The following is a 55,247-nucleotide window of genomic DNA, read 5'->3' on the forward strand; positions in this document are numbered from 1 at the left end:
TCCTCGCCGCGCTCGTGCGCCCCCTGGTCTGGCTGCTGGTGTTCGCGGCGGGTTTCCGCGCCGCGCTCGGCCTGTCGATACAGCCGCCCTACCAGACCTATATCAGCTACGAGACCTACATCGTGCCGGGGCTCTGCGGCATGGTCCTGCTGTTCAACGCGATGCAATCCTCGCTCAGCCTCGTCTACGACCGCGAGACTGGCGCGATGCGGCTCCTGCTGACGGCGCCGCTGCCGCGGGCCTGGCTGCTCTTCTGCAAGCTGCTCGGCGCCACCGCGATCGGGATCCTGCAGGTCTACGCCTTCCTGGCGATCGCCGCGCTCTTCGGTGTCGACACGACCCCGTCAGGCTACGTGGCGGTCCTGCCGGCCCTCGCGCTGGCAGGACTCATGCTCGGCGCGCTGGGACTCGCGCTCTCTTCGCTCGTGCGCCAGCTGGAGAATTTCGCCGGCGTGATGAACTTCGTCATCTTTCCGATGTTCTTCTTGTCCTCCGCGCTCTATCCGCTGTGGAAGATGGCCGAAAGCTCGGCGCTCTTGCGCAACATCTGCGCGGCCAATCCCTTCACCCACGCCGTCGAGCTGATCCGCTTCGCGCTCTACGCGCAGTGGAACGGCATGGCGTTTCTGTGGGTGCTTCTCGCGCTCGGCGCCTTCATGGCGCTGGCGCTCTGGGGTTACGATCCGGCCCGCGGGCTCGTGCGCAGTAAGGGCTGACTCTCGAACGTCCGTGCGGGACGTCGGCGCCGGACGCCTCCGGCGGGAGTATTTTCGCCAAGAAGAAGGACTGCGCGCTCCGCCCTTCTTCTTGGATCAAATACTCAAGACACCATCGACGCGAGCCGGCAGTGGCGGCGCTCAGAGCGCCGCGTCCAGACCGCGTTCGAGACGTGCGACGGTCCCGGGCACGTCGCGAAGCTTGTCGAGACCGAAAAGGCCGATCCGGAAGGTCGAGAAGCCGTCGGGCTCGCCCACCTGGAGAGGAACACCGGCGGCGATCTGCGTGCCGGCCTGCGCGAAGGCGCGGCCCGACTTGATCTCGGGATCGCCGGTATAGCTGACGACGACGCCCGGGGCGCCGAAGCCGTCGGCGGCGACGGACGCCACGCCGCGATCGGCCAGCATCCCGCGCACCCGCGCGCCGAGATCGAACTGCGCGGCGCGCGCGGCCTCGAAGCCCATGTCGCGGGTCTCGATCATGGCGTCGCGGAAGGCGCGCAATCCGTCCGTCGGCATGGTCGCGTGGTAGGCGTGCCCGCCCTCCTCGTAGGCGGCCATGATCGCGCGCCATTTCCTGAGGTCCGCGGCGAAGGAATTCGACGTCGTCTCATCCATTCTCTGCGCCGCGCGCTCCGAGAGCATGACGAGCCCGGCGGAAGGCGTCGACGACCATCCCTTCTGCGGCGCCGAGATCAGAACGTCGACGCCGGTCGCCGCCATGTCGATCCAGGCGCAGCCCGAAGCGATGCAGTCGAGCACCATCAGTCCGCCGACGGCGTGTACCGCCGCGGCCATCCGGCGGATGTAGTCGTCGGGCAGGATGATCCCGGCCGAGGTTTCGACGTGCGGCGCGAAGACCACCTGCGGGCGGGTCTCGGCGATCCGGGCCTTGACCTCCTCGATCGGCGGCGGCGCGAAGGGCGCCTGGGCCGTGTTGCCGACCTGCCGGGCAGGCAGCACGGTGATCTCGCCGCCGAAGCCGCCGGCTTCGAAGATCTGGCTCCAGCGATACGAGAACCAGCCGTTGCGCACCACGAGCATGTCCGCGCCCTGGCCGAACTGGCGCGCGACGGCCTCCATCGCGAAGGTGCCGCCGCCCGGGACGACCGCGACCGCGTGCGCGGCGTAGACCTCGCGCAGGAGGCCCGAGATGTCGCGCATCACCTGCTGGAACGCAGCGGACATGTGGTTGAGAGAGCGGTCAGTGAAGACGACCGAGAATTCGTCCAGCCCGCCGGGGTCGATCGCGTCGTTGAGGGCCATGGCCGCCTCCGTCTGGTCGATGGGATACCGGCGCCACTGCTACCGTCTCCGGGCCCTGCCGCCAAGCCGTTTCGGTGTCGTCAGGATGTGGCGTCCTGCACTCGCGCGCCGCGTGCGCCGAGCGGGCCGGGGCGGCGTTCCTCGGACAGAAGCACGTTGGCATCGAGGCTGCCCACGCCGGGCAGCGTCATGATCCGGCGCCGCAGCACGCGTTCGAAATCGGCGATGTCGCGCGCGACCACGCGCAGGCGGTAGTCGTACATTCCGAGCACGTGCTCGACCGTCTGGACCTCCGGGATGGCCTGGACCGCGCGCTCGAAATCGCCGAGCCCGGTCCTCCCCCGGGTTGCAAGCTTCACCCCGAGGAATACGGTGACGCCGAAGCCGAGCGCTGCGTTGTCGCATTCCAGGCGATGCCCGCGAAAGACCCCGGCCTCCCTAAAGCGCCGGACGCGGCGCCACGCGGCGGGTTGCGACAGGCCGAAGCGGCGCCCGAGCGCACCTGCCGAGAGCGTCGCATCCTCGGCCAGCGCGCGGATCATCGCGCGGTCGGTGTCGTCGAGATCGATCACAGCGGCAGCGTCTCGTCGCTCTTGAGACGCGCGACATGCATCAGCGCCTCCACGTCGGTCATGTGCGGCAGCGCCAGCAGGCGATCGCGGTAGAGCGCCTGGTAGTGCGACAGATCGCGTGCGATGACCGACAGCCGCACGTCCACCTGGCCGAGAAACGTCTGGATCTCGAGCACCTCCGGAACCTCGCGCGCCGCGGCGAGGAATTCGTCGAAGGCCTGCGGCATGCTCTTGTCGAGCGTCACGCGCAGCGAGACCTCGACCGTGTAGCCGAGCACGGCCCAGTCGATGACGCCCCGGGTCGCCTTGAGGATCCCGGTCTCGCGCAGGCGGTCGAGACGACGCGCCAGCGTCGTCGCGGTGACCCCGCAGCGCGCGGCCAGCGCCGCGTGCCCTTCGTCGGGCGCGGCCTGGTACTGGCGCAGGATGCGGCGGTCGATGTCGTCAAGCATGAGAAATGCACTATACCGCAAATTGGCGAATGGAAATATCGTACAAACCGGGGCCGGCCCGGTCTTTGCACGAAAATTCGAGGCGTATTCCCTAGACTGCACCCTGACGAAACCAGACGGAGGGAGCGCCCCATGCGCGTTTACTACGACCGCGATTGCGACATTAACCTGATCAAGGACAAGAAGATCGCGATCCTCGGCTACGGCAGCCAGGGCCACGCCCACGCGCTGAACCTGCGCGATTCGGGCGCCAAGCACGTGGCCGTCGCCCTGCGCGAGGGCTCGCCCTCGGCGGCGAAGGCCGAGGCCGAGGGCCTGCAGGTCATGGGCATCGCCGAGGCCGCCGCGTGGTGCGACCTGATCATGTTCACCATGCCCGACGAGCTGCAGGCGGCGACCTACAAGGCCTACGTGCACGACAACCTAAAGGACGGCGCGGCGATCGCCTTCGCACACGGCCTCAACGTGCACTTCGGCCTGATCGAGCCCAAGCCCGGCGTCGATGTCATCATGATGGCGCCCAAGGGTCCCGGCCACACCGTGCGCGGCGAGTACACCAAAGGCGGCGGCGTGCCGTGCCTCGTTGCAGTCGAGCAGGACGCGACCGGCCGCGCGATGGAGCTTGGTCTGAGCTATTGCGCGGCCATCGGCGGCGGTCGCTCGGGCATCATCGAGACCAACTTCCGCCAGGAATGCGAAACCGACCTCTTCGGTGAACAGGCGGTGCTGTGCGGGGGGCTCGTCGAGCTCATCCGCATGGGCTTCGAGACGCTGGTCGAGGCCGGCTACGAGCCGGAGATGGCGTATTTCGAGTGCCTGCACGAGGTGAAGCTGATCGTGGACCTGATCTACGAGGGCGGCATCGCGAACATGAACTACTCGATCTCGAACACCGCCGAATACGGCGAATACGTCTCGGGTCCGCGCATCCTGCCCTACGACGAGACCAAGAAGCGCATGAAGGACGTTCTGACCGACATCCAGACCGGCAAGTTCGTGCGCGACTTCATGCAGGAAAACGCGGTCGGGCAGCCGATGTTCAAGGCGACGCGACGGCTCAACGACGAGCACCAGATCGAACAGGTCGGCGAGAAGCTTCGCGGCATGATGCCGTGGATTTCGGCCGGCAAGATGGTCGATCGCTCGCGCAACTGACCCGACGCGGCCCGGCAGGTTTTCGCCTGTCGGGCCGTTCGCCCCCAGCGCCGATCGGCCCGAATGCGCCAGGCCCGCGAAAAACGCGAGCTTCGCTGCATCTTTTCCGCCGCTCGCGCATTACCTCTCCGATCCGCGCGCCGGGCGCCGCCCCCGCGCGACCCACTGGAGAGCGACATGCGCCTGACACTCCTCGACGGCTTCCGGGGGTTCTTCCTCCTGTTCATGATGATCGCCCACACGACCGGGCAGTTCTGGTCGATCCCGGGCTTCTACAACCACCACGCGCTCGGCTTCGTCGAAGACGCGCAGGGCTTCGTGTTCATCTCGGGCTTCGTCGTCGGTCTGGTCTACACCAAGCTCATGGACAAGCGTGGCGCCGCCGGCATGCGCACCGGCGTGCTCAGACGCATCCGCACGATCTACACCTACCAGGCCGCGATGATTCTCGGCTTCGCCGGCGCCGCGGTCGGGCTGGCCGCCTGGGGCATGACGCCTGGCGTGCTCGGACAATACCTCGACGCGCCCTTCGCCTTCACGCTCGCCTCCCTCGGGCTCGTGACCGGCTCGATGCACCTCGGGATTCTCGCCCTCTACATCTGGATGATGCTGCTGACGCCGCTCGCGCTCGTGGCCTTCGCGCGCGGCCATGCGCGCTGGGTCTTCGGGCTGAGTGTCGCGGCGTGGCTGCTTGCCCAGACCGGCTGGCCCGATGCCGCCCAGCGCCCGATCGAGGCCGGGCTGGCCTCGGCCGGCGCGCCGATCAACATCGGTATCTACTTCAACGTCTTCGGGTGGCAGGCGATCTACTTCTTTGCGCTCTGGCTCGGTTTTCTCTTCGCCCGCGACCGGTTCGACCCCGCGTGGATGCGGACGCCGCGCGCGCGGCTCGCGTTCTGGGCGGCCCTGGGCGGGGTGGTGGCCTTCGCCCTCTTCGACCGCGCACTGAACCTCGGCTGGTTGCCCGACGACATGCGCCGGCTCGCCTACGACCGGCTCGACCGCGGCAACATGGACGCGATATACCTCGCGAACTTCGCGCTCGATCTCTACGTGGTCGGATGGCTGCTGAACGCGGCACCGCAAAGCGGCAACCGCGTGCTCGCCGCCGTCTCGCGCGGGATCGAGTGGATCTTCACGCGCCGGCCGCTGGTGTTCCTTGGCCAGCACTCGCTGCAGGTATTCACGGCGCACGTCGTGATGATCTACCTGATCATGTGGGGCATGCAGGACCGCAGCGCCGGGCCGGTGGTCGGCAACCTCGCCGTCCTCGCCTCGCTCATGCCGCTCTACGCGGTCGCCTGGATCCACGCGCGCTCGGTCGCCGCACGCAAGGCGCGGCACACGCCACAGCCGCAGCGCGACGGACCCGCCCTGCCGGTCGCGGGCGCGGCTACCGCCGGGCGCTGACGACAACGCCTCCTGACATCACGCAGACGCAAAAAGGCCCGGGCGGAACCGGGCCTTTTCACGTTCGGATCTGCATGTGGCCGGTCAGCGCGACGGGGTGTCCGCGGCCAGGCGGCTCTTGGGATGCGCCGGATCCGCCTTCGCCTGCTCGGTCACGTGTTTCGACCACAGGGCATAGACCGTTCCGGCCAGAAGCGTGATCAGGGCCAGAACCGGCACGATGAACGCTGCGTCCATGATGGACCTCCTTTGGTGAGTGACATCTGGAAACCCGCGCCGCAGGAGGCCTGTTCCGGACGCCGCGATCACATGTCGTTTTTCAGCTGGTAGACGCACCACGCCAGCAGCACGAGAAGAATGAAAACCGGCAGAATGAAGAAAGCGTCCATGATGTCCTCCTGTCACGATCCGCAGCGTCCAGACTAACCGACAGGACGTATCCCGCAAGCCTTGCGACCCGCCGCGACGGCCGATCGGCCCATCCGCGCGCCGCCGCGCCGCGAAACCGCGCAGGCCGGGCCCGTCCGGACGCGGTCCCTTGACGCCGGCGCGCCCGGGCCGATGATCACCGGGGCACGACCGACAGGAGGATACATGCCCCGCAAACTCGCCGCCGGGAACTGGAAGATGAACGGCCTCGCCGCCGCGCTCGCCGAACTCGACACCATCGCCGCCGGCTCCGGCGCCGAGGACGGGCCGGAGGTCGCGATCTGCCCGCCCTTCACCCTCGTCGCGGCCGCGGCCCAGCGCGCCAAGGGCGGGCTTCTGGTCGGCGGCCAGGACTGCCATGCCGAGCGCGCGGGCGCCCATACCGGCGACGTCTCGGCGGCGATGCTCGCCGATGCCGGCGCGCGCCTCGTCATTCTCGGGCACTCCGAACGCCGCCAGGACCACGGCGAGACCGACGCGGACGTCGCCGCAAAGACGCGCGCCGCCTGGGACGCGGGCCTGCGGGTGATCCTCTGCGTCGGCGAGACGCTCGCCGATCGCGAGGCCGGGCGCGCGCTCGAGGTCGTGCGCGCGCAGCTCGCCGGATCGGTCCTTGACGGCGCCTCGGACGAGACCCTCGTCGTCGCATACGAGCCGGTCTGGGCCATCGGCACCGGCCGTGTCGCCGAGCCGCCCCAGATCGCCGAGATGCACGACGCGCTCCGCGCCGCGCTGGTCGACCGGTTCGGCAAGGCCACCGCCGGTGCCATCCCGCTCCTGTACGGCGGCAGCGTGAAGGCCGCCAACGCCGCAGAGATCTTCGGCATCGAGAATGTCGATGGCGCCCTCGTCGGCGGCGCCAGCCTGAGCGCCGGAGACTTCCTGCCCATCGTCGAAGCGCTCGGCGCCGCGTGACGGGCGCCGGCGCGCGCCGCCCGATCCTTCATCTTGCCGGAAACCCCGGGGGTCCGGGGGCAGAGCCCCCGGCCTCTGCCGCCCGCGCACCCGTCAGAGCGGCAGCGCCGTGGTGGACTTGATCTCCTCCATAGACAGCAGCGCAGTGACGTTGTGCACGCGCACTTCCGAGATCAGCGCCTGGTAGAAGGCGTCGTAGGCGCGCGCGTTGCGCACCCGCACCTTCAGGATGTAGTCGATGTCTCCGGCCAGCCGGTGCGCCTCCTGCACCTCGGGGCGTTCGCGCAGCGCCTCGAGAAAGCGGCGCTGCCATGACGCCTCGTGCTCCGAGGTGCGGATCAGGACGAAGAAGCACGCCTCGAAGCCCAGCGCATCGGCATCGAGCCGCACGGTCTGCGCGCCGATCACCCCGGCCTCGCGCAGCTTGCGGATCCGGTTCCAGACCGGGGTCTTGGACGAGCCCACGGCCTTGGCGATCTCGTCCAGCGAGCGGCTCGCGTCGCGCTGAAGCTCGATGAGAATTTTCCGATCCGTCTCGTCGATCCGCATGATCGTTCGCCTTTGCCTCGGTTTGGGGGATGCACGTATCTGGATGACCCACCCATTAGAACGAATGTCCTTGTTTTGCCAGAACCCTAGCCCGAAACCGGGACAAAATTCTATATCTGTGACGAGACACCGAGACCGGCACCGGAGCGCATCTGATGCAGCACTTTCCGATCTTCGTGGCCCTGGCGGGCCGGCGCGTCGTCCTGTCGGGCGGCGGAGACGCCGCTCTGGCCAAGCTGCGCCTGCTGATGAAGACCGAGGCGCACCTGACCGTCTTCGCCGCCGAGCCCGCCCCCGAGATCGTCGACTGGGCGCAGGCCGGCCGGTTGCGCCTCGTGCGCCGCGCGATGGCGCCGGGTGACGCGCTCTGCGCCGCGCTGTTCTACGCCGCCGACGAAGATGAGGGCGAGGATGCGCGGACCAGCGCAATCGCGCGCGCCGACGGTGCGCTCGTCAACATCGTCGACAATCTCGGCGACAGCCAGTTCATCACCCCGGCCATCGTCGATCGCGACCCGGTAACCGTGGCCATCGGCACCGAGGGCGCTGCGCCCGTCCTCGCCCGCGCGATCAAGGCCGACCTCGAGGCGCGCCTGCCGCAGGCACTCGGACCGCTCGCGCGGATCGGCAAGGCCTTCCGCCGCATGGCCGAGGCGCTGCCGATGGGCCGCGCGCGCCGCGACTTCTGGGCCGACTACTATTTCGACGCCGGCCCCCGCGCCCATGCCGAGGACGGCGCCGAGGGCGCGCAGCGCGCGCTCGACGGGCTGCTGGAGCGGCATCTCGCCGCCGAGGCGCGCCCCGGCCATGTGGCGTTCGTGGGCAGCGGCCCGGGCGATCCGGAGCTTCTGACGCTGAAGGCCCGCCGCGCGCTCGACACCGCCGACGTGGTTATCCACGACCGGCTGGTGACGCCCGAGATCCTCGAGCTGGCCCGCCGCGAGGCACTGATCATCGACGCCGGCAAGGAAGGATTCGGAATGCACACGCCGCAGGGCGACATCAACGACACGATCGTCGAGCATGTCCGTGCCGGCGCGCAGGTCGTTCGGCTCAAGTCCGGCGACCCGACCGTTTTCGGCCGTCTCGACGAGGAAATCGAGACCGTTGCCGAAGCCGGGCTGTCCTGGTCCGTCGTGCCCGGGATCACCGCGGCCTCGGCCTCGGTCGCCGCGATCGGGCAGAGCCTCACCCGGCGCGGTCGCAACGCATCGGTGCGGTTCCTCACCGGTCACGACGTCGCGGGCTTCGCCGACCACGACTGGGCAGCGCTCGCGCGCCCGGGCGAAGTGGCGGCGATCTACATGGGCAAGCGGGCCGCGCGCTTCCTTCAGGGCCGACTGATGATGCATGGCGCCGCGCCCGCGACCGCCGTGACGGTGATCGAGAACGCCTCGCGCCCCGACCAGCGCATCGTCGCGACATCGCTCGCGGATCTCTCGGCCGACTTGTCCGACGCCGAGATGTCCGGCCCCGCCCTCATGCTTCTCGGTCTCGCGCCCCGCGCCGCGGAGGCGATCGTGCCCGACCTCGCCGACACCCTATCCCAGCAGGAGGCGCTCTGATGCCCCGCCAATTCACCCCCAAGGTCGTGACCGCCAATGCCCTGCTGGAGGGCGACGTGGTCTACCTCGCCGCAGACGGATCCTGGACGCGGGAGTTGTCGCGCGCGGAGCTCTTGACCGACGAGGCCGATGCACAGATCCGGCTGATCGACGCGCAGGCTCGCGTCGACGAGGTTGTCGGCGTCTACCTCGCCGACATGACCGAGGGTGAGAACGGGCCCGAGCCCACGCATTTCCGCGAGGATTTCCGCCGCACCGGCCCGTCCAACTACCGCCACGGAAAGCAGGTCACGGCCTGACCGGCCCGAGGAGAGTACCATGTATCGCTACGACGCGTTCGACGCGGCCTTCGTCGCCGAGAGAAACCGCCAATTCCGCGCCCAGGTGGAGCGCCGGATCGACGGCGCGCTGACCGAGGACGAGTTCAAGCCGCTGCGCTTGATGAACGGCCTCTACCTGCAGCTTCACGCCTACATGCTGCGCGTGGCGATCCCCTACGGCACGCTGCGCGGCAATCAGATGGACAAGCTCGCCGAGATCGCGGAGCGGTGGGACAAGGGATACGGCCACTTCACGACGCGGCAGAACATCCAGTTCAACTGGCCGCGCCTTCGCGATGTCCCGGACATCCTCGACGCACTGGCCGAGGTCGAGATGCATGCCCTGCAGACCTCGGGCAACACCATCCGCAACGTGACAGCGGACCACTTCGCCGGCGCCGCCGCCGATGAGGTCGCGGATCCGCGGCCGGTGGCCGAGTTGATCCGGCAGTGGTCGACCGACCATCCCGAGTTCCAGTTCCTGCCGCGCAAGTTCAAGATCGCCGTGACCGGCAGCCCGAACGACCGCGCCGTGACCGCGGCCCACGACATCGGCCTGCGGATCGTGGCGAACGAGGCGGGCGAGATCGGCTACCGCGTTCTCGTCGGCGGGGGCCTGGGCCGCACGCCGATGATCGGCAAGGTCATCGCCGATTTCGTCTCGGGCGACGACCTTCTGCCCTATCTCGAGGCGATCGTGTCGGTGTGGAACCTGCTCGGTCGGCGCGACAACAAGTACAAATCGCGGATCAAGATCACCGTGCACGAGCACGGGATCGACGCGATCCGCGATCTGGTCGAGGCGCGCTTCGCCGAGGTGAAGCCGGAGTTCTCGGGCGTCGATCAGGAGATGCTCGCGGCGATCACCGCGCAGTTCGCGCCGCCGGCCTTCGCCGAACGTTCGACCGAACTGTTCGACGCGGCTTACGAGACCGACCCGGGGTTCCGGGCTTGGGCCGATACCAATCTGACGGCGCACCGCGCGCCCGGCTACGCGATCGCGCAGATCAGCCTGAAGGCGCACGGCGCCACGCCCGGCGACGCGACCGCGGACCAGATGCGCGCGATGGCCGACATCGCCCGGCGCTTCGGCCATGACGAACTGCGCATCAGCCACGAACAGAACGTGGTGCTGCCGCACGTGCACAAGGCCGACCTGCCGGAGATCCACAAGATCCTGAAGGCGCAAGGCCTCGCGACCGCGAATATCGGGCTGGTCTCCGACATCATCGCGTGCCCCGGCATGGATTACTGCGCGCTCGCGACGGCGCGGTCGATCCCGATCGCGCAGTCGATCGCAACGCGCTTCGACGAGCTGAAGATCGAGCACGAGATCGGCGATCTGAAGATCAAGATCTCGGGCTGCATCAATGCCTGCGGCCATCACCACGTGGGCCACATCGGTATCCTTGGGCTCGACCGGGCCGGGGTCGAGAATTACCAGATCACGCTCGGCGGCGATCACACCGAGGATGCGAGCCTGGGCGAGCGCACCGGTCCGGGCTTCTCGGCCGACGAGGTCGTACCGGCGATCGAGACCGTGGTGCAGACCTACCTCGAAACGCGGCGGGACGCCGAAGAAACCTTCCTCGAGACCTATCGCAGGGTCGGCATGGCGCCCTTCAAGGCGGCGCTCTATCCGTCCAAGGACAAGGACACGTCGCGGAACGAGGCCCGGGCCAATGCGGCATGAACGGATAGACAGCGGCGAGGACGCCCGCGAGGGCGGATCGAGCGGCGGCGCCGATCTCGGCGCGTTGCGCGGGCGGGTGGCGCGGCTGAACGCGCGCTACCGCCACCACGGCGCCACCGACGTGCTGCGCGGCGCGCTCAAGGATCCCGATGCCGGGCGCATCGCGATGGTGTCGAGCTTCGGCGCGGAGTCCGTCGCGCTGCTGCACCTCGTGGCGATGGTCGACCGCACGACGCCGGTCCTGTTCATCGACACGCGGCTGCTCTTTCCCGAGACGCTTGTCTACCAGCAGGAGGTGGCCGAACGGCTGGGACTGCGCGACGTGCGGGTGCTGCGCACTGACGAGGCGATGATCGAAGCCCGCGATCCCTACGGCGCGCTGCGGTTCTCCGACACCGACGCGTGCTGCGCGCTGCGCAAGACCGTGCCGCTGGAGGCCGCACTCGAGGGGTTCGACGGCTGGATCACCGGGCGCAAGCGCTACCAGTCCGCCGGGCGGGCGACGCTCGACTTCTTCGAACTGGAGGAGGCGACGGGCCGGATCAAGGTCAACCCGCTCGCCCACTGGGCGCCCGAGGACGTGCGGGCCTACATGGACGAGAACCGGCTGCCGCGGCATCCGCTGGTGTCGCAGGGCTATCCCTCGATCGGCTGCTGGCCCTGCACCTCGAGGGTCGAGGCCGGGGAGGATCCGCGCGCCGGACGCTGGCGCGGCGAGGAGAAGGACGAATGCGGCATCCACTTCGTGAATGGCCGCGCGATCAAGCAGGAGACGGGCGCATGAGCGTCATCGTGACGGATGCGGGCTTCGGACCCGACGACTTCGACGGCCCCTGGGCCGCACTGGACGAGGGCGGGCGCGCGATCGATCTGCCGTCGGACACTGATCCCGCTGCGCTTGCCGCGCTTCCCGACGACGTGGAGGCGGTACGAATCGACTTTCCGTCGTTCTCGGACGGGCGCGGCTTCACGCTCGCGCGCCTTCTGCGGCTGCGCGGCTATCGCGGCCGTCTGCGCGCGAGGGGCCATGTCATTGCGGACCAGTTCGCCATGATCCGTCGCGCGGGGTTCGACGAGGTTGAGATCTCCGACGCGCTGGCCGCGCGCCAGCCCGAGGATCAGTGGCTGTTCCGGGCGAACTGGACCGCGCACGACTACCAGGCCCGGCTGCGCGGCTGAAACGCCGCGGCGCCGTCGCGCGCGCGACGCGGTGCCGCGCGAGAGCGCACAGCATTTGCAAACACGACCACTGGCGGCCTATAGGGCTGCAGGAAGGCATGGACATGACAGAGCATAGACCCGTGAGCGAAACTGCAGCCCGCCCGGTTAAGGCCCCGACGCTTCCCGACGCGCAGACCGTCACCTCGGTCCGGCACTGGACCGACCGGCTGTTCTCGTTCCGCGTGACGCGGCCGCAATCTCTGCGCTTTCGCTCGGGTGAATTCGTGATGATCGGTCTGATGGGCGAGCCCGATGAAAAGACCGGCAAGGCCAAGCCGTTGCTGCGCGCCTATTCCATCGCATCGCCCTCCTGGGACGAGGAGCTGGAGTTCTACTCGATCAAGGTGCAGGACGGTCCGCTGACCTCGCGGCTCCAGCACATCGAACCGGGCGACGAGATCATCCTGCGCCCGAAGCCGGTCGGCACGCTGGTCCACGATGCGCTTCTGCCGGGCAAGCGGCTGTGGCTCTTTGCCACCGGCACCGGCATCGCGCCCTTCGCGTCGCTCTTGCGCGACCCTCAGACCTTCGAGGATTACGACGAGATCATCCTGACCCACACCTGCCGGGAGGTGGGCGAACTCGCCTATGGCGCAGAGCTCATCAAGTCGATCCCCGAGGACGAGCTTCTGGTGGAGCTTCTGGGCTCCGATAACCTCAAGAAGCTGCGCTACTACCCGACCACGACCCGCGAGGAGAGCCCGAAGATGGGCCGCATCACGGACCTGATGCGCTCGGGCCAGGTGTTCGAGGATCTGGGCGTCGCGCCGCTCGCGCCCGATACGGACCGGGCCATGGTGTGCGGCAACCTGGCCTTCAATCTCGAGATCAAGGAGCTTCTCGAAGGCTACGGGCTCGAAGAAGGCGCGAACAGCGACCCCAAGCACTACGTCGTCGAGAAGGCGTTCCTCGACTGATCGTCACCCGATCCAGGGTGGATACGAGAAAGGGGCCGCGCGTGCGGCCCCTTTCTCTTGCCGGGCGATCCGGCAGCGCCTAGCGCGATGGCGCCGGGGCGAGGCCCAGTTGCTCGCGCAGGCGGTCGAGGACACCGGCCAACATGTCGGGCGCGTCCTCGGCCACGGACAGAGCCGCCTTGGCACCGGCCTTGGCCTCATCGGCGAGATCCGAGCCGTCGATGACATCGCGAACGCGGTCGGCGTCGAAGCCGTCGACGGTCAACAGTTCGGAAAGTTCCTCCTGGCTCGGCACGGCGTCGGCCGCGGCATCGGCGGCCGCGTCAGCCTCTTCGACGGTCTCGACCGCCGCCTCTCCGGCCACGGCGGCGGCATCGGCCGCGGTATCGGCCGCTGCGCCCGCGGCGTCGGCTGCGGCGTCTGCGGCTTCGGCGGCGGCGGCATCGGCCTCGTCCTGTGCCTCGGTCGCGGCGGCGCTCGCGGCGTCCTCGGCATCGGCGGCGGCGTCGGCAGCGGCCGCGGCCGCGTCTTCCGCAACCTGCGCCGCCTCCTCGACGACCTCGTCGGCCTGCTCGGCCGCGCCCTCGGTCGCCTCGCGCACCGCCTCCGCCGCGTCCTCTGCCGCATCCTCGGCGGCGCGCGCGGCCTCGCCGGCGCTCTCCGTGGCCTCGCGCACCGTGTCGGTCACGGCCGCATCCGCGGCCTCGCCGGCTTCCTCCGCGGCCTCCGATGCCGCGGCCGCCGTTTCCTCCGCGGTGCTCACAGCGGCCTCGACCGCGGCACGCAGGCTGTCGGCCGCACCGGTCGCCGCGTCCTGCGCCGTCTCGACCGCGTCATCGGCGGCAGCCTCGGCCTCCTCGGCGCTTTCTTCTACCGCCTCTTCGGTCGCGTCTGCGCCGTCCTCGGCGGCGTCCGCCAGATCCCCGGCGCCGGCTTCGACCGTGTCGGCAGCATCCTCGGTGCCCTCGGCCAGTTCGGCCGCACCCGTCTGGGCGGCGTCATCCAGATCTTCGGCGGCGTCAGCGGACGCCTCGACGCTCTCCTCGGCCGCCTGCTCCGCACTTGCGGCCGCGTCCGAAACCTCGGGCTGGGGCCCGCGCAACAGCAGCGCCCCGCCACCGAGCACCACCAGCCCGACGACGACGCTCAGGATACCTGTCAAAGCTTTCATAACGTTTCCCTTTCCGGCTGTTCGCCCCCGGTCGACGCACCCGTGCGACGGTGCATCGTCCCCGCCTGCTCCTGAAGTGGCAACTTGACCGTCCAAGAGCAAGCCGAAGCGCGCAGCGAACCACCGTTTGCGCCTTGAAAGGCCGCCGTCCCACGTCTATTTTGCGCGCCTATCCAGCAACCATCCATTGGAGTGACGTCATAGCCCGCAGACCACACAACGCGCCCCCCACGCGCGACACCGGCCCCCGCGTCAACGACCGCATTCGCGTGGCCGAGATCCGACTGATTGGCGCCGAAGGCGAGAATATCGGCGTCGTGCCGCCCTCGCGCGGCATCGAGCTGGCCGAGGCGGCCGGTCTCGACCTCGTCGAGATTTCGCCCAATGCTTCGCCGCCGGTCTGCAAGATCATGGATTTCGGCAAGTTCAAGTACGAACAGCAGAAGCGCGAGGCCGAGGCGCGCAAGAAGCAGAAGACGATCGACGTCAAGGAAGTGAAGTTCCGGCCCAACACGGACAGCCACGACTACGACGTGAAGATGAAGAACGTCGTGAAGTTCCTTGAAAAGGGCGACAAGGTGAAGGTCACGCTGCGCTTTCGCGGGCGCGAGATGGCGCACCAGAACCTCGGGCGAAACCTGCTCGAACGCGTCGCGGAAGACGTGAAGGAAATCGGCAAGGTCGAGAACATGCCGAAGATGGAAGGCCGCCAGATGGTCATGATGATCGGTCCGGCCAAGTAGGACCGGCGATCATCGTCGCGGAGATCGAAGGGGCGCCGCGGGCGCCCTTTTTTCTTGGGCGCCGGTATTGCCGCGACGGCGCGGGCTACAGGTCCGGTCCGCACGGGACCCGAGCCCTACCCCTCTCTGGGCCGTCCGCGCTGCGCGACTTCCTTCAGGAGCCCGCCGACCCCCATGCCGGCAATATCGCGCGGCGTGACCTCGACCCCGCAAAGAAGTCGCTCGAGGACCCAGTCGGCGCCGTTGAGCGCCGGCGAGCGCGCGCAGCCGGGAAGCCCGACCACCGGCCGCCCGCCCAGTTCGCCCAGGAACAGCAGATTGCCCGGGTCCACCGGCATGCCGTAGTGATGCACCTCGCCGCCGGCATGGCGCACCGCCTCGGGCGCAACATCGGCGATGTCCGATGTGGCCGATCCGGTCAGGATCAGCAGCGCTTCGGCCTCGGACGCCGCAAGCGCCTCTGCCAGCGGTGCGATCCGATGGTCGACAATATGTACCGGGGCCAGATCGACGCCCAGCCGGTCGAGACGTTCGCCGATCGCGCGCTGGCCTTTCTCGCCGCTTTCCTGCGTGCCCGGCACGGCAGTCTGGATGAGCTCCGCGCGGCGCAGCGCGACCGGCCGTGCGCGCATCGCGTCTCGGCCCATCGCGCAGGCGCGGTCGAGCGCGTCGCCCGGCACCGCGTAGGAGATGATCTTGACTGTGGCGACCATCGTGCGCGCCGCCACACGCTGCCACGGCCGGAGCGTTGCGACCGTGATCATCGGGTGGATCGCGTTCAGCGCGTCGATCTTCGCGGCGTCGATCTCGACCACGCCCGGCGCGGTCGCGAACAGGTTGACGCGACCAGTCGCCGCCGGCCCGATCCAGAGACCCGCGGCATCGGGGTCGGGCACCAGCGCGGCGGCAAGCCGTGCGGCAGCGCCATCCTCGTCCACGTCACCGGGCTCCAGCCGCGCCACGACGACGTCCGCGACGCCCGCGTCGCGCAGCCCGGCGATGTCGTCGGACGACAGCGCCCGGCCCTTCTTCAGACGCCCTTTGGACAGCGGCACGGAATGGGCGAGGATCGCCCCCTCTGCCGCGTCGAGCGGCACGGATCCGAATTTCATGCGGTGCCCTTGCGCAAGACCTGCGTCATTTCGGCGAGGATTGAAACTGCGATCTCCGCCGGTCCCGCCGCGCCGATATCGAGACCGATCGGGCCGTGGATCCGGGCGATCTCGTCGTCGGTGAAACCGTCCTCCTCGAGGCGCGACACCCGCTTGGCATGCGTGCGCGTCGATCCCAGCGCACCGATATAGAAGCAGCCCGAGCGCAACGCCTCGACCAGCGCCGGATCGTCGAGTTTCGGGTCGTGCGTCAGAAGCACGAGCGCCGTGCGCGTGTCGAGCCCGATCTGCGCCACCGCCTCGTCCGGCCAGTCCGGCAGGATCCGCTCACCCGGGAACCGCGCGTCGGACCCGAACGTCTCGCGCGGGTCGATCAGGACCGGGTCGTACCCCGCGATCCGCGCCATCGGCACGAGCGCCTGCGCGATGTGAACCGCGCCCACGACCACGAGCCTGAGCGGCGGGTTGTGAATTGCGACGAAGGTGCGGCTGTCGGGCTCAAACCCGGAGCGGTCCATACGGAACCTGTCGGCATGGCCGCTGTCGTCGAGCCGCCGTGAGCCCGTGTCGAGATCCACGACATAGGCCACGGGCCGCCGCTCGGCGCGCGCCGCGACCAGCGCAGACAGCATGTCGTCGGGCAGGACGTCGCCCACCGGCTCGACCAGGACGCGGATCGTGCCGCCGCAGGCAAGCCCGACGGCGAACGCATCGGCGTCGGAGACACCGAATTCCAACTCGCGCGCTGTCCCTTCCTCCATCGCCTCGAGCGCCTCGACGATGACCGCGCCTTCGACGCAGCCGCCCGAGACGGAGCCCTCGATTTCGGCGTCGCCCGAGATCGCCAGTTGCGACCCCACGCGGCGCGGGGCGGATCCCCAGGTCTCGATCACCGTGGCGAGCGCGGCGCCCTTGCCCGCGCGGTGCCAGTCGAGCGCCGTTTCGGGCGCACGGTCGAAGCGTTCAGTCCGGCTGTCGGTTCGCGTGTCCATCACGTCGTCCTCCTGACGGGGAACTTAAGATCCGCCGTCGCGATTGTCGCCCCCCGCCTTGGTGGTGGTCGCGCCGGTGACGTCGTGGCCGTAAAGCCAATCGAAGCCGCCGAGCATCCGGTCCGGTGCGACACGTCCGGCGAGCCGCAGCGCCGTGTGCGCCATGAAGCGGAGCGGCGGCGTGCGCAGGTGGTACTTCCATGCATTCCCGTCGGCGGTGGCGATCACGCGCGCCACGCGATCCCGCCGCCGCGTCTGGTAGGCATGGAGCCGCTCGGACAGCCCGCCGGGCAGATCCAGCGCCGTGGCGAGCACCCAGGCATCTTCCAGCGCCATGTTCGCCCCCTGCGCGAGAAAGGGCAGCGTCGGATGCGCCGCGTCACCCAGAAGCGCGGTGCCGGCGCCGTGCCAGCGCGCCGCGACCGGGTGGCGGAAGAGCCCCCAGAGCATCGGCGCCTCGACCGCTGCGAGGAGCCGTGCCGCCTCGCCGCCGTATCGGCCGAAGGCGGTGCGCAGGTTGGCCGGATCGTCGGCATGGGTCCAGCCTTCGGCGGTCCATTTGCGCCGCTCTTCCACTGCGACGAGGTTGACCGTGCGGCCATCGCGCAGGGGATAGCTGACGAGGTGACGCCCGGGCCCCATGTGCACGCGCGCCTCGGGCGGGTGATCGGTCACGTTCGGGACGACCGCGCGCCACGCCACCTGCCCGGTGAAGCGCGCAGCGCCCGCCCCGTTCAGCACCGCGCGAAGCCCGGAATGAAGGCCGTCGGCACCAATCACGAGGTCCGGGCCGTCCGTGGCCCCGTCCTCGAACACCACGCGCGGCGGCGTGCCGGGCGCAACCTCGCGCACCGGGCGCCCGAGGGTCAGCCGCGCGCCGGCGCGACGCGCGCCGTCGGCGAGCAGATCCACGAGGTCCGCGCGATGCACGAACCGATAGCCGTCCGAGAGGCCCCGCGCGGCCAGATCGAGCCGCAGCACCTCGCGGCCCCGCCGATGCTCGCGCATCGAAACGGCTTCGGCGCGCGGCGCCGGATCGAGGCCGGCCGCCAATCCAAGCGCGGTGAGAACCCGCAGGCCGTTCGGGCTGATCTGGAGGCCGGCGCCGACCTCGGTCAGTTCGGGCGCGCGTTCCACGATCTCGACATCCGCGCCACGCCCGGCCAGCGCCGCCGCGACGGCGAGGCCGCCGATCCCGGCTCCGATGACGACGATGCGCAAGTCGCGCGCTGGCATGACGCCTCCCTCAACGCGAAGCGCCGGAGCGGAGCCCCGGCGCCTCAGCCCTGTCCCGAAGGGCGGTGAACTCAGTCGTCGCGATGAACCTTTTCGCGGCGCTCGTGACGCTCCTGCGCCTCGAGGCTCATCGTCGCAATCGGACGCGCGTCGAGACGCTTGAGCGAGATCGGTTCCCCGGTGACCTCGCAGTAGCCGTACTCGCCCTCTTCGATCCGACGCAGAGCGCTGTCGATCTTGGCGACCAGCTTGCGCTGGCGGTCGCGGGTCCGCAGTTCGATCGCGCGATCGGTTTCCTCGCTGGCGCGGTCGGTCACGTCGGGAATGTTCCGCGTTCCGTCCTGAAGCCCCTCGATCGTGTCGCGCGTGTCGGCGAGCAGGTCGTTCTTCCACATGATGAGCTTTCGGCGGAAGTACTCCTGCTGACGCTCGTTCATGAACGGTTCATCGTCTGCCGGCCGATAGTCGTCGGGAAGAAACGATTCTGGTTTCATTGTGCATCCCTTCTCAACGCCGATATCTGCCATACTAAATTCCCCAGATATCAGGCACCCCTTGCGGGCTGCACTTAACCCAAGCCTGACGCGATGTCACTACTCATTCGCGTGTATTCCCGGGGAATCCGGACCCGCCGCCGGAGACGCCGCAAATGGCCCGATTGGGGCGCGCGCGGCGACGGCACGCGGGCGCGCGGCTTGCCATTCCGGGCGCTGCCCGGTAGCGCGGGGCGCAGGGTTCCGAAGGAGGCAGCGCGCATGCGTTTCGAAGGCACCGACGCCTACGTGGCGACCGACGATCTGACCATGGCGGTGAACGCCGCGGTCGCGCTCGAGCGGCCGCTTCTGGTCAAGGGCGAACCCGGCACAGGCAAGACGGAGCTCGCCCGGCAGGTGGCCGAGGCGCTCGGGCTGCCGATGATCGAATGGTCGATCAAGTCGACCACGAAGGCGCAGCAGGGTCTTTACGAATATGACGCCGTCAGCCGCCTGCGCGACAGCCAGCTCGGCGACGCGCGCGTGAACGATGTGCGCAACTACATCCGCAAGGGCAAGCTCTGGCAGGCCTTCGAGGCCGAAAGCAAGGTCGTGCTGCTGATCGACGAGGTCGACAAGGCGGATATCGAGTTTCCGAACGATCTCCTGCAGGAGCTCGACCGGATGGAATTCCACGTCTACGAGACCGGCGAGACGGTCGCGGCGCGGCATCGTCCCATCGTCATCATCACGTCGAACAACGAAAAGGAGTTGCCGGACGCGTTCCTGCGCCGCTGCTTCTTCCACTATATCCGGTTCCCCGAGCCCGACGTGCTCAAGCGCATCGTCGAGGTGCACCATCCCGGCATCAAGCCCGAGCTTCTGACCACCGCGCTCACCCAGTTCTACGAACTGCGCGAGACGCCGGGCCTCAAGAAGAAGCCCTCCACCTCCGAGGTGCTCGACTGGCTCAAGCTGCTTCTGGCCGAGGACATGGCCCCGGAGGACCTGCGCCGCGACGGTGCCTCGGCGCTGCCGAAACTGCACGGGGCGCTCCTCAAGAACGAGCAGGACGTGCACCTGTTCGAAAGGCTGGCCTTCATGGCGCGGCGGCAGGGTCGCTGAGCGCCGGCGTGTGTTGCCGAAACGCACAACGTAACCGGCTGATAAAGCGCCTCTTTCGCACGATGCGACCCGCGTGCGTGGAAATCGCGAGACGGCGCGCGCACGCGCCCGGAATTTGTCCTATACTGCTCCCACGAACGACAAGAACGCGCGCGATGCCTACGGGACATCGCGACACCAGCAGGCAAGACACTTTCATGGCGATACGCTTACGCAGGTCCGGATCCGCCGCCCGGACTCCTCTCGTGCCCCGCCTCGTGCTGGATGACCGGAGCGGCCGATGCGTCGCCTGATCCTGTGCGTCGCGATGGCGCTTACGGCCTGCACACCAACGGCGCCGGATCTCGTGCCCGAGATCGCCAGCCGCGCCGCGGTCGAGGACCTTCCGCCCCTGCCCCCGGTCCCCAGCTTCGCCGGACCGCGTGTCGGGGCACCGGACGTGTCCAACGCCGATCTGGCCCGCGACGTGCTCGACCTCACCTTCTCGCTCGAGTCCGGACGCCGGCTGGATGTCTTCACGCGGTTCGACACGCCGATCCGGGTACGCGCGGTGGGCCGCGCCGGGCCGACGTTCGCCAGAGATCTCGGACGGGTCGTCGACCGTCTTCGGCGCGAGGCCGGGCTCGACATCCGCATGAGCCGCGATGCCGGCGCCGAGATCACGGTGCAGGCGGTTCCGCGCGCCGAGATCCGCAGTCACCTGCCGCAGGCCGCCTGCTTCGTGGTGCCGAACGTGAGTTCGCTCGCCGAGTACGCGAACGCCCGGCGCACGTCGCAGGTATCCTGGTCGAAACTGACCGCGCGGCACCGCGCTGCGGTGTTCGTGCCCTCCGACACCAGCCCGCAGGAGGTTCGCGACTGTTTGCACGAGGAACTCGCGCAGGCGCTCGGACCGCTCAACGATCTCTACCGGCTGCCGGATTCGGTTTTCAACGACGACAACGTTCATACCGTGCTGACCGGCTACGACATGCTCGTGCTGCGGGTCCTCTACGATTCTGATTTGCGCTCGGGCATGACCCGCGCGCAGGTCGCCGAACGCCTCCCCGCGATCCTCGCCCGCGTGAACCCGGCCGGTGAGGGCCGCCCGGCGACGGCGCTCCGTCCAACCCCGCGATCCTGGGTCGAGGCGGTGCAGACAGCGCTCGGTCCCGGCGCGGGCAACGATGCGCGCCTTGCGGCAGCGCGCCGCGGCGTCCAGATCGCGGAGAGCCTCGACTGGCAGGATCACCGGCGCGGCTTTTCGCACTACGCGCTCGGGCGGATCCTTCAGGGCCGCGATCCAGACGCAGCCCAGGCGCAGTTCCTCGCGGCCGACCGCATCTTCGCCTCGAGCCCCCGCACGCGGCTGCATCGCGCATACGTCGCCGCGCAGATCGCCGCGCACGACATCGCGCGCGGCCGGCCCGAGGATGCGCTGGCCCGGATCGAGCCCAATCTCGACATCGCGGCACGTCACGAGAACGCGGCGCTTCTGTCGACGCTCATGCTGCTGCGCGCCGAAGCCCTCGACCTGACCGGTCGCACGGACGCAGGCCGGGCGGTCCGTCTGGACAGCCTCGGCTGGGCCAGATACGGGTTCGGCGCCGACTGGGCGGTCCGCGCAAAGCTGCGCGAGATCACCGCGCTCAACCCGCTCAAAGGAGGCCTCGGCCGGTCATGATCGTGTTCCTGAGCGCCGTCGCCGGTGCGCTGATCGGCGGCACCACCGCGCGCCGCCGCCGCGGCAACGCCGCAGACATCGCGCAGTACGCCGCGGGCTACGGCATCGCCTTCGCCCTCCTGGGTCTGATCGCGACCATCGTCCTGGAAAAATCGCTCGGCTGAGCGCGTTGCGCGTATCCGCCCGGCCGCGGCCCTCGTCAGCGTGCGCGCGATAGGCTAAACCCGCCGACATGTTCGTGCCCTTCTTCGACACGCTCCGTCGCGCCGGCGTTCCGGTCTCGCTTCGGGAATACCTGACCTTTCTGGAGGCGCTGCGCGCCGGCCTCGCGACCTACGACGTGGAGGCGTTCTACTACCTCGCGCGCAGCGCGATGGTGAAGGACGAGCGCCACGTCGACCTGTTCGACCGTGCCTTCGCGCACTGCTTCAAGGGTCTCGAGGACATCGCGCCCGAACAGGTGCTGGAGTCGATGGACCTGCCGGCCGACTGGCTGACGAAGATGGCCGAAAAGCACCTCAGCGCCGAGGAGAAGGCCGAGATCGAGGCGATGGGCGGCTTCGACAAGCTGATGGAAACGCTGCGCGAACGGCTCAAGGAACAGCAGGGCCGGCACCAGGGCGGCAACAAGTGGATCGGGACGGCGGGCGCCTCGCCCTTCGGCGCGTACGGCTACAACCCCGAAGGGGTGCGTATCGGGCAGGACAAGAGCCGCCACCAGCGCGCCGTCAAGGTGTGGGACAAGCGCGCGTTTCGTGACTTCGACGACAGCGTGGAAATCGGCACGCGCAACATCAAGGTCGCGCTGAAGCGCCTGCGGAAGTGGGCGCGCGACGGCGCGGCAGACGAGCTCGACCTGCCCGGGACGATCCGGGCGACCGCGGAGCACGGCTACCTCGACGTCAAGACCCGGCCCGAGCGGCGCAACGCGGTGAAGGTCCTGCTTTTTCTAGATGTCGGCGGGTCGATGGACGCGCACGTGAAGGTCGTCGAGGAGCTGTTCTCGGCGGCGCGCGCGGAGTTCAAGCACCTCGAACACTTCTACTTCCACAACTGCCTGTACGAGGGCGTGTGGCGCGACAATCGCCGTCGCTGGGACGCGCAGACCGGAACCGACGAGGTGCTGCGCACCTATGGCGGCGACTGGAAATGCATCTTCGTGGGCGACGCCTCGATGAGCCCCTACGAGATCGCGATGCCCGGTGGTGCAAACGAGCACTGGAACGCGGAATCCGGGCAGGTCTGGCTCGACCGCGCGCGAGCGCAATGGCCCGACCACCTCTGGATCAACCCGGTGCCGCGAAAGTACTGGGACTACACCCAGTCGATCGGCATGATCCGCGAGATCTTCGATGACCGCATGGTGCCGATGACGCTCGAAGGTATCGACGCAGGCATGCGCATGTTGACGCGCTGAGGCGAAGCCCGGGACCGGATCGCGCGACCCGGTCCCGCCGCCTCAGCACACGAGACTCACACCACGAAAAGCGACGCCTCGACTTCGGCCAAGTCCGCCTGCGTCACCCGGATCAGCGCATCGGCGCCGTCCTCCGGCAGGGCGAGCGCAATGATCACGTCCGCCCCGTCCACCGAGAGCGACACGGAATCCGGACTGATGTCGGACACGAAAATCTCTTCGCCGGTCTCCCATCCCGTGATGACGTCGGTCACGCCGGCGCCATAAAGTTCGAACACGAAGGTATCGACGCCGCGGCCGCCGTCGAGCGTGTCGGCGTCTTCGCCACCCAACAGCGTATCGTTGCCCGTGCCGCCGTTCAGAACGTTTTCGCCGGCGAAGCCGAAGATCAGGTCGTTGCCCGCCCCGCCATAGGCGGTGTCGTTGCCGTCCATGAGCCCGATCGTGTCGGCGCCGCCACCGCCGCCGATTTCGTCGTCGCCGGCCTCGCCGATCAGCACGTCGGGCTGGAAGCCGCCGCCCATCCGGTCGTCGCCGACGCCGCCGACGATCGTGTCGCGGCCCAGACCGCCCGACAGATCGTCGTCGTCGGCTCCGCCCATGACCTGGTCGTCGCCCTGCCCCGCGAAGATCCGGTCGCGGCCGGTTCCGCCCATGATCGCGTCGTCGCCGGTGCCGCCCCCGATCAGGTCGTCGCCGCCATTTCCGAGGATCCGGTCGGCGCCGCTGGCACCCGCCATGTCGTCGTCGCCCTCACCGCCGGAGAGAGTATCGTTGCCGGAGCCGCCATAGACGCCATCCGCACCGTCGCCACCTTCGATCCGGTCGTCGCCGGCGAGACCGATCAGGAGATCGTTGCCCGCGCCGCCGATGAGAATGTCGCCTCCGGCATCGCCTCTCGCGACGTCATTCCCCTCGGCGCCCTCGAACACGACCGGTTGGGTGCCCTCGGAAAAGCTCACCGTGTAGTCGATTCCAACCGGCCGCATTTCGTGCTGCAGCACGAGGTAGAAGGTGCTGTCCTCGTTCGGCACGAACCCGTCGAGCGCGTAGGGGGTGCCGCTCGACGACGCCTCGAGGGGCAGCGACCCGTCCAGGCTCTCGGTGTAAAGCGCCACGTTCAGAGGATCCGTTCCCGGCGCGGAGGCCGCTTCGTCCACGGCAATGTCGTAGGCCGTGCCGGCCTCGAGCGTCAGTTCGTAGACGTCGGTGTCATAGAGGTAGTCGCCCCGGTCGGCGATGGAGCCTCCGACCGGGAGGGATGTTGCCTCCCCCGGGCTTTCGCCGACGGCATCGGGTGCCAGTTCCTCGATCGAGAGCTCGTAGTCGCCGCCGGTGCCGACCACATCGATGAACACGGTCTCGTCGGCCACCGCGATGAACGGCTGGAACGATGCGCCGAAGACGAGTCCTGCGTTACGGTCGGGCACGCGCAGTACCGCGCTTTCGAACGCACCCGGCGTCTCAGTTTCGATTTCGATCCTGTACGGAGTGTCAGCCTCCAAGTCGACGGCGAACCAATCGGAGTCTCCGAAGTAGTCGAACCGCCCCTCGACCGGAGTGCCGGGCCCGAACGTGCCTGTCGTGTCCGGCGAAGCGTCGAAATCGTCGGTCTCCGCCTCGGGAATTTCGTTTGCGGTGATCGTGTAGCTGCCGGTTTCCGCGCCGGCCGACGTCGTCGCGACGCGGTAGGATCCGCTTTCGTCCGGGACGAAGCCGTAGACTGCCGCGTCGCGGGTGGACGGGAAGACATCGTCGCTGCCGGTGATGTAGGTTCCCTCGGAGTCAAACAGCGCGATGATCGGATCGTCGATCCTTTCGGCGCCCGCGCCTGCACCCGAGACCGCGAAGCTGTAGGAGACGCCGGCCTCGAGCTCGACCGCGAACCAGTCCAGGTCCCCTTCGACCTCGATCGCGCCCGTGATCGCGCCGCCGATCGGCAACATCGCCGACGTTTCGAATGTGTCCGGATAATCGTCCATTGCGTGTCTCTCCCTCGGTCCTTCCCCGATCGCTACGGGATTGCCGCCCACCAAAGAAGGGGAGAACCGACGCGACCCCACGTCACCTGCCCTGGGCCGTCGCCGGTTTACCGTGCCGGCACCGGATTATATCGTGCACGACAGGAACGCCCCGGTGCGTCGGATCGTTGGCCGGGTGACAAACCGCAACCAGGAGGACGGACCATGATCAACAAGTTCGGCACTGCGAAGTGGCAAGGCGACCTTAAGACGGGCAAGGGCCATGTCTCGACCGAGTCCGGTGTGCTCACCGATACGCCCTACGGCTTCAACCAACGGTTCGAGGGCGAGGCCGGTTCGAACCCCGAAGAGCTCGTGGGCGCGGCGCACGCGGCCTGCTACTCGATGGCGCTGTCGATGATCCTCGGGCAGCATGACGCCACCGCCGAAGAGATCTCGACCAAGGCGACCGTGTCGCTCGATCAGGACGGCGACGGTTTTTCGGTCAAGAAGGTGCATCTCGACGTGACGGCCAAGGTGCCGGGCCTCGACGAGTCGAAGTTCATGGAAGCGGCGAACGCCGCCAAGGACGGCTGCCCGATCTCCAAGCTCTACGCGGGCGGCACCGCCGAGATCACGATGGACGCCAAGCTCTCCTGAGCGTGAACGACGCGATGCGGCGAAGGCTGCATCGCGTCTTTCCCGGGCGCGCGGCACGCCCCATATTGGGGGCATGCTGAAGATCGCCCCCATCCTCCTCGCCATCCTCTATGCGCTCGGCATGTATCGCGTGTCGGCGTGGCGCACCAAACAGGAGCTGGACGCGCGCTCGACCGAGCTTGCCGATCCGAACCTGAAGCGGCTGACCGACAAGATGGCGGAAGCGCTCGATCTCGACCGGATCCGTGTCAACATCTACGAGATCGAACCGGTCAACGGCCTTGCCGCGCCGGATGGGCGGATCTTCATCACCCGGGGCTTCTACAACAAGTATCGCGCCGGAGAGGTCTCGGCCGAGGAGATGGCCAGCGTCATCGCGCACGAGCTGGGCCACGTCGCACTGGGGCATGCGCGCAAGCGGATGATCGACTTCTCCGGGCAGAACGCAATCCGCACCGCGCTCGTCATGATCCTCGGGCGCATCATTCCGGGCATCGGCGTGATGATCGCCAACGCGCTCACGGCGCTGCTCGCCGCGCGGCTGTCGCGCACGGACGAATACGAGGCGGACGCCTACGCCGCAGCGCTCCTGTCCAAGGCGGGGATCGGGATCGGTCCGCAGAAGTCGCTCTTCCGCAAGCTCGAACAGCTGACGAAATCGGGCGGCGGGGCCATGCCGGCATGGCTGCTGAGCCACCCGAAGACCGAAGAACGCATCGCCGCGCTGGAAACCCTCGAACAGCGCTGGGAGGTCGCCCCGGGCTGATTGCCGCCGCAAGGCACATGCGATCCGCGAAAGGAGCGTCTACACGACCTCGAACGGCGCCGCGGCCCGATCGACACCGTTGACCTGCACCACGAGCCGATGCGGCCCGGGATGCCAGGTGAACGTGCTCGCCGCCGCCTTGAGCCTGTGCGCCTTCTTCAGGGTCAGCGTCGCGCCCGGCGTCACGTCCCCCTGCCCCAGCTTGAAGACCTTCTCGCCGCTGCGCCCAGCGGGGCGATGAAACACCACGCGGTAGTCGACAAGCGCTCGCAGGAGCCGCACGCCATCGATGCCCACCACGATGTCCAGCGCGTCGCCAATGGCCACCCGCGCCGGAAGGTCGAGCGTGACGGCTACCTCCGCATCCGGATCGAATCCGAGCAGCCGCAGTGCGTCCACCTCCCCGCGCTTGACGGCGGTGCGCAATGCATGGCGCGTCATCCAGTCGATCTCGCGCGGGGTTTGCCGGCCCGCGTCCTGCCACGCGCGCAACCGAGCGGTCACCGCGTCCGGCGCGATCTTGGACACGTCGTTGAGGTGATTGGCGACCGAACGCGTGACATAGCGCGTCGGGTCGGCATGAAGCCGGTCGAGCAGCGGCAGCGGCCGCAGCGGATCGAGCGTGATCCGCGCAGCCCACGGCAGCGTCGGTCGCGTGCCTTCGCTGACCAGACGCCGCACATGGTAGTTCTCGTCTTCCGCCCAAAGCGCGAGGCGGCCCAACGTCTCCTCCGGCCAGCGGTTCAGGAAAGGCCGGATGTAGAACTCCATCGAGAACCGCCGTGTCGCCGCGTGAAGCAGATCGAACGCGCGGTCGCGGTGATCCTCGAGTCCGTGCCGCACGGCGAGGATGCCGGGCACCGCGTGGATGAACTGGCCGAAATCGTCGTCGGTCAGCGACGGATCGAGCGGTGGCGGCATCGCGGCCTGGAGCGCATCGGCCATGTCCGGGAAATCGCCCGGCAGCTGCGCCTCGAGACAGCTGGCCAGCCAGTCGAGCCGCCCCAGCAGCGTGCGTCCCTCGAACCCCGCCAGAGCCTCGGCCTCGAAGCGCTCGGCATCGAAGCCGGGCAGCACGGCATGCTCGGCCGCGAGCTGTCGCACGGTGCGCGGATTGAACAGCTGATCCGAAAGCGAGAACCCGGCGCCGCCACCGGTTGCGTCGGGCCCGCGCGCCATCAGAGCGTCGCGTTGATGGCGCCGCCGTCGAGCAGCCAGTTCTGCCCGACGACAAAGCCCGCGTGCTGCGAGCACAGGAAGGCGCACGCATGCCCGAACTCCTCGGCCGTGCCGTAGCGCCGCGCGGGGATCGTCGCCTCGCGCCGAGCGCGCGCCTCGTCGATGGAGATGCCCTCGCGTTCGGCCACGCCGGTGTCGAGCGCCGCGGCACGGTCGGTGTCGTGGATACCCGGCAAGAGGTTGTTGATCGTCACGCCCATCGGCGCCACCTGCCGCGCGGTGCCGGCGACATAGCCCGTCAGACCGGTGCGCGCGGCGTTCGACAGGCCGAGCTGGGCGATCGGTGCCTTCACGGACTGCGAGGTGATGTTGACGACCCGTCCCCATCCGCGGTCGCACATGCCCGGCAAGAGCGCGGTCATCAGCGCGATCGGCGCGAGCATGTTGGTCTCGAGCGCTGCAAGGAAATCGACGCGCCCCCAGTCCGACCAGAGCCCGGGCGGCGGCCCACCGGCATTGGTCACGAGGATGTCGACGGCGCCGGCCGACGCCAGGACGGCGGCACGGCCCTCTTCGGTCGCGATGTCGGCGGCGACGGGCGTCACCTCGACGCCGTGCGCGGCCCGGATCTCGTCTGCGGCAGTCTCGAGCGCCGCGGCGCCGCGCGCGTTCAGGACGAGGTGCACGCCCGCTGTCGCGAGCGCTTCGGCGCAGCCGCGTCCGAGCCCTTTCGACGACGCCGTCACCAATGCGCGCTTGCCGCGAATTCCCAGGTCCATGAGTTCTCCCGTTCGTGTCGTCTTTCCGGACTGCGGCGCGCGGTTCGGCAAATCTCCGGCGCAGCGGCCTTGTGCTGCCACAATCCCTTTTCATAAAGACGCAGCGATGTCATGCGACTGACACGCCCGCCGTTCCCGCCCGTCCGACCCGGTGCCAGACACGATGCCCGCCCCTGACGACCTTCGCCCCACGCAATCCGTCGCGGTCTACCGCGCGGCGCAGTTTCGCGTGGCGAACGGCGCCAACCTCGGGGATGGCGTGTCGGTCGCGGGCGAACTGATGCTCGACGACATCTACCGCTTGTCACCCGTCGCGGCCCCGGTCCGTCTGGGCGTGGTGGCCCGGGCGGAACCGCCCTTCGCCGTCGCGGCAGACAGCGAGACCGGGCAGCCTGGGGCCGATCTGCATCTCGACTGCGCGGTGACCTTCATGTCGGGCGACGGCTGCACGACCGAAGCTCTGGTGCTTGTCGAGACCGATGCCGGCGGCAACATCGCCGACATCTACCTGCTTCCCCTCGGTCCGATCGGATCGCATGCGGATTACGCGCTCGTGGGCATCGATGAAGAGGCCGGGCTGCAACGCTTCGCGCAGGTGGCCTGCGTGTCCTTCACGCGCGGCACGCTGATCACGCTGGCCAGCGGCGAGCAACGCGCGGTCGAGAGCCTCGCCGTCGGGGATATTGTCCTGACGCGAGACGACGGCGCCCAACCGATCCGCTGGATCGGCCAGACCACGACGCGCGCCGTCGGCGACTTCGCCCCGATCGTCATCCGCGCGGGAACGCTGCACAATACCAACGACCTCGTCGTCAGCCCCGACCATCGGCTGTTCATCTACCAGCGGACCGATCGCCTGGGCGCTGGCCGGTCCGAACTTCTGGTCAAGGCGCGTCACCTCGTGAACGGCGACAGCGTCACGCGACTCACGGGCGGCTTTGTCGACTACTTCCAGATGCTCTTCGATCGCCATCAGATCATCTATGCCGAGGGGATCGCCGCGGAATCGATGCTGATCGACACGCGCACGCGTGCTGCGCTGCCCCGCGAGTTGTCGGAAACGCTGCGCCGTGTGATCCCCGGCCACAGCGATGCGGTGGCCCGGGATCTTGAGGTGCACGAAGCGCTGCTGCGTCGCGACGACGCCGCGGACATCCTGCGCCGTTCATCCGGCGGCTGAGCGCGGCACCTGCGGGGCACTGCGGCGTCAGCCGGTGGTGTAGAAGAACTCCTCCCTTACGATCTTGCCGTTCGCGACGTGGTAGACGCCGACCTCTTCCATCTCGAAGCTGTTGCCGGTGGCACGCTCGCGCCCCTGCGCGCGAAAGACGACGGCAAAGCGGTCGTCGCCGTGCGGATAGGGCCCGAGGACCTCGCCGCCCGTCATCTCCATGTTCTCAGACCACCATGCGTGCTTGCCGCGGATGGCATCGAGGCCTTTCGCCTCTCGGCTGTCGGTGCCGGGCATCGCGGCGGCCTCCACCGACACGGCGTCGGCGGCGTAGAGCGCATCCAGGTTCTCGGCTTCGCGTCCTTCGCGGCAGCCCGCGACGAGTTCGTCGGCGATTGATTTCAGATCCGTCATGGCTTCCTCCGTTCACCATTCGTTCTCAGATCATGCCTCTGTTATGTGACGCTGGCAAGACAGGCCGTTCAGTGGTCGCGCAGCGCCTCGATCAACTCGTCCTTGGTCATGTCGGATCGTCCTTCGATCCCGACCTTCTGCGCCTGGGCATAGAGCTCGTCGGTGGTCCATTCCTCGTAGGGCGGGCGCTTGCCCCCCTTCTTCGACGGGTTCATGTCGTCGTTGGCCTTCGCGTTGGCGATGCGCGCGGCCTTTTCCTTGGACATGCCGTCCTCGCGCAGATCGTCGTAGAGTTTCTCGTTCTTGATCGAGGGGCGGTCGTCGGCCATGGCGGATCTCCTTTGCCAGGCGAACCCCGCGCGCCCCCAAGCGGTTCCGGAACCCCTCGGCATACGGCACGCTGCACGGCGGGACGCGACGCGCCCGATTGCGGGCGGCGAGGCCGGGCGCTATATCGCGCGCATGCTCGACACCGCCCAGAACCGCCCCGCCCTGCCGCCCGAGATCGCGCGGCGCCGCACCTTCGCGATCATCTCGCATCCGGACGCGGGCAAGACCACGCTGACCGAGAAGTTCCTGCTGTTCGGCGGGGCGATCCAGATGGCCGGACAGGTCCGCGCGAAGGGCGAGGCTCGGCGCACGCGTTCGGATTTCATGGCGATGGAGAAGGACCGCGGCATCTCTGTTTCCGCCTCCGCGATGTCGTTCGATTTCAAGACCTTCCGGTTCAACCTTGTGGACACGCCGGGCCACTCCGATTTCAGCGAAGACACGTACCGGACGCTCACCGCGGTGGACGCGGCGATCATGGTGATCGACGGCGCAAAGGGCGTGGAAAGCCAGACGCGCAAGCTCTTCGAGGTGTGCCGGCTGCGCGACCTGCCGATCCTGACCTTCTGCAACAAGATGGACCGCGAAAGCCGCGACACGTTCGAGATCATCGACGAGATCCAGGAGAACCTGGCGATCGACGTGACGCCGGCCTCCTGGCCCATTGGCACCGGCCGCGACTTCGTCGGCGCCTACGACATGCTGAACGACCGGCTCGAGATCATGGACCGGGCCGACCGCAACCGGGTCGCGGAGAGCATCCAGATCAGCGGGCTCGACGACCCCAAGCTGGCCGACCACGTGCCCGAACACCTGCTCGGCCAGCTCCGCGAAGAGGTGGAGATGGCGCGCGAATTGCTGCCCGCGCTCGACCCGCGCGCCGTTCTCGAAGGCCATATGACCCCGATCTGGTTCGGCTCCGCCATCAATTCCTTCGGCGTGAAAGAGCTGATGGAGGGCATCGGCGCCTACGCGCCCGAGCCTCAGCCGGCCCGCGCCGAGCCGCGGCAGATCGCGCCCGAGGAGGGCAAGGTCGCGGGCTTCGTGTTCAAGGTGCAAGCCAACATGGATCCGAAACACCGCGACCGGGTGGCCTTCGTCCGGCTCGCCTCGGGCCATTTCGAGCGCGGCATGAAGCTCACCCACGTTCGCTCAAAGAAAGCGATGACCGTCAGCGCGCCGGTCCTGTTCCTCGCCTCCGACCGCGAGCTCGCCGAAGAGGCCTGGGCCGGCGACATCATCGGCATTCCGAACCATGGACAGCTTCGCATCGGTGACACGCTGACCGAGGGCGAGGCGCTCAAGGTCACGGGCATCCCATCCTTTGCGCCGGAGCTTCTGCAGGGCGTGCGCGCGGGCGATCCGATGAAGGCGAAGCACCTGGAAAAAGCCCTGATGCAGTTCGCCGAGGAGGGCGCTGCCAAGGTTTTCAAACCGCAGATCGGCTCGGGCTTCATCGTCGGCGTCGTCGGCGCGCTTCAGTTCGAGGTGCTGGGCGCGCGGATCGAATCCGAATACGGCCTGCCCGTCCGGTTCGAACCCTCGCAGTTTACATCGGCCCGCTGGGTGCATGGACCGAAGGACAAGGTGGACACCTTCGCAGCCAAGAACAGCCAGCACATGGCGACCGACAACGACGGCGACGCGGTCTACCTAACGCGGATGCAGTGGGACATCGACCGGGTGGAGCGCGACTATCCCGACGTGACGCTGTCCGCGACGAAGGAAATGATGGTCTGACAGCCACGGTCGCGGCCGTGTCGCGATCGATCAGGCCGCCTTAAGCACCAGGACCGCGTTCAGTCCGCCGAAGGCGAAGGCGTTCGACAGCGCCGCGCCGACCTTGGCCTCGCGGGCCTCGTTCGGCACGCAGTCGAGCGCGCATTCCGGGTCGGGTTCTTCGTAACCGATCGTCGGCGCGATTACCCCGTCGCGCAGCGCCATGATGCACGAAAGAAGCTCCACCGCGCCGGTGCCGCCGATGCAATGCCCGTGCATCGATTTGGTGGACGAGATCATCAGTTCGTCCGCGTGCGTTCCGAAGACATCGGCCACGGCCGCGCACTCGGTCTTGTCGTTCGCCGCGGTTCCGGTGCCATGGGCGTTGATGTAGCCGATCCTTTCGCGGTCGAGCCCGGCATCGGCCAATGCGCCCGAGATCGCGCGCGCGGCGCCCTGCTTGGACGGCATCACGATGTCGGCGGCGTCCGACGACATCGCGAAGCCCGCCACTTCGGCGATGATCTCCGCCCCGCGGGCCTTGGCGTGCTCATACTCCTCGAACACGAAGATGCCCGCGCCCTCGCCCTGCACCATGCCGTTGCGCGTGGCCGAGAAGGGACGGCAACCGTCCTTCGACATCACGCGGAGGCCTTCCCACGCCTTGATGCCGCCGAAACAGAGCATCGATTCCGAACCGCCGGTGACCATGACCGGCGCCATGCCTGAGCGCACGAACCAGAACGCCTGTCCCATCGCGTGGTTCGACGAGGCGCAGGCCGAAGCGACGGTGAAGCTCGGCCCCTTGATATTGTACTGCATCGAGACGTGGCTGCAGGCGGCGTTGTTCATCAGCTTGGGCACGACGAAGGGATGAACGCGGTTCTTCCCCTCCTCGTAGACCGCGCGATAGTTCTCGTCCTGCGTGGTCAGACCGCCGCCGGACGTGCCCAGAACGACGCCCGAGCGATTGGCGAGCTCACCTTCGAAGGTCAGGCCCGATTGGCGGATCGCCTCTTCGGCCGCGATCAAGGTGAACTGGGTATAGCGATCGTAGAGCGCGATCTGCTGGCGGTTGAACACCTCTTCGGGGTCGAACCCCTTGACCTGACCGCCGATCCTGATCGCCAGCCGGTCGGTGTCGCGCATCTCGAGCGGACCGATGCCGCAGCGGCCCTCTCGCATCGCCTCGAGCGTATCGGGCACGTTCTGGCCGAGCGCGTTGATCGTTCCCGCGCCGGTGATGACGACGCGCTTCACGCGTGCTGCTCGGCGACGAGTCGCTCCACGCCCTCCACGATCTTGGCGACCGACGAGATGTCGAAGTCGCTCTCGGACGGATCGTTGGCGTTGAACGGAACGGAGATGTCGAACGCCTCCTCGATCGCGAAGATCGACTCGACGAGCCCGAGGGAGTCGATCCCCAGATCCTCGAGGGTGTGATCCATCTTCACGTCGGAGGGCTCCAGCACGGCCTGCTCGGCGATGATCTCGACGACCTTGTCCTTGACGTTCATCTCGGGCGCCTCGCGTGTCTTGGTCTTTGGCCGGGAGACTTATCCGCTCGGGGTTTCCTTGGAAACCGCTTTCCGAAGGTCAGCCACCTCGCGCGCGAGTCGCGGCAGGCGGCGCAGCGCCTTGTAGGTTTCGAGGTGCTGATCCATCTTCATCGCCGGGTAGCCGAGCATTACGCGGCCCGCCGGGATCGACGACAGCACGATGGTCGAGCCGCCGCAGATGACGTTGTCGCCGATCCGGATGTTGTCGCTGACGCCGACCTGACCGGCCAGAACGACGAAGTCGCCGATACTCACCGAGCCGGCAATACCCACCTGACCGCAAAGCAGCGTGTGGCGGCCCACAACCGTGTTGTGGCCAACCTGCACGTGGTTGTCGAGCTTGGTGCCGTTCCCGATGCGAGTGTCGCGCACGGTGCCGCGGTCGATGGCGGCGGAAGCGCCGACCTCCACGTCGTCGCCTATCGTGACCCCTCCGAGCGAGGCGATCCGCGCCCAGGGCTGCCCTTTGGCCTCGCCCTGGTCGCCGAGGCTCTCGCGCGCGCGCTCGACGCCCGAGGCCTCCGGCGTGACGAAGGAGAAGCCGTCATTGCCGATGACAGAGTTGAAATGCGCGATGAAGCGCGCGCCGATCGTGCAGCGCGCGCCGATCTTCGCGCCGGCATGCAACAGGCTGCCCGCGCCGATGCTGGTGCCCCAGCCGACATGTGTCTGTGGGCCGATCACCGTGCCGTCACCGATCACCACGTCGGCCCCGATCACGCTGAACGGTCCGACGCTGACATCCGCGCCGAGCCGCGCGGACGGGTCGATCACCGACATCGGGTGGATGCCGCGCGGATAGCCCTGCCCCGGATCCATCATCTCGGACAGGGCCGACAGGGCGTAGCGCGGGCGCGGCGCAAGGATCGCGGCGTCGAGGCCCATCCCTTGCCAGTCGGCCTCGGCCCAGAGCATGGCGGCGCGGGCGCGCCCCTTCGGCAGCGCCTCGGCGTATTCCGGCTTCATCGCCATGGCGAGCTGGTCGGGGGCCGCGTCGGCCGGCTCGGCGACGCCGGTCACGGCAAGGGAGGTGTCGCCCGCGGCGTCGAGCCCGAGCGCGGCGGCGATGTCTGCGATGGTGTGCGTCATGCGGGCCTCCGGGCTGTGGTGCCCGGAGGTCTAGCTTTCCCCGCGGCCGAGAGCCACCCCCGCCCGGTCGAGCGCTGCCCAGATGCGCGCGTCGCGGCCGTAGATGTCGTCACGGAATTGCACCCGCCCCTTCGCCTGGGTGAACGCCGTGCGGTAGATCAGGTGAACCGGCACCGGCTGCTCGAGGTTCACGCGCGCCTCGTTGCCGTAGCGCAGACGTTCCTGGAAGAAGCCCTCCGGGTCGCTTGTCTGGCGCGCCAGCAGAGCATGCGCGAAGCCAAACGGATCGCCGAGGCGGATACAGCCATGCGAATACGCGCGGCGGTCGCGGTCGAACAGGTGCTTGGTCGGCGTGTCGTGAAGGTAGATGTTGTACTTGTTCGGGAACATGAACTTCACCTTGCCGAGCGCGTTGTTCGGCCCCGGCGGCTGACGCATGGAATAGGGAAAGTTCGATCCGAACCCGCGGCTGCGGTTCACGACCTGGCCGCGGCTGTTGATGATCTGAAGATGGCTGACCGCGTACGGGTTGCGACGCAACTGCGGCAGGTATTCGTTGCGGATGATCGATCGCGGCACGTACCAGGCCGGGTTGATCACCATGTGGTCCATCTCGTCGGAGAACTCCGGCGTCCGGCGCCCGCCTTCGTCCGAGCCGATGACCGCCCGAGTCTCGAAGGTCAGCGTTTCGCCATCGTAGATCCGCGCCTTGAACTCGGGCAGATTCACCTTGATGTGGCGACCGTCCAGTCCCTCGGGACGATTGAGCCAGCGCTCGCGTTCCATCGCGACGAGAATCTGCTGCAGACGCTCCTCGGCCGAGACGTTGATGGCCGACAGCGTTGCGCCGCCCGCGATCCCGTCGATGGCCAGCCCGTGATCGGCCTGCAGGGTCTCGACAGCGGCTTCCATCTTTCGGTCGTAGGTGGCGGTCACCGTGGGAGCGAGGTAGCCCATCGCGATCAGGCGGTCGCGCAGCGCCACCACACCATCGCCCGTAGCGCCCCGCTCCATCTTGCCCGACGGGACCGCGGGGCCCCAGCCGCCGCGGGAGACCATGCGTTCGAACCGCATCTTCTCGCGCATGAGCCGGACGTATTCGCGGCTCTGCGGTGCAAGTGTGCGAAAAACGGCGCGCGGATCCCCTTCCTCGACTGCGGCGAGAAGCTCGGCCGGATCGCGGGTCACGCGTTCGCGCTTGAGATCGGAATCGACCCGAGACGGATCGAGCGCACCGCTTCCGAGAGTGCGCGCGAATTCGAGATACGCCTCCGTCAGTGTCACATCCAGCAGCCCGCGATCGCGCGAGGTTCGGGCCGCGCGCATCTCGGCCATCAGGCGGGAGGGATCGAAGCGTGCGGCGGGAAGGCCGTGCAGGCTCGCTGTCCCGAGCGCCTCCAAAAGTGCCGCACGACGTGCTCGGTGCGTCTCGTCGGCCCCTGTCCAGAGTGGCTCGAACGAGCGGTCGCGGTAGAACGCGGCGACGGCCTCGTCTCCCGAAACGGATTCGGCCACCGCCTGCTTGAACGCGGTGACCTGAGCCTGTCCGCTCGTGGGAGACACTGCGAGGAGCAGCGCGGCCGTGCCGGCCAAAAGAAACCGCTTCATCGCAGGGCTGGCCTGACGTCGCATCAAAGTCGCTCCATATTCATTAATGAATTCCACTTATTGAAAGTGGAGTCGGAAAGTTCTGCCAAGTCCATTCACAAACGCCTCAGATGCCGAAAACGGGCATTGCCTGATGCCCGGACGCATCGCCGCAAGGGTGAACGGAACGGGTACAAGCCCCGGAGTCTGGCGAAATTTCGGCGATATGCCGCCGATCCGACGCTGCTGCGGAACCAGAACCGCTCCTGTACTTTTCCGGCCGATTTCTGTGTGCAATAAAAATTAAGACATCTGGGGAAAGATGGCAGGGCCGGCGCAACGACGTCGGCGTATCGGCAGCAGTCAAGACAACGACTTCGGGACAGAAAGCGGGACAGTCACTCACATGACCGACGGAATCACTGGCAGCCTCTCGCGGCGCGGCCTTCTGAAGGCGTTCGCCGCAACCACTCTCACGGCAGCACCGACTTTCGCCAACGCCGCAGGCTTCCTGCGCGGCGGCGGCGATATCCGGCGCATCAAGATGTATTCCGGCCGCACCGGCGAGCGCATCGACATGATCTACTGGGTCGAGGGCGACTACATCGCCGACGCGGTCAAGGAGATCACCTACTTCATGCGCGACTGGCGCAATGACCAGGTCAAGGACATCGACCTGCGGACGATCGACATCATGGCAGCCGCGCACAACATGATGGACTGCAGCGAGCCCTACATGCTTATCTCGGGCTACCGGAGCCCGGCGACCAACGCGATGTTGCGTTCGCGCTCCTCGGGCGTCGCAAAGAACTCGCGCCACCTGAAGGGCGAGGCCGCGGATTTGCGCCTCTCTTCGCGATCGGTGAACCAGATGGCGCGCGCCGCCGCCGCGTGCCGCGCGGGTGGCGTCGGCCGCTACACCGGATCCAACTTCGTTCACATGGATTGCGGCCCGGTGCGCAGCTGGGGAAGCTGAGCAACCATCCGTCGTGGATGCATCGATCAGGGCGCCTTCGGGCGCCTTTTTCGTTCGGGCCATCATGGCAAAGCAACACTGCGAACGACCGCATCGTTCCCGAGAGCACAACACATTCAATGCGTTGGAGGGTGTTGTGGAAGTAGGTGGCGCGGTTGACGGGGCTCGAACCCGCGACCCCCGGCGTGACAGGCCGGTACTCTAACCAACTGAGCTACAACCGCGCATGGCGCCGGATGGCAGCGGATCGGACAGCATGTGGCGCGGTTGACGGGGCTCGAACCCGCGACCCCCGGCGTGACAGGCCGGTACTCTAACCAACTGAGCTACAACCGCACATGCTGTCCGCCCGTGCTCGGGCGTGGGGCGGTTCTTAGGCGGGCCACTTCTGCACGTCAAGCGGATTTGGGCAGCTTTCGGAACAGATTCCGCGACCGTGGAACGCGCGGCCACAATCGCCGCCGCGCGCCGTGCGATAGGCCCGGCGAAGCGACAATCGCACCCGCCGTTCAGCGCTCCGGCAGCGGAATGAACTCCGCATCGTCGCCCGCCGGCAGTCGGAAGCGGCCATGCGCCCAATCCTCGCGCCGCCATGCCTCCTTCGCCTCCTCTATCCGCTCTTTCGACGAGGCGACGAAGTTCCACCAGATATAGCGCGGCCCTTCGAGCGTCTCGCCGCCGAGAAGCATGACCCGAGCGCCCTGCCCGCCGGCCTTCATCGACACACGGTCGCCGGGACGGAACACCATCATGCGGCCGGCCTCGTAGGTCTCGCCCGCGATGGCGACGGATCCTTCGACGACGTAGACACCCCGATCCTCGTGGTCGTCAGGCAGCGGAATCTGCGCGCCCGGGTCGAGGACCGCATCGGCGTAGAACATCTCGGACGCGGTTTCGACCGGTGCCCGCTCGCCCCAGGCGGAGCCGAGGATCAACCGGACCTGCTTGCCCTCGCCTTCCATGAACGGCAGCGAGTCGCGCCCGGCGTGCTGGAAGAGTGGCGCGCGATCCTCGTGATCCTTCGGAAGCGCCACCCAGGTTTGTATCCCGAAGAACGGCATCGGCTCGGTCTGCGTCGCATCGTCGGTGCGCTCCGAATGGGTGATGCCGTGACCGGCGACCATCCAGTTGACCGCGCCGGGCTCGATCCAGGCATCGGTGCCGAGGCTGTCGCGGTGGTGCATGCGCCCGCGGTAGAGGTAGCTGATCGTCGCGAGACCGATATGCGGATGCGGCCGCACATCGAGGCCCTTGGTCGGCAGAAGCTCCGCCGGGCCCATCTGGTCGAAGAAGATGAACGGGCCGACCATCTGCCGTCGCGGCGCCGGCAGCGCGCGACGCACCTCGAACCCGCCGAGGTCGCGGGCACGCGGGACAATGACCGTTTCGATGGAATCGACCTCGTCACCGGTCGGGCAGTGCGGGTCGAGTGCGGGGTTCCAACTCATCTTCGATCCTCCTGTCGGGATTGAAGCAAAGATAGCGCGTTGACACACGCGCGAAAGTCCTCAGAAAGCGCCGAATGGGTGCGCGATCGCACAGAGTGCGGCGCCAAGATGCCGCGCCGGGGCGACCTTTCCGGACACCGGGGCGCGCCTAGCTGACACCGGGCCGGTTGATGGCCGGACAGCACGACGGAGATGGAATGCTGGCAGCACGCGACCTCAGAAAGACATACCAGACCGGGGATGGCCCGCTGACCGTGCTCGACGGGGTGTCGCTGTCGCTCGACGCGGGCGAAAGCGTCGCGCTGACCGGCGAGAGCGGGTCGGGCAAGTCGACGCTGCTGCATTGCATCGGTTGCCTCGACACGCCGGATGCCGGCACGCTCATGCTCAACGGAACCGCGCTGCACGACCTCGACGAAGGCGGCCGCGCCGAGATCCGGCGCCGCCATATCGGCGTCGTGTTCCAGAGCCTCAACCTCATTCCCTCGCTCACGGTCGCGCGGAACCTGTCCTTTCAGGCTCGCCTCGCGGACCGCGAGGATCCGGATTGGACACGTCACCTGACCGATCGGCTTGGCCTGTCGGGCCTCGGCGAGCGGTATCCGGAACAGCTCTCGGGCGGGCAGCAGCAGCGGGTCGCTATCGGCCGCGCGATCGCGGCGCGGCCCGATCTCGTGCTCGCCGACGAGCCGACCGGCAACCTCGACGAGGACACCGCCGATGCCGTCCTGAGCCTGTTGCTCGATCTGGTCGCCGAGACCGGCGCAGGCTTTCTGATGGTGACCCATTCGCAGCGCCACGCGGCCCGCCTCGGGCGCCAGCTCACGCTTTCGGCGGGCCGCCTGGCGTGACGCGCACGGCGATCATCGCGCTCCTGTCGCATTGGCGGCGACACCGGCTGCAGCTCGCAATGCTGCTGATCGGTCTGGCGCTGGCCACCGCGCTCTGGTCCGGGGTCCAGGCGATCAATTCCGAGGCGCGCAAGAGCTATGACCGCGCCGCGGCCACGCTCGGGCAGGACACGCTCGACCGGCTGTCGGCCCCGGATGGCGTCACCCTGTCCGAGTTCGTCGAGCTGCGGCGCGCGGGCTACCTCGTCAGCCCGGTGATCGAGGGCAACTCGCGGATCGACGCGGCGCGACTGCGCATCCTCGGCGTGGATCCGCTGACCGCCCCGCCTCAGGCCGGGCTTGCCGCGCTGGCCGGCGACGGCGACGTTCTGGCCGACTTCCTCGGATCCGAGGGGCTCCTGCTGGTTGCGCCGGAAACCGCGGCGGAGCTGGACGGCACGGACCTGCCCCCGAGGCGCATCGCGGCCGACCTCTCGCCCGGCATCGCGATCACCGACATCACCACCGCCCAGCGCCTTCTCGACCGCGAACGCCTGTCCTACCTCAGCGTCTGGCAGCAGCAACCGGCGGGCCTTCCGCCCCTGGAGTCCGCGACGGACCTCGCGCGGACCACGCCGGAGGACGGCACCGACCTCGCGGAACTCACCGACAGCTTCCACCTCAACCTGACCGCGTTCGGCTTCCTCGCCTTTGGCGTCGGTCTGTTCATTGTGCAATCGGCCATCGGCCTCGCGGTGGAGCAGCGGCGCCAGACCTTCCGCACGCTGCGTGCGCTCGGCCTTCCGTTGCGACGACTGGTGGCGCTTCTGGCGACGGAACTGGCTGCTTTCGCGCTGCTCGCCGGAACGGTCGGGCTGGGGCTCGGCTACGCCATCGCCGCCGCGCTCCTGCCTGGAGTGGCAGGGACCCTGCGCGGGCTCTACGGCGCGCCTGTGTCCGGCATGCTGAGCTTCGATCCGCTTTGGGCACTCGCCGGGCTCGGTCTCACGCTCGCCGGCACCGCCGTTGCCGGCGGACAGGCGCTTTGGACTGTCGCCCGGATGCCGCTCCTCGCGCCGGCCCAGCCGCGGGCCTGGGCGATGGCGTCGGCCCGCACGTTGCGGCTGCAGGGCGCCGCGGCTCTCGTCCTCCTGACGCTCGCAGTGATCCTCGTGGTCGCAGGCGGATCGCTCCTCGCGGCGTTCGGGAGCCTCGCGGCGCTTCTGATCGGCTCGGCACTGGCGCTGCCACCGCTCCTGATCGGCGCGCTCCGCCTGGCGCGGCCGCTGGCGCGTGGGCCGGTGGGCGAATGGCTCCTCGCGGATGCGCGCCAGCAGGTGCCGGCGCTGTCGTTGGCATTGATGGCGCTCCTCTTGGCGCTGTCGGCGAACGTGGGTGTCGGCACGATGGTGGGCTCGTTCCGCACGACGTTCACCGGCTGGCTCGACCACAGGCTCGCGGCCGAACTCTACGTCACCGCACCGGACGAGGAAACGGCCGCGCAGGTGCGCGAGATCGCGGCGACGGACGCGCGCGAGATCCTGCCGTCGGCCTCGGTCGACCTGACGGTGGCCGGCCAGCCCGCCACCCTGATCGGGATCGCCGCCGACGCCGCGACCTTCCGCGAGGGCTGGCCGCTTCTGCAGGCGGAGCCCGACGTGTGGGACCGGCTCGCAGCCGGAGACGGGGTTCTGATCAACGAACAGCTGTACCGGCGCGAAGACCTCGAACTCGGCGCACCGCTGACCCTGGCCGAGGGATGGCGCCTGCCGGTCGCGGGGATCTACGCCGATTATGGCAACCCGCAGGCGCAGCTGATGATCGGCAACGCTGTCCTGTCGGACCGCTACCCGGACCTGCCGCAGCTGCGCTTCGCGCTGCGCATCGCGCCGGACGCCGCGCCGGCGCTGGCCGAACGCCTGCGGCAGGAGACCGGCCTGCCGCAGCAGGCAGTGGTGAACCAGGCCGAGGTCAAGGCGATTTCGCTGCGGGTCTTCGATCAGACCTTCCTTGTGACCGGCGCGCTCAACGTCCTTACCCTCGGGGTTGCCGGCGTGGCCGTGCTGACCGCGCTCCTGACGCTGTCGGGTCTGCGCCTGCCGCAGCTTGCGCCCCTCTGGGCGCTCGGGATCCGGCCGGCGCGGCTCGCACGGCTCGAGGTCGCGCGAACCCTGATCCTCGCAGTGCTGACCTGGGCGCTGGCGGTGCCGGTCGGCCTCGCGCTTGCGTGGGTCCTGCTCGCCCGGGTGAACGTCGCCGCGTTCGGCTGGCGGCTGCCCATGCTCTACTTCCCGGCCGAATGGCTGTGGCTGGCGGCCGCGGCGCTCACCGCGGCGGGGCTCGCCTGCGTCTGGCCCGCCTGGCGCCTGACGCGCCTGCCGCCGGACCGTCTGCTGAGGATCTTCGCCAATGAGAGATAGGATCTGCTGCGCCCTCGCCGCCGCGCTGTGGCTGGCCGGGCCTGCCCATGCACAGGGCTATGCCGGCCTCGGGGCCGAGGCCGGCGCCGAGTTCGCGATACCGCGCGCGGATACGTCGTTCGACTTTCCCGCCGATCACTTCGCGCATCCGGGCTATCGCATCGAATGGTGGTATCTCACGGCCAACCTTGAAGGCTCGGACGGCACACCCTACGGCATCCAGTGGACGCTGTTCCGATCGGCCCTCGCGCCGAGTCGGACGGACGGCTGGGAGACCGACCAGGTCTGGCTCGGTCATGCCGCCGTCACCACGCCTGATGCGCACCTCTTCGACGAGCGGTTTGCGCGCGGCGGCATCGGTCAGGCCGGCGTGGCCGAACCGTTCGACGCCTTCATCGATGATTGGTCGATGCGTTCGACCGGGGGCGACGATCCGCTCGACCGGATCGCGCTGACCGCGCGCGGCGACTCGTTCTCCTACGATCTCGCGCTCACCGCGGAGGGGCCGCTCATTCGCCACGGCGATGCGGGGTACTCGGTCAAGTCGCTTGAGGGCCAGGCAAGCTACTATTACTCGCAGCCCTTCTACGAGGTCGAGGGCACGCTGTCCCTGCCCCGTGGCGACATACAGGTCACCGGCAGCGCGTGGCTCGATCGCGAATGGTCGTCGCAGCCCTTGTCCGAGAACCAGAGCGGCTGGGACTGGTTTTCGCTCACCTTCGACAGCGGCGCGAAGATGATGGCGTTCGGCCTGCGCACGGATGCCGAGGGCACGCATTTCACCTCCGCGACATGGATCGAACCGGACGGCGAGGCAACCGCCTACGGCGACGGTGCGGTCACGCTCACCACGCTCGAGACGGGAGAGGTGGCAGACCGCACGCTGCCGCTGCGGTGGAGGGTGGAACTGCCGGCGCGCGATCTCGACATCACGACCGCGCCGATCAACCGCGATGCCTGGATGGGCACGAGCTTTCCCTACTGGGAAGGCCCTGTCACGGTCAGCGGGAGCCATGCCGGACGCGGCTACCTGGAGATGACAGGCTACTGACTGATCGCGCGGAGGGGCTCACGATCCCTGGTGACGCCACCGCAATTTGCTGCCAACCTGCGCGCCGATGCCGGCGGCCGGAGCACACCATCATGCAGCGATCGCAGATCAACGACATCCTCGCCGGTGCCGAGGCGATGATCCGCGCCCACGACGTGGCGCTGCCCCCCTTCGCGAACTGGAGCCCCGGGACATTTCGCGACCACGCCGGGACGGCTCGCCACCTTATTGACGCACGCTGCGGCTGGGACGTGACGGATTACGGCGCCGGCCGCTTCGACGAGATGGGGCTCGTGCTGTTCACGTTGCGCAACGGGCGTCTGGCCGACCTGCAGGCCGGCCGCGGCATGTGCTACGCCGAGAAGCTCCTGATCGTCCGCGAGGGTCAGCTCTCGCCGATGCACACGCATGCGCTCAAGGCCGAGGACATCATCAATCGTGGCGGCGGCACGCTGGTGGTGGAGCTGTTCGGATCGGGCGATGCGGGCGACTTCGCGCCCGACCGCGGCGTGCGGCTGCTGACCGACGGCCTATGGCGCGATGTAGCGCCCGGGGGGCGCGTGAACCTCGCACCGGGCGAGAGCGTGACGCTCATGCCGGGCGACTGGCACGCGTTCTGGGCCGAGGGTGGCGACGTGCTCGTCGGCGAGGTGTCGACCGTCAACGACGACGAAACCGACAACATCTTCCGCGAGCCCCTGCCCCGATTCGCCGAGATCGTCGAGGATGTCACCCCGACCCGCCTTCTGGTGAGCGACTACGCAGCGACGTTCGGCGGGTAGTTCTCAGGCCGCGCGGACCATGCGCTCGAGCCCCTCGCGCCCGGTCAGGCGCACCTCGCCGCGCGCCTGCTCGATCCAGCCGCGGCGATGAAACTCCGACAGGGTGCGCGAGATCACCTCGCGTGCAGTCCCGAGCTCGGCGGCCAGAACAGCGTGTGTCGCCCGCACCGTGTCGCCCGACCCCGCCAGTTCGAGCAGGCGCGACGCGAGCCGCACGTCGACACGCCGGAACACGATGTCGTCGATCAGGGTGAAGAGGTCGGTGATCCGGCGCGAATAGGCGGTGAAGACGAACTCCCGGAAGACCGGGGAGCGCGCGACGAGATCGTCGAAGGTGCGACGCGGGATCGCCACGGCGGTCACATCGGTCTCGGCGATGCCGTCTGCAGCGTAATCCTCGAAGGCCAGCATGCAGGCGGTCGTCAGCACGCAACTCTCGCCCGCATGCACGCGGTAGAGAAACACCTCGCGCCCGGTGTCCGAGCGTTGCTGCACCCGCACGGTGCCGTCGAGCAGCAGCAGCAGGTTGTCGGCCGACTGCCCGGGTGCGAAGATCTGCGTGTCTGCCGGCACCGACACGACCTGACTGCCGGCGACGAGATCCGCGCGGATCTCGTCAGGCAGCCGGCTCAGGCCCGGGAAACGCGCGATCCACGCGCCGCTTTCCGTCTCCGAATGGTGCATGCCACCCTCCGTCCTATCGATACGATACGCCTCGGAGCGTTGGGCGGCCCGCGCAGGCGCCGCCCGGTCGGCGCTCTCAGTAGATGGCCGTGCCGCGATCGCCGCCTTCGACGGACCAGCCGCGATACATGCCCTCGCAATTGAACGGCAGCGCGATGCTGCCGTCCGCGCCAACCGCGATCAGCCCGCCGGAGCCGCCGATGCGTCCCAGATCGGTTCCGATGACGCCGCTCGCGGCATCGGCGAGCGACGCGCCGGTCAGGCGCATCCGCGCATCGATCTCGTGGGCGACCGACAGGCGCAGGAACGCCTCGCCGTCGCCGGTGGCCGAGACCGCGCAGGTGGAGTCGTCGGCAAAGGTGCCCGCGCCTATGATCGGGCTGTCCCCGATCCGGCCCGCCCTCTTGGCGGTCATCCCGCCGGTGGAAGTCGCCGCAGCGAGATGGCCATCGGCGTCCCGGGCGACGGCGCCCACGGTGCCGTGGCGCCGTGCGGGATCGTCGTCCAGCGTGCCGGCACGCTCCATCTCGAGCGTTTCCTGGAGGCTGTCCCACCGCTCCTGTGTGAAGAAGTGCTCGGCCTGAACGCTCTCGAGACCCGCGTCGCGCGCGACCGCGAGCGCGCCCTCGCCCGTCATGAGCACATGTAGCGTATTCTCCATGACGGCGCGGGCGGCCCGCACCGGGTATTTCGGCCCGCAGATCCCGGCGACCGCGCCCGCACTTCGGTCCCGACCGTCCATCACCGCGGCGTCCATCTCGTGCGTGCCGGCGTGCGTGAAGACCGCCCCCCGGCCCGCGTTGAACAACGGCTCGTCCTCCAGCGCGCAGACCGCCTGCGTCACGGCGTCGAGCGCGCTGCCGCCCGTGGACAGGACCGCTTCGCCCGCCGCGAGAACCCGGTCGAGCGCGGCGTTGACCTCGGCCTCGCGCCGGTCATCCATCCGCGCGCGCGGCAGAACGCCCGCGCCGCCGTGAATCACAAGCACGTATCCTCTCGCGTTCGTCATCGCTTCCATCCTTTTCGCGGTCATAAATTGGGCGATATTGTATGCGATGCCTATATGTGGTGTTGTATCCGCGCATCGTGTGCATGTCGTGCCCGATAAAGCTGCACCGGCTTAAGGCTTCGCTGGTTAAGCTGCCAGCATGTTGTGTAGTGCGTATACGGTGAAGGATAGGAGATTCGGTTGATGAACATGCCTGCAAAGCTCCGGACCGGGGGCGCCCTCGTGGCCATCGGCGGGGCCGAGGACAAGGCGTCGGATTACCGCATCCTGCGCCACGTGCTCGCGCTTTCGGGCAAGGAAGCGCCGGTCGTCGGGGTCATCACCACGGCGAGCAGCATTCCCGCCGATGTCTTCCAATCCTACAAGGATGCCTTCGGCGCGCTCGGCGCGGCCGAAGTGCTCGACATCCACATACGGGACCGCGCCCACGCGGAATCCGACGCGTTCGTCGACATGATCCGCCGCGCCGACGTGGTGTTCCTGTCGGGCGGCGACCAGATGCGTCTGACCAACGTTCTCGGAGCCTCGACCGCGCTCGACGTGCTTCGGTCCCGCAGGGCCGAGGGCACCGTGATCGCCGGCACCAGCGCCGGCGCCGCGTGCCAGTCGCGCACGATGGTCTACGGCGGCCCTGCCGACGACGCGCTGCGCAAGGGCGCGGTGAAGATGAGCGCCGGGTTCGGCTTCGTCGAGGATGTCATCATCGACACCCATTTCCTCGAGCGCGGGCGCTTCTCGCGACTGATGGAAGTGGGTGCCACCAACCCCGAATATCTTGGCGTCGGCCTTGGCGAAGACGCGGCCGTTCACTTCGACGGATCGATCCTGCGGGTCTTCGGCCCCGGGCACGTCATCCTCGTCGACAGTTCCGAAATAGGCGAGTCGAACGTCTTCGATCTCGCCGACGGGGAACCGGTCGCGGTGTCGGACGTTAAGATGCACGCGCTCGTCGATGGGTACGGTTACGATCTGAAGGAAGGTCGGGTCCTCAGACCGGACGAGCTCAAGGCAATTGGCCTGGAGCATAAGGTTGCATATACTTGAACACCGCGCTTTGCGTGGACCAAACTACTACAGCCGATACCAATCCATTTACATGCGGCTCGACATCCAGGAACTGGAGTCGCGGCCGAGCGATCAGGTGCCCGGCATCGCCGAGCGTCTCGAGACGCTGATACCCACGATACACGACCACCGCTGCTCAGTTGGCGAGGCCGGCGGCTTTCTCCAGCGCGTGCGCAACGGCACGTATGCCGGCCATATGGTCGAGCATCTTGCCATCGAGCTGCAGAACCTCGTGGGCTTCTCGGTGGGCTACGGCAAGACCGTCGACAGCTATGACCCGGGCATATACAACGTCGTCTATCGGTACCGTGACGAGGCGACCGGCATCGCCGCAGGCGAAGCAGCGGTCGATATCGTCAAGAAGCTGTACGACGGCGAGGACGTCGATCTCTCTCCGGTCATCGACCGGCTGAAAGAAGTCCGCGACGCCAACGCTCTTGGCCCGTCCACCGGATCGATCGTGAACGCGGCCAAGGCGCGCAACATCCCGGCCTACAACCTGACCGAAGGCACCAGCTACACACAGCTCGGCCATGGCGTGAAGCAGCGCCGGTTCCAGGCGACGGTCACCGACGGATCCGGGATCATCGGCCACTCCATCGCCGACGACAAGGAATGGACGAAGCAGATCCTGGGCGACGCGGGCATTCCGGTGCCGCGCGGCCAGACCTGCTACTCCTGGGAAGAGGCCGAGGCCGCCGCCGATTGGATCGGTTGGCCCGTTGTCACAAAGCCCCTGTCCGGCAACCACGGACGCGGCGTGACGACCGGCATCGAGACCAAGGAAGACCTGCGGTCGGGCTACGACGCCGCCGTGGCGCGGGCCCGCGACGACTACGCCGGCGTCATCGTCGAGAGCTACATCACCGGTGAGGATCACCGAATGCTGGTGATCGGCGGAAAGCTCATCGCCGCCGCGCGTCGCCGCCCCGCCCATGTCGAGGGCGACGGCAAGCGCACGATCCAGCAGTTGATCGACGACGAAAACAAGGATCCCCGGCGCGGCGTCGGCCACGAGAACCTGCTGACGCAGATCAAGGTCGACGAGCAGACGCACCGGATGCTCGAACAGGCGGGGCTGTCTCTCGACACGGTCATGCCCGAGGGCGACATCGCGTTCCTCAAGTCGACCGCCAACATCTCGACCGGCGGCACTGCGACCGACCTCACCGACGAGGTGCATCCCGAGGTAAGGTTCACGATGGAGCGGGTCGCGCGGATCGTCGGGCTCGACGTGATCGGCATCGATCTTCTGTGCAAGACCGTGTCGGTCCCGCTAGACGAACAGTCGGCCGGCATCGTCGAGGTGAACGCCGGTCCCGGCTTCCGGATGCACATGTCGCCGACTCACGGCAAGCCGCGTGACGTCGGCGACGCGGTGGTCAACATGCTCTTCCCCGATCCGACCGATGACGGGCGCATCCCGATCACGGCGATCACCGGCACGAACGGCAAGACGACGACCACCCGCCTGACCACCCACATTCTGCGCCAGGCCGGCAACTCGGTCGGCATGGGATGCACCGGCACCGTCGAGATCGACAACAACGTCATCCTGCGCGGGGACTATTCCGGCCCCGCGGCGGCCCAGGCCGTGCTGCGCGAGCCAACGGTCGAGCACGCGGTGCTGGAGGTCGCACGGGGCGGAATCATGCGCCGTGGCCTCGGCTTTGACGAGGCGAATGTCGGCGTGCTGCTGAACATCGCGTCGGATCACCTGGGCGAGCGTGACATCCACACGCTCGAGGAACTCGCGCGATGCAAGACGGTCGTCGTCGATGCGGTCAAGCGCAAGGACGAAGGCGGCTATTGCGTGCTCAACGCCGACGATCCGTTGGTGATGGAGCATGGCACCTACTGGGCCCGGGGCGAGATCATCTATTTCACGATGGATCCCGAGAACCCGGCGCTTGCCTCGCACCTGAGCGAGCTGGGCATGGTCGTCACGGTCAAGAACGGCTGGATCGTGCTGCTGCGCGGCAAGGTCACCGTCGAGATCGCCGAAGTGAACGACGTGCCGATCACCTTCGAAGGGCACGCGCCGTTCAACGTGCAAAACGCGATGGCCGCGACCGCCGCCGCGCTGGCCCACGGGCTCGAGATCGACGACATCCGCGCGGGACTTCTGACCTTCCACCCCACCCCGGCGCAAATGCCCGGTCGGACCAACTACTTCGAAGCGGACGGGGTGAAGTGCCTGATCGACTACGGCCACAACGTGCCGGCGCTGGTCGCGCTCGAACCGCTGGTCACCGGCCTCGGCACACAGCGCAAGATCGCCGTGTCCACCGCGCCCGGCAACCGGCGCGACGAGGATCTTCGTGGCCTCGGGGCGCAGCTCGCCAAGATGTGCGATGCCGTCTTCGTCTACGAGACGGATTCGCGCGGCCGGTCCGAGGGCGAGGTTGCGCAGCTCATCTCCGACGGTGCGAAGGACGCCGGCTCGGCCGGTCGCGTCGAGATCATCATGAGCGAGGCCGACGCGGTCGAACGTGCGATGGAGGAAGCCCGCCAGGGCGATTTCCTGCTGCTGCTCGTCGACGACATCGAAGGCACGACCGCGCGCCTGAAGGGACGCAGCTTTCCTGAGCAGGCAAGCCTCGCGCGGACCTGACCGTCCGGTGACGGATCTGCCGCGTCCGCGCACCCGCGCGGCGCGGCCAATATGATACAGGGGGACGCATGACAAAGAACGTGTTCGTCGTCGGGATGAACGAACTCAACGCCGAGCGGCTGACCCGCTTGCGCGGCGTGGACGATGTGAAGTTTCATCCCCTTCTGACCCCGGCGCAGGTGTCGGAGACACAGGATTTCGACATCCCGGCCATGCTCGCCGAAGCCGAGGCGACGCTCGATGCCTTCGACGGCTCGATCGACGCGATCGTCGGCTACATCGACTTTCCGGTGTCCACGATGCTGCCGATCCTGTGCGAGAAATACGGCACGCCGCAGGCCTCGCTCGAAAGCCTTCTGAAGTGCGAGCACAAGTACTGGTCGCGCTCGGTGATGCGCGAGGCGATCCCGGACCACATTCCGAAATTTACCGCCTTCGATCCGTTCGATGACAATGCTCTCAGCCGCATCGGCGAGGCGGAGCTGCGCTTTCCGTTCTTCGTAAAGCCGATCAAGTCGTCGGGCTCGCGGCTCGGCTTCCGGATTGACAGCCCCGAAGACTTCGACTTCGCCATCGAGCGGCTCCGCGCCGAGATCCGCACCATCGGCGAGCCGTTCGATCACGTGTTGAACCAGGCCGACCTTCCCGACGAGATCCGCGCCGTCGAGGGTCACTACTGCATGGCCGAACAGGTGATCGGCGGGCGGCAATGCACGGTTGAAGGCTACGTCCACAACGGAACCGTCGTGCCCTACGGCACCGTCGACTCCATCCGCTATCCGCAGGTGCTGAGCTTCTTCTACTACCTGTATCCCTCGCAGCTTCCGCCGAAGGTGCAGGACAAGATGTACGAGATTACCCGCACGATCATGAGCCACATCGGCTACGACAACGCGGGCTTCAACATCGAGTATTACTGGGACGAGGTGCAGGACAAGATCTGGCTGCTGGAGATCAACACCCGCATCGCGCAGTCGCATTGCGACCTGTTCGAGATGGTCGACGGCGTCAGCCACCAGCAGGTGACGATCGACCTCGGGCTGGGGCGGAAGCCCGACATGCCGGAGGGCGAAGGCCCCGAAAGCGTGGCGGCCGAGTTCTTCTACCGGGTGTTCTTCCGCGACGCGACGGTGTCGCGCGCGCCCTCTCGCGCCGAGATCGAGGTCGCGGCCGAGCAGGTCGAGGGCACGCGGATCGTTTCCTACGTAAAGAAGGGCATGCAGTTGTCCGAACTGCCCGAGCAGGACGCCTACAGCTATGCGGTCGCCTCGGTCTGGATGGGCGCGAACAAGCAGTCGAAGCTCCTGTGGAATTACGAACAGGTGATGAAGCGCCTCAACTACGAATTCGGCGACATCGTCGAGTAGGAGCGCGCTGGACTTCGGCCCGGGGGGACGGCATGACAGCGCCGTGTCCCCCGATCCAGAACAGGCCCCCGAAATGAAGATCGACACCGACCTGCCCCGCTCCGTGCGGGAGCTCGAACATGTCGAGATCCCGATGCCCGACGGCACCCGGCTCGCCGCGCGCATCTGGATGCCCGAGGATGCCGAAACGCGCGCCGTTCCGGCGATTCTCGAGTACATCCCCTACCGCAAGAACGACAAGACGCTCGAGCGTGACGCCGCGCGCGCGCCATGGCTCGCCGGTCAAGGCTACGCCTATGTCCGCGTCGACCTGCGCGGCACCGGCGAATCCGACGGTGTCATGGAGGATGAATACACCGAGATCGAGTTGCAGGACGGGTGCGATGTCATCGCCTGGATCGCCGATCAGACGTGGTGCGATGGCGGTGTCGGCATCGTCGGGATCTCGTGGGGCGGATTCAACGGCCTCCAGATCGCGGCGCTGCGCCCGCCGGCGCTCAAGGCCGTCGTCACGATCTGCTCGACCGACGACCGCTATGCCGACGACATCCACTACATGGGCGGCACGCTGCTGGTGGATCAGCTGTCGTGGGCCTCGGTCATGTTCGGGATCAACACGTTGCCGCCGGACCCCGCGCATGTTGGCGAGCGTTGGCGCGACTTGTGGGAGGCGCGGCTCGACGGCTCGGGCCTCTGGCTGGAGAAATGGCTGAACCACCAGACCCGCGACTCGTTCTGGCAGCACGGTTCGGTCTGCGAGAACTGGGACGACATCGAGGTTCCGGTCTACGCGGTCAGCGGATGGGCCGACGGCTATTGCCGCGCGGTCTTTCGCATCGTCGAGAACCTGCGCGCCCCGGCAAAAGGAATCGTGGGCCCCTGGGCGCACCGCTATCCGCACCTGGGCGAACCCGGCCCCGCCATCGACTGGCTGACCGAGGAGACGCGCTGGTGGGACCAGTGGCTCAAGGGCCGGGACACCGGCATCGCCGACGAGCCGAAGCTGCGCCTGTTCCTTCAGGACCACGCCGAACCCAAGAGCCACTACGCAACGCGCGATGGCGTCTGGATCACCGAGCCATCGTGGCCGTCGCCGAACGTCACGCCGACCCGCTTCGCGCTGGGGGCGGACGGCACGTTGTCGCGCGACGGTGAGGGGCCGGACCATCCGTTGCGCCTGACCTCGCCGCTTTGGGTGGGCGTGCACGGCGGCAAGTGGTGTTCCTACGCGCATCCGGGCGACCAGCCCGGCGACCAGCGCCGCGATGACGCCGGGAGCCTCGTGTTCGAGACCGAGCCCCTCGACGACGACCTGTCGATCGCGGGGGACGCCATGCTTCGCCTGACGCTTCGCAGCGACCGGCCGGTGGCGCAGGTTGCCGTCCGGCTGATCGATGTCGCGCCCGATGGCGCCGCGACGCGGGTGAGCTACGGCTTGCTCAACCTGACGCACCGCGAAAGCCACGCCCACCCCGAGTTGCTCGAGCCCGGGCACGACTACACGGTCGACGTGCCGTTCAAACACGTGGCGCAGACCTTCCGCAGCGGTCATCGGATCCGTCTCGCGATCTCGTCGAGCTATTTCCCGGTCGCATGGCCGGCGCCCGAACCGGTCGAACTCACGATCCATCCCGCGCGGTCGGAGCTGTTCCTGCCTCTCCGCGACGGATCGGTCGACCGGGCGCCCGACTTCGCGCCGCCGCGCGCGGGCGAGCCGCTGGAGATCGCGGTCGAGACCCCGCCGGCGGCGGAATGGCACGTGGCCGAGGATCGCGATACCGGCCGGGTCACCGTCACCGTGCGCGATCACGAGGGCGACGTGACCATCCCGTCGCAGGCGTTCCGCCACGCCGCCGAAGCCCGCGAGCGTTACTCGATCCTGCCCGACGATCCGACCTCGGCGACCGGCGAGGTGACGTGGATCCACGAGATGCGGCGCGAGGACTGGAGCGTCCGGACCGAAACCGAGACGCGACTGACGTGCGACACCACGCATTTCCACGTCACCGCGCGCCTGCGCGCTTGGGAGGGCGACGCGCTCGTGCGCGACCTCGACTGGGACGTGTCGATCGCGCGCGACCGCGTCTGAGCTTCGACCATTTCAGGACCGGCCCCCTGCGGGGCCGGTCACCCGACCGCCGTCATACCGAATCCCCGCAACACGATCCCCACAAGGTAGGCGACCGTCGCGGCAGCCCCGCCGATCATCAGCGTCTCGAGGCTCGAGCGCCACCACGACCGTAGCGACCAGCGGCTCTTGAGCGCTCCGATCGTCGCGAAGACCAGCGCGGTCGCGAATATGGACGCACCGAAAGGCGTCGGCAGGCCGAGCACGAACGGCAGGAGCGGCACCGCCCCTGCCGCTGCGAACGCCGCGAAGGTCACGAGCGCCGCACTGCCCGCGCGCGGCTCCGCAAGGCTGCGGCCGTGTCCGTCGGTCAGCAGAAGGTCGATCCACGCCTCGCGGCGCCGGCTGATCGCGGCAACCACGTCGTCGAGGATCGGCCCGTCCAGCCCCTTCGCCGCGAGGATCCGCGCGAGGCGGCGGCGGGCGTGCTCCGGCGCATCGGCAATCCTCTGGCGTTCGAGGTCTCGAAGCCGCGCCGAGTCGTCGGCCTCCGCCCGCCGCGCAGAGTAGTTGCCCAGCGCCATCGACACCCCGTCCGCCAGGAGGTTGGCAAGGCCGAGGACCAGGATCACCGCCTGCGGCAGCCCGGCCCCCTGCACGCCCGCCACGACGGCAAAGGTGGTCACCGCCCCGTCTACGGCGCCGTAGACCGCGTCGCCGAGGTGCCCGGGATCGCGGCGGGCGGCGTCCTCTGGCACGTCGGCTCCGGAGTCGCCGCCGCCGATCGCTTCGCTCATTCAGTGGCCTGGATGCTTTCGATCCACGCGGTCAGGTCGGCGATCGACCGGCTCGTCACCACGGGCTGACCGCTGTCGGTCTTGCCGATCGCGACCTCGACATCGAAAAGCGGCCCGAAGACCGGCATGATGACCCCGTGACCGCGCACCTCGGCGCGCCCGTCGATCTGCTGCATCACCTCCATCTCGGGAAAGGTGCCCCCGGCACGCGCGGTGAGGCCGGTCAGGTCCGCCGGCGGCACCGACAGCAGGTCGGCGAAATCGCCGTCACCGTGTCCGGCCGGTCCGTGACAGGACTCACAGAAGACGGAATAGACCGCCTGCCCCGCTTCGATCGAGGGCGGGTCGGTCGGTTCTTGAGCCCACGCCGGCGCGGCGAGGATCGCGAGGACAAGACATTCTGGGCGCATTCTGAAACCTCTTCGAAGTTGGTGGCCACGGCCGGACACCGGGGCAGGTCACACCGGCCGCGGAAGACGAAGCACGATCCGGCGCAGGGTCGAAGTCTGCGTCCGGGCCGCGCCGAGATACGCGTTGCGCGCGACGTGCAGCGCCTCGATGGCGCGGGCCCGCTCCTCGTAGGCGCGGCGCACGCGCGACCCGGCATGCCCGGTGCGCCAGACGATGCGCATTTCGGTGTCCGGTACGAATGCCGTCGCGTGGCGAAGCGTGAGCTGCCATCGCCGGTCGGCCTCGAGCCAGCGGCGATAGGCCTGCAGGTAGAGACGGCGAGCGGTGCGTGTCACGGTTGTTCCTCCCCTCTCGTGCGGCGCGTCATTTCGAGAACAGGACCGGGAGCGGACAGTCCGACAGAAGCTCCCGCGTCACGGCGCCGACGACGAAATCGTAGGCCCGGGAATGGCCGAAGGCCCCGGTGGCGATGAAGCTTGCGCCGATCTCGCGCGCCTCGCGCAGGATGATCGCCGCCGCGCCCTCGCCATCCGGTTCGCGGTGAGTGACCGTCACGGTCAGCCCGTGGCGCGCCAGCGCCGCGGCCACTTCGTTCATCGGGCCGTCGGCCAGGTCATGCGCGCTTCGGGCGCCGACGTTCAACAGCGTGACCTCCGCCCCCGGGTCCAGAAGCGGCACCGCGTCGAACGCGGCGCGGGCGGCCTCGCGCGTGCGGCTCCAGCCGATCAGCGCGCTTTGCCCGACATGTTCGAGCGTTTCGGAGGGCGGTACGAGCAGCACCGGCCGTCCCAGCCCACGGATCACCTGTTCATGCACGTCATCGATCTGGTGCACGTACTCGGTCGGCCGCGCGAGCAGCACGAGATCCGCGGCGCGGCCGGATTCCAGGATGCGCTCGGCGACAGTCTGGATGCCGCTCCTCACGAAGCGCCATTCGCCACGCACGTCCTCGGCCTTGACCGCGGCATCGAACGCCGCGCGGATCTCGTCGGCGCGCGTGTCCTGCTGCCGGGTGATCTGGGCAATGACCTCGCCGGCCATGTAGCTTCCGAGTGCGGGGTAGTAGCGCGGATCGGAGCTGACGGCGACGCCGAGCAGATGCGCGTCGCGCAGACGCGCGAGAGTCGCGGCAGCGCGGCACAAGGGCTCCGGAGGCTCGACGGAGGTGAAAACGGCGGCGATCGTCTTGAGGGTCATGCGACACATCTCCCTTCTGCGTTCGGGAGAGATTATGAGCGAAACCGCTGCGCCGATCCTTGATCCGCATCAACACATGCGTAGACGCAGTGACGAGCGCACGCCGGGCAGAAATTCGCCCGGCGACGGAGGACCGCCACCGGGCGCGCGTGCCGTCACGACAGGTGATGCACCTCCTGAAGACCGTAAACCGGCGTCTCGA

At 68.2% G+C, this 55,247-nt stretch carries 55 protein-coding genes and 2 tRNA genes (2 of these 57 cut by a window edge); 28 read left to right on the forward strand and 29 right to left on the reverse strand.

What is annotated here, in order from left to right; genetic code table 11:
• Positions 1–716, forward strand: partial view of a lanthanide ABC transporter permease protein PedC gene (locus ROJ8625_RS09525; RefSeq protein WP_085791651.1) — the 3' portion only. 76 nt of this gene lie to the left of the window's left edge; only the last 716 of its 792 coding nucleotides appear in the window; its start codon lies off the left edge, out of view; its stop codon occupies positions 714–716.
• 141 nt (positions 717–857) lie between these two features.
• On the opposite strand, the gene ROJ8625_RS09530 is transcribed toward ROJ8625_RS09525, so the two are convergent.
• The 3 genes from ROJ8625_RS09530 to ROJ8625_RS09540 form a co-directional block, all read right to left on the reverse strand.
• On the reverse strand, positions 858–1,982 hold the full coding sequence (locus tag ROJ8625_RS09530; protein ID WP_085791652.1) for an aminotransferase class V-fold PLP-dependent enzyme: 1,125 nt from the start codon (positions 1,980–1,982) through the stop codon (positions 858–860).
• 80 nt (positions 1,983–2,062) lie between these two features.
• On the reverse strand, positions 2,063–2,554 hold the full coding sequence (locus ROJ8625_RS09535) for an Lrp/AsnC family transcriptional regulator (protein ID WP_085791653.1): 492 nt from the start codon (positions 2,552–2,554) through the stop codon (positions 2,063–2,065).
• Positions 2,551–3,006, reverse strand: coding sequence for an Lrp/AsnC family transcriptional regulator (locus ROJ8625_RS09540; RefSeq protein WP_085791654.1), 456 nt, complete (start codon positions 3,004–3,006; stop codon positions 2,551–2,553). The genes ROJ8625_RS09535 and ROJ8625_RS09540 overlap by 4 nt, the downstream gene beginning before the upstream one ends.
• A 132-nt stretch (positions 3,007–3,138) precedes the next feature.
• Here ROJ8625_RS09540 and ilvC point away from each other — a divergent pair, with 132 nt between their 5' ends.
• A complete protein-coding gene (gene ilvC, locus ROJ8625_RS09545) occupies positions 3,139–4,161 on the forward strand; it encodes a ketol-acid reductoisomerase (protein ID WP_085791655.1) in 1,023 nt (340 codons plus the stop codon).
• A 177-nt stretch (positions 4,162–4,338) separates the two neighbouring features.
• A complete protein-coding gene (locus tag ROJ8625_RS09550) occupies positions 4,339–5,571 on the forward strand; it encodes an OpgC family protein (RefSeq protein ID WP_159456746.1) in 1,233 nt (410 codons plus the stop codon).
• An 84-nt stretch (positions 5,572–5,655) separates the two neighbouring features.
• Here ROJ8625_RS09550 and ROJ8625_RS20995 read toward each other — a convergent pair whose 3' ends face one another.
• Positions 5,656–5,808 carry a hypothetical protein gene (locus ROJ8625_RS20995; protein ID WP_159456747.1) on the reverse strand — a complete coding sequence of 51 codons (153 nt, stop codon included), beginning with the start codon at positions 5,806–5,808 and terminating at the stop codon, positions 5,656–5,658.
• A gap of 357 nt (positions 5,809–6,165) precedes the next feature.
• On the opposite strand from ROJ8625_RS20995, the gene tpiA reads away from it, so the two are divergent.
• A complete protein-coding gene (gene tpiA / locus ROJ8625_RS09555; RefSeq protein ID WP_085791905.1) occupies positions 6,166–6,915 on the forward strand; it encodes a triose-phosphate isomerase in 750 nt (249 codons plus the stop codon).
• A 93-nt stretch (positions 6,916–7,008) separates the two neighbouring features.
• On the opposite strand, the gene ROJ8625_RS09560 is transcribed toward tpiA, so the two are convergent.
• Positions 7,009–7,464, reverse strand: a complete 456-nt coding sequence (locus ROJ8625_RS09560; RefSeq protein ID WP_085791657.1) for an Lrp/AsnC family transcriptional regulator — start codon at positions 7,462–7,464, stop codon at positions 7,009–7,011.
• Positions 7,465–7,619: 155 nt separating this feature from the next.
• On the opposite strand from ROJ8625_RS09560, the gene cysG reads away from it, so the two are divergent.
• From cysG to ROJ8625_RS09590, 6 genes are all read left to right on the forward strand, one after another.
• Positions 7,620–9,029: a siroheme synthase CysG gene (gene cysG, locus ROJ8625_RS09565; RefSeq protein ID WP_085791658.1), complete on the forward strand. Its 1,410-nt coding sequence runs from the start codon at positions 7,620–7,622 to the stop codon at positions 9,027–9,029.
• Positions 9,029–9,328, forward strand: coding sequence for a DUF2849 domain-containing protein (locus ROJ8625_RS09570; protein ID WP_085791659.1), 300 nt, complete (start codon positions 9,029–9,031; stop codon positions 9,326–9,328). Before cysG ends, ROJ8625_RS09570 begins: the two co-directional genes overlap by 1 nt.
• Positions 9,329–9,347: 19 nt before the next feature.
• Entirely contained in the window at positions 9,348–11,042 is a 1,695-nt protein-coding gene (locus ROJ8625_RS09575; RefSeq protein ID WP_085791660.1) for a nitrite/sulfite reductase, read from the forward strand.
• Positions 11,032–11,826, forward strand: coding sequence for a phosphoadenylyl-sulfate reductase (locus ROJ8625_RS09580; protein ID WP_085791661.1), 795 nt, complete (start codon positions 11,032–11,034; stop codon positions 11,824–11,826). Before ROJ8625_RS09575 ends, ROJ8625_RS09580 begins: the two co-directional genes overlap by 11 nt.
• Complete coding sequence (locus ROJ8625_RS09585; protein WP_085791662.1) at positions 11,823–12,221, forward strand: DUF934 domain-containing protein; 399 nt, start codon at positions 11,823–11,825, stop codon at positions 12,219–12,221. The genes ROJ8625_RS09580 and ROJ8625_RS09585 overlap by 4 nt, the downstream gene beginning before the upstream one ends.
• Positions 12,222–12,325: 104 nt before the next feature.
• Positions 12,326–13,180: a ferredoxin--NADP reductase gene (locus ROJ8625_RS09590; RefSeq protein ID WP_085791906.1), complete on the forward strand. Its 855-nt coding sequence runs from the start codon at positions 12,326–12,328 to the stop codon at positions 13,178–13,180.
• A gap of 79 nt (positions 13,181–13,259) precedes the next feature.
• Here ROJ8625_RS09590 and ROJ8625_RS09595 read toward each other — a convergent pair whose 3' ends face one another.
• Complete coding sequence (locus tag ROJ8625_RS09595) at positions 13,260–14,351, reverse strand: hypothetical protein (protein ID WP_085791663.1); 1,092 nt, start codon at positions 14,349–14,351, stop codon at positions 13,260–13,262.
• Positions 14,352–14,512: 161 nt separating this feature from the next.
• On the opposite strand from ROJ8625_RS09595, the gene infC reads away from it, so the two are divergent.
• Entirely contained in the window at positions 14,513–15,094 is a 582-nt protein-coding gene (gene infC, locus ROJ8625_RS09600; RefSeq protein WP_442475982.1) for a translation initiation factor IF-3, read from the forward strand.
• A gap of 116 nt (positions 15,095–15,210) precedes the next feature.
• Here the strand turns inward: infC and ROJ8625_RS09605 are convergent, their stop codons facing one another.
• The 4 genes from ROJ8625_RS09605 to dksA form a co-directional block, all read right to left on the reverse strand.
• Positions 15,211–16,206 carry a molybdopterin-binding protein gene (locus ROJ8625_RS09605; RefSeq protein ID WP_085791664.1) on the reverse strand — a complete coding sequence of 332 codons (996 nt, stop codon included), beginning with the start codon at positions 16,204–16,206 and terminating at the stop codon, positions 15,211–15,213.
• The gene (locus ROJ8625_RS09610; RefSeq protein ID WP_085791665.1) at positions 16,203–17,198 is read right to left on the reverse strand and encodes an XdhC family protein; all 996 of its coding nucleotides are present in this window, start codon (positions 17,196–17,198) and stop codon (positions 16,203–16,205) included. Before ROJ8625_RS09610 ends, ROJ8625_RS09605 begins: the two co-directional genes overlap by 4 nt.
• Before the next feature lie 24 nt (positions 17,199–17,222).
• Positions 17,223–18,434 carry an FAD-dependent monooxygenase gene (locus tag ROJ8625_RS09615; protein WP_085791666.1) on the reverse strand — a complete coding sequence of 404 codons (1,212 nt, stop codon included), beginning with the start codon at positions 18,432–18,434 and terminating at the stop codon, positions 17,223–17,225.
• Positions 18,435–18,505: 71 nt separating this feature from the next.
• Entirely contained in the window at positions 18,506–18,928 is a 423-nt protein-coding gene (gene dksA, locus ROJ8625_RS09620) for an RNA polymerase-binding protein DksA (protein ID WP_085791667.1), read from the reverse strand.
• 261 nt (positions 18,929–19,189) lie between these two features.
• On the opposite strand from dksA, the gene ROJ8625_RS09625 reads away from it, so the two are divergent.
• The 4 genes from ROJ8625_RS09625 to ROJ8625_RS09640 all read left to right on the forward strand — a co-directional run bounded on the left by ROJ8625_RS09625 (position 19,190) and on the right by ROJ8625_RS09640 (position 23,112).
• Positions 19,190–20,032, forward strand: a complete 843-nt coding sequence (locus ROJ8625_RS09625; protein WP_085791668.1) for an AAA family ATPase — start codon at positions 19,190–19,192, stop codon at positions 20,030–20,032.
• A 280-nt stretch (positions 20,033–20,312) separates the two neighbouring features.
• Positions 20,313–21,695, forward strand: coding sequence for a DUF2927 domain-containing protein (locus ROJ8625_RS09630; RefSeq protein WP_085791669.1), 1,383 nt, complete (start codon positions 20,313–20,315; stop codon positions 21,693–21,695).
• On the forward strand, positions 21,692–21,859 hold the full coding sequence (locus ROJ8625_RS09635; RefSeq protein WP_085791670.1) for an apolipoprotein acyltransferase: 168 nt from the start codon (positions 21,692–21,694) through the stop codon (positions 21,857–21,859). Before ROJ8625_RS09630 ends, ROJ8625_RS09635 begins: the two co-directional genes overlap by 4 nt.
• Positions 21,860–21,927: 68 nt before the next feature.
• On the forward strand, positions 21,928–23,112 hold the full coding sequence (locus ROJ8625_RS09640) for a vWA domain-containing protein (RefSeq protein ID WP_085791671.1): 1,185 nt from the start codon (positions 21,928–21,930) through the stop codon (positions 23,110–23,112).
• Between the two features lie 56 nt (positions 23,113–23,168).
• Here the strand turns inward: ROJ8625_RS09640 and ROJ8625_RS09645 are convergent, their stop codons facing one another.
• A complete protein-coding gene (locus ROJ8625_RS09645; RefSeq protein ID WP_085791672.1) occupies positions 23,169–25,094 on the reverse strand; it encodes a calcium-binding protein in 1,926 nt (641 codons plus the stop codon).
• A 204-nt stretch (positions 25,095–25,298) separates the two neighbouring features.
• On the opposite strand from ROJ8625_RS09645, the gene ROJ8625_RS09650 reads away from it, so the two are divergent.
• Together ROJ8625_RS09650 and ROJ8625_RS09655 are read left to right on the forward strand one after the other, a co-directional pair.
• Entirely contained in the window at positions 25,299–25,733 is a 435-nt protein-coding gene (locus tag ROJ8625_RS09650; RefSeq protein WP_085791673.1) for an OsmC family protein, read from the forward strand.
• 73 nt (positions 25,734–25,806) lie between these two features.
• Complete coding sequence (locus ROJ8625_RS09655) at positions 25,807–26,499, forward strand: M48 family metalloprotease (RefSeq protein ID WP_085791674.1); 693 nt, start codon at positions 25,807–25,809, stop codon at positions 26,497–26,499.
• Between the two features lie 39 nt (positions 26,500–26,538).
• On the opposite strand, the gene ROJ8625_RS09660 is transcribed toward ROJ8625_RS09655, so the two are convergent.
• Positions 26,539–27,678 carry a YhaZ family DNA alkylation repair protein gene (locus ROJ8625_RS09660; protein WP_085791675.1) on the reverse strand — a complete coding sequence of 380 codons (1,140 nt, stop codon included), beginning with the start codon at positions 27,676–27,678 and terminating at the stop codon, positions 26,539–26,541.
• Positions 27,678–28,457, reverse strand: a complete 780-nt coding sequence (locus ROJ8625_RS09665) for an SDR family oxidoreductase (protein WP_085791676.1) — start codon at positions 28,455–28,457, stop codon at positions 27,678–27,680. Before ROJ8625_RS09665 ends, ROJ8625_RS09660 begins: the two co-directional genes overlap by 1 nt.
• Positions 28,458–28,620: 163 nt before the next feature.
• On the opposite strand from ROJ8625_RS09665, the gene ROJ8625_RS09670 reads away from it, so the two are divergent.
• Positions 28,621–29,637 (forward strand): Hint domain-containing protein, encoded by a 1,017-nt coding sequence (locus tag ROJ8625_RS09670; RefSeq protein ID WP_085791677.1) that lies wholly within the window; start codon positions 28,621–28,623, stop codon positions 29,635–29,637.
• A gap of 27 nt (positions 29,638–29,664) precedes the next feature.
• Here ROJ8625_RS09670 and ROJ8625_RS09675 read toward each other — a convergent pair whose 3' ends face one another.
• Both ROJ8625_RS09675 and ROJ8625_RS09680 read right to left on the reverse strand, forming a co-directional pair.
• Positions 29,665–30,042, reverse strand: a complete 378-nt coding sequence (locus tag ROJ8625_RS09675) for a nuclear transport factor 2 family protein (RefSeq protein WP_085791678.1) — start codon at positions 30,040–30,042, stop codon at positions 29,665–29,667.
• A 68-nt stretch (positions 30,043–30,110) separates the two neighbouring features.
• Entirely contained in the window at positions 30,111–30,371 is a 261-nt protein-coding gene (locus ROJ8625_RS09680) for a DUF7218 family protein (RefSeq protein WP_085791679.1), read from the reverse strand.
• Between the two features lie 133 nt (positions 30,372–30,504).
• Between ROJ8625_RS09680 and ROJ8625_RS09685 the strand changes: the two genes are divergently transcribed.
• Positions 30,505–32,112, forward strand: a complete 1,608-nt coding sequence (locus ROJ8625_RS09685) for a peptide chain release factor 3 (protein WP_085791908.1) — start codon at positions 30,505–30,507, stop codon at positions 32,110–32,112.
• Positions 32,113–32,142: 30 nt separating this feature from the next.
• On the opposite strand, the gene ROJ8625_RS09690 is transcribed toward ROJ8625_RS09685, so the two are convergent.
• The 4 genes from ROJ8625_RS09690 to ROJ8625_RS09705 are packed head-to-tail and all read right to left on the reverse strand — an operon-like array spanning position 32,143 to position 36,371.
• A complete protein-coding gene (locus tag ROJ8625_RS09690) occupies positions 32,143–33,351 on the reverse strand; it encodes a beta-ketoacyl-[acyl-carrier-protein] synthase family protein (RefSeq protein WP_085791680.1) in 1,209 nt (402 codons plus the stop codon).
• Positions 33,348–33,608 (reverse strand): acyl carrier protein, encoded by a 261-nt coding sequence (locus ROJ8625_RS09695; protein ID WP_085791681.1) that lies wholly within the window; start codon positions 33,606–33,608, stop codon positions 33,348–33,350. The genes ROJ8625_RS09690 and ROJ8625_RS09695 overlap by 4 nt, the downstream gene beginning before the upstream one ends.
• A 39-nt stretch (positions 33,609–33,647) precedes the next feature.
• Positions 33,648–34,739 (reverse strand): UDP-3-O-(3-hydroxymyristoyl)glucosamine N-acyltransferase, encoded by a 1,092-nt coding sequence (gene lpxD / locus ROJ8625_RS09700; RefSeq protein ID WP_085791682.1) that lies wholly within the window; start codon positions 34,737–34,739, stop codon positions 33,648–33,650.
• 30 nt (positions 34,740–34,769) lie between these two features.
• A complete protein-coding gene (locus tag ROJ8625_RS09705; RefSeq protein ID WP_234984225.1) occupies positions 34,770–36,371 on the reverse strand; it encodes a L,D-transpeptidase family protein in 1,602 nt (533 codons plus the stop codon).
• A 361-nt stretch (positions 36,372–36,732) separates the two neighbouring features.
• Here ROJ8625_RS09705 and mepK point away from each other — a divergent pair, with 361 nt between their 5' ends.
• Positions 36,733–37,302 carry a peptidoglycan L,D-endopeptidase MepK gene (gene mepK / locus ROJ8625_RS09710; RefSeq protein WP_085791684.1) on the forward strand — a complete coding sequence of 190 codons (570 nt, stop codon included), beginning with the start codon at positions 36,733–36,735 and terminating at the stop codon, positions 37,300–37,302.
• Between the two features lie 147 nt (positions 37,303–37,449).
• Here the strand turns inward: mepK and ROJ8625_RS09715 are convergent.
• The 3 genes from ROJ8625_RS09715 to ROJ8625_RS09725 form a co-directional block, all read right to left on the reverse strand.
• Positions 37,450–37,526 (reverse strand) — tRNA-Asp (locus ROJ8625_RS09715).
• 35 nt (positions 37,527–37,561) lie between these two features.
• Positions 37,562–37,638, reverse strand: a tRNA-Asp gene (locus ROJ8625_RS09720).
• A gap of 173 nt (positions 37,639–37,811) precedes the next feature.
• Complete coding sequence (locus ROJ8625_RS09725; RefSeq protein ID WP_085791685.1) at positions 37,812–38,750, reverse strand: pirin family protein; 939 nt, start codon at positions 38,748–38,750, stop codon at positions 37,812–37,814.
• 197 nt (positions 38,751–38,947) lie between these two features.
• On the opposite strand from ROJ8625_RS09725, the gene ROJ8625_RS09730 reads away from it, so the two are divergent.
• From ROJ8625_RS09730 to ROJ8625_RS09745, 4 genes are all read left to right on the forward strand, one after another.
• Entirely contained in the window at positions 38,948–39,601 is a 654-nt protein-coding gene (locus ROJ8625_RS09730) for an ABC transporter ATP-binding protein (protein ID WP_085791686.1), read from the forward strand.
• Entirely contained in the window at positions 39,598–42,000 is a 2,403-nt protein-coding gene (locus ROJ8625_RS09735) for an ABC transporter permease (protein ID WP_234984226.1), read from the forward strand. The genes ROJ8625_RS09730 and ROJ8625_RS09735 overlap by 4 nt, the downstream gene beginning before the upstream one ends.
• Positions 41,990–43,051 carry a lipocalin-like domain-containing protein gene (locus tag ROJ8625_RS09740; protein ID WP_085791687.1) on the forward strand — a complete coding sequence of 354 codons (1,062 nt, stop codon included), beginning with the start codon at positions 41,990–41,992 and terminating at the stop codon, positions 43,049–43,051. The genes ROJ8625_RS09735 and ROJ8625_RS09740 overlap by 11 nt, the downstream gene beginning before the upstream one ends.
• 92 nt (positions 43,052–43,143) lie before the next feature.
• Positions 43,144–43,833 (forward strand): D-lyxose/D-mannose family sugar isomerase, encoded by a 690-nt coding sequence (locus tag ROJ8625_RS09745; protein ID WP_085791688.1) that lies wholly within the window; start codon positions 43,144–43,146, stop codon positions 43,831–43,833.
• 3 nt (positions 43,834–43,836) lie between these two features.
• Here the strand turns inward: ROJ8625_RS09745 and ROJ8625_RS09750 are convergent, their stop codons facing one another.
• Positions 43,837–44,517: a Crp/Fnr family transcriptional regulator gene (locus ROJ8625_RS09750; RefSeq protein WP_085791689.1), complete on the reverse strand. Its 681-nt coding sequence runs from the start codon at positions 44,515–44,517 to the stop codon at positions 43,837–43,839.
• Positions 44,518–44,593: 76 nt separating this feature from the next.
• A complete protein-coding gene (locus tag ROJ8625_RS09755; protein ID WP_085791690.1) occupies positions 44,594–45,526 on the reverse strand; it encodes an isoaspartyl peptidase/L-asparaginase family protein in 933 nt (310 codons plus the stop codon).
• A gap of 183 nt (positions 45,527–45,709) precedes the next feature.
• On the opposite strand from ROJ8625_RS09755, the gene ROJ8625_RS09760 reads away from it, so the two are divergent.
• The 4 genes from ROJ8625_RS09760 to ROJ8625_RS09775 all read left to right on the forward strand — a co-directional run bounded on the left by ROJ8625_RS09760 (position 45,710) and on the right by ROJ8625_RS09775 (position 52,661).
• On the forward strand, positions 45,710–46,570 hold the full coding sequence (locus ROJ8625_RS09760) for a cyanophycinase (protein WP_085791691.1): 861 nt from the start codon (positions 45,710–45,712) through the stop codon (positions 46,568–46,570).
• 10 nt (positions 46,571–46,580) lie between these two features.
• Entirely contained in the window at positions 46,581–49,205 is a 2,625-nt protein-coding gene (gene cphA / locus ROJ8625_RS09765) for a cyanophycin synthetase (RefSeq protein ID WP_234984239.1), read from the forward strand.
• A 68-nt stretch (positions 49,206–49,273) separates the two neighbouring features.
• Complete coding sequence (locus tag ROJ8625_RS09770; protein WP_085791693.1) at positions 49,274–50,572, forward strand: ATP-grasp domain-containing protein; 1,299 nt, start codon at positions 49,274–49,276, stop codon at positions 50,570–50,572.
• A 73-nt stretch (positions 50,573–50,645) separates the two neighbouring features.
• A complete protein-coding gene (locus tag ROJ8625_RS09775) occupies positions 50,646–52,661 on the forward strand; it encodes a CocE/NonD family hydrolase (protein ID WP_085791694.1) in 2,016 nt (671 codons plus the stop codon).
• 38 nt (positions 52,662–52,699) lie between these two features.
• Here ROJ8625_RS09775 and ROJ8625_RS09780 read toward each other — a convergent pair whose 3' ends face one another.
• The 5 genes from ROJ8625_RS09780 to ROJ8625_RS09800 form a co-directional block, all read right to left on the reverse strand.
• The gene (locus ROJ8625_RS09780; RefSeq protein ID WP_085791695.1) at positions 52,700–53,437 is read right to left on the reverse strand and encodes a VIT1/CCC1 transporter family protein; all 738 of its coding nucleotides are present in this window, start codon (positions 53,435–53,437) and stop codon (positions 52,700–52,702) included.
• Positions 53,434–53,847, reverse strand: coding sequence for a c-type cytochrome (locus ROJ8625_RS09785; RefSeq protein WP_085791696.1), 414 nt, complete (start codon positions 53,845–53,847; stop codon positions 53,434–53,436). The genes ROJ8625_RS09780 and ROJ8625_RS09785 overlap by 4 nt, the downstream gene beginning before the upstream one ends.
• Before the next feature lie 48 nt (positions 53,848–53,895).
• The gene (locus tag ROJ8625_RS09790) at positions 53,896–54,183 is read right to left on the reverse strand and encodes a hypothetical protein (RefSeq protein WP_085791697.1); all 288 of its coding nucleotides are present in this window, start codon (positions 54,181–54,183) and stop codon (positions 53,896–53,898) included.
• 28 nt (positions 54,184–54,211) lie between these two features.
• The gene (locus ROJ8625_RS09795; protein ID WP_085791698.1) at positions 54,212–55,045 is read right to left on the reverse strand and encodes a universal stress protein; all 834 of its coding nucleotides are present in this window, start codon (positions 55,043–55,045) and stop codon (positions 54,212–54,214) included.
• Positions 55,046–55,200: 155 nt separating this feature from the next.
• Positions 55,201–55,247 carry the end of an NAD(P)/FAD-dependent oxidoreductase gene (locus ROJ8625_RS09800; protein ID WP_085791699.1) on the reverse strand. Its footprint extends 1,753 nt past the window's final position, so 47 of the gene's 1,800 nt are visible here — the last part of the coding sequence; its start codon lies beyond the right edge, outside the window; the stop codon is at positions 55,201–55,203.

Source organism: Roseivivax jejudonensis (assembly GCF_900172265.1).
In the GTDB taxonomy this organism is placed as follows: Bacteria; Pseudomonadota; Alphaproteobacteria; order Rhodobacterales; family Rhodobacteraceae; genus Roseivivax; species Roseivivax jejudonensis.

Bases quoted from the DNA above. Each gene is read 5' to 3' on its own strand.
- ilvC (WP_085791655.1), top strand. From the start codon at position 3,139: ATGCGCGTTTACTACGACCGCGATTGCGACATTAACCTGATCAAGGAC.
- ROJ8625_RS09590 (WP_085791906.1), top strand. From the start codon at position 12,326: ATGACAGAGCATAGACCCGTGAGCGAAACTGCAGCCCGCCCGGTTAAG.
- ROJ8625_RS09685 (WP_085791908.1), top strand. From the start codon at position 30,505: ATGCTCGACACCGCCCAGAACCGCCCCGCCCTGCCGCCCGAGATCGCG.
- ROJ8625_RS09755 (WP_085791690.1), bottom strand. From the start codon at position 45,526: ATGACGAACGCGAGAGGATACGTGCTTGTGATTCACGGCGGCGCGGGC.
- ROJ8625_RS09670 (WP_085791677.1), top strand. From the start codon at position 28,621: ATGCCCGCCCCTGACGACCTTCGCCCCACGCAATCCGTCGCGGTCTAC.
- ROJ8625_RS09775 (WP_085791694.1), top strand. From the start codon at position 50,646: ATGAAGATCGACACCGACCTGCCCCGCTCCGTGCGGGAGCTCGAACAT.
- ROJ8625_RS09575 (WP_085791660.1), top strand. From the start codon at position 9,348: ATGTATCGCTACGACGCGTTCGACGCGGCCTTCGTCGCCGAGAGAAAC.
- ROJ8625_RS09605 (WP_085791664.1), bottom strand. From the start codon at position 16,206: ATGAAATTCGGATCCGTGCCGCTCGACGCGGCAGAGGGGGCGATCCTC.
- ROJ8625_RS09640 (WP_085791671.1), top strand. From the start codon at position 21,928: ATGTTCGTGCCCTTCTTCGACACGCTCCGTCGCGCCGGCGTTCCGGTC.
- ROJ8625_RS09675 (WP_085791678.1), bottom strand. From the start codon at position 30,042: ATGACGGATCTGAAATCAATCGCCGACGAACTCGTCGCGGGCTGCCGC.
- ROJ8625_RS09740 (WP_085791687.1), top strand. From the start codon at position 41,990: ATGAGAGATAGGATCTGCTGCGCCCTCGCCGCCGCGCTGTGGCTGGCC.
- ROJ8625_RS09635 (WP_085791670.1), top strand. From the start codon at position 21,692: ATGATCGTGTTCCTGAGCGCCGTCGCCGGTGCGCTGATCGGCGGCACC.
- ROJ8625_RS09745 (WP_085791688.1), top strand. From the start codon at position 43,144: ATGCAGCGATCGCAGATCAACGACATCCTCGCCGGTGCCGAGGCGATG.
- ROJ8625_RS09705 (WP_234984225.1), bottom strand. From the start codon at position 36,371: ATGCGACGTCAGGCCAGCCCTGCGATGAAGCGGTTTCTTTTGGCCGGC.
- ROJ8625_RS09725 (WP_085791685.1), bottom strand. From the start codon at position 38,750: ATGAGTTGGAACCCCGCACTCGACCCGCACTGCCCGACCGGTGACGAG.
- ROJ8625_RS09650 (WP_085791673.1), top strand. From the start codon at position 25,299: ATGATCAACAAGTTCGGCACTGCGAAGTGGCAAGGCGACCTTAAGACG.
- ROJ8625_RS09560 (WP_085791657.1), bottom strand. From the start codon at position 7,464: ATGCGGATCGACGAGACGGATCGGAAAATTCTCATCGAGCTTCAGCGC.
- ROJ8625_RS09580 (WP_085791661.1), top strand. From the start codon at position 11,032: ATGCGGCATGAACGGATAGACAGCGGCGAGGACGCCCGCGAGGGCGGA.
- ROJ8625_RS09630 (WP_085791669.1), top strand. From the start codon at position 20,313: ATGCGTCGCCTGATCCTGTGCGTCGCGATGGCGCTTACGGCCTGCACA.
- ROJ8625_RS09750 (WP_085791689.1), bottom strand. From the start codon at position 44,517: ATGCACCATTCGGAGACGGAAAGCGGCGCGTGGATCGCGCGTTTCCCG.
- ROJ8625_RS09665 (WP_085791676.1), bottom strand. From the start codon at position 28,457: ATGGACCTGGGAATTCGCGGCAAGCGCGCATTGGTGACGGCGTCGTCG.
- ROJ8625_RS09730 (WP_085791686.1), top strand. From the start codon at position 38,948: ATGCTGGCAGCACGCGACCTCAGAAAGACATACCAGACCGGGGATGGC.
- ROJ8625_RS09550 (WP_159456746.1), top strand. From the start codon at position 4,339: ATGCGCCTGACACTCCTCGACGGCTTCCGGGGGTTCTTCCTCCTGTTC.
- lpxD (WP_085791682.1), bottom strand. From the start codon at position 34,739: ATGACGCACACCATCGCAGACATCGCCGCCGCGCTCGGGCTCGACGCC.
- ROJ8625_RS09615 (WP_085791666.1), bottom strand. From the start codon at position 18,434: ATGCCAGCGCGCGACTTGCGCATCGTCGTCATCGGAGCCGGGATCGGC.
- dksA (WP_085791667.1), bottom strand. From the start codon at position 18,928: ATGAAACCAGAATCGTTTCTTCCCGACGACTATCGGCCGGCAGACGAT.
- ROJ8625_RS09795 (WP_085791698.1), bottom strand. From the start codon at position 55,045: ATGACCCTCAAGACGATCGCCGCCGTTTTCACCTCCGTCGAGCCTCCG.
- ROJ8625_RS09610 (WP_085791665.1), bottom strand. From the start codon at position 17,198: ATGGACACGCGAACCGACAGCCGGACTGAACGCTTCGACCGTGCGCCC.
- ROJ8625_RS09625 (WP_085791668.1), top strand. From the start codon at position 19,190: ATGCGTTTCGAAGGCACCGACGCCTACGTGGCGACCGACGATCTGACC.
- cysG (WP_085791658.1), top strand. From the start codon at position 7,620: ATGCAGCACTTTCCGATCTTCGTGGCCCTGGCGGGCCGGCGCGTCGTC.
- ROJ8625_RS09780 (WP_085791695.1), bottom strand. From the start codon at position 53,437: ATGAGCGAAGCGATCGGCGGCGGCGACTCCGGAGCCGACGTGCCAGAG.
- mepK (WP_085791684.1), top strand. From the start codon at position 36,733: ATGACCGACGGAATCACTGGCAGCCTCTCGCGGCGCGGCCTTCTGAAG.
- ROJ8625_RS09680 (WP_085791679.1), bottom strand. From the start codon at position 30,371: ATGGCCGACGACCGCCCCTCGATCAAGAACGAGAAACTCTACGACGAT.
- ROJ8625_RS09645 (WP_085791672.1), bottom strand. From the start codon at position 25,094: ATGGACGATTATCCGGACACATTCGAAACGTCGGCGATGTTGCCGATC.
- ROJ8625_RS09785 (WP_085791696.1), bottom strand. From the start codon at position 53,847: ATGCGCCCAGAATGTCTTGTCCTCGCGATCCTCGCCGCGCCGGCGTGG.
- ROJ8625_RS09695 (WP_085791681.1), bottom strand. From the start codon at position 33,608: ATGAACGTCAAGGACAAGGTCGTCGAGATCATCGCCGAGCAGGCCGTG.
- ROJ8625_RS09760 (WP_085791691.1), top strand. From the start codon at position 45,710: ATGAACATGCCTGCAAAGCTCCGGACCGGGGGCGCCCTCGTGGCCATC.
- ROJ8625_RS20995 (WP_159456747.1), bottom strand. From the start codon at position 5,808: ATGGACGCAGCGTTCATCGTGCCGGTTCTGGCCCTGATCACGCTTCTG.
- ROJ8625_RS09770 (WP_085791693.1), top strand. From the start codon at position 49,274: ATGACAAAGAACGTGTTCGTCGTCGGGATGAACGAACTCAACGCCGAG.
- ROJ8625_RS09570 (WP_085791659.1), top strand. From the start codon at position 9,029: ATGCCCCGCCAATTCACCCCCAAGGTCGTGACCGCCAATGCCCTGCTG.
- ROJ8625_RS09530 (WP_085791652.1), bottom strand. From the start codon at position 1,982: ATGGCCCTCAACGACGCGATCGACCCCGGCGGGCTGGACGAATTCTCG.
- ROJ8625_RS09660 (WP_085791675.1), bottom strand. From the start codon at position 27,678: ATGGCGCGCGGGCCCGACGCAACCGGTGGCGGCGCCGGGTTCTCGCTT.
- ROJ8625_RS09585 (WP_085791662.1), top strand. From the start codon at position 11,823: ATGAGCGTCATCGTGACGGATGCGGGCTTCGGACCCGACGACTTCGAC.
- tpiA (WP_085791905.1), top strand. From the start codon at position 6,166: ATGCCCCGCAAACTCGCCGCCGGGAACTGGAAGATGAACGGCCTCGCC.
- ROJ8625_RS09540 (WP_085791654.1), bottom strand. From the start codon at position 3,006: ATGCTTGACGACATCGACCGCCGCATCCTGCGCCAGTACCAGGCCGCG.
- ROJ8625_RS09595 (WP_085791663.1), bottom strand. From the start codon at position 14,351: ATGAAAGCTTTGACAGGTATCCTGAGCGTCGTCGTCGGGCTGGTGGTG.
- ROJ8625_RS09655 (WP_085791674.1), top strand. From the start codon at position 25,807: ATGCTGAAGATCGCCCCCATCCTCCTCGCCATCCTCTATGCGCTCGGC.